Raw genomic sequence first — 52,625 nt, forward strand, 5'->3', positions numbered from 1 at the left:
GTAGAGGTACACTTTTTCGACTTTTGCATCGGGTCGCATCATGAGGTGCTGGCTCCAGAAAGAGTTGGGGAGCACAGCTTCGAGCATCAGATTTCGACTTGGAATGTGGGCTTCATGGAGCGCTTACACTTTTTCGACTTTTGCATCGGGTCGCATCATGAGGTGCTGGCTCCAGAAAGAGTTGGGGAGCACAGCTTCGAGCATCAGATTTCGACTTGGAATGTGGGCTTCATGGAGCGCTTACCCGATTCCCATCAGGAGATCACACCTATGATGCGTCCCGACGCCAAAGTCGAAAAAGTCGTATCCGATCCACGAAGTACACCTATCACCAGGTGCGCTTCCCGTTTACCGTGGCATTTCCGGTGAGCAGTTCCACGGCAACAACGCTTCGTAGTCGGCCACCGACTTTGCATGTGGCAGGCGCTCTAGTACGTGGCGCAGCCATGTATAGGGCTCTTGGCCGTTGATCTTGGCGGTCTCGACCAAACTGTAGATCTGGGCACTGGCCGTTGCACGTTACAAGCTTATTGGTCGGATCGTAATCGCACTCAAAATGAATTTTCTTGAATGTGCCTTGCCCATGTTGAAAGTCGACTCGGCCACTCGCATCAACAAATTTACCGATATCCATCAGAGTTTAAAATTATCACCTTTAATGGTGATAGTTGAATCATTGTAGTTGAGCCATTCAGTGATAGGTTCTGATTGTTCGCTATCCCATATATATGCATGTTCTGCCATGCCTTGAACAGATAGCTTGCACGATTTTATGTATTTGGACTTATTTAAATTTAGCAAAATCGTGAACTTCATACCTGTTCCGTGAATATTGGTGTTATCTAAATGTTTCTGGCAATTTCGCTTGGTTGTTCGTCGCTGACTTCAATTTACTACCTGATGAGTGGGTGAGCTAATCAGAACCACTTTTTCTCGACCATTAAGATTGAAATAACTTAGTATCTTGATTCTGATAAAGTCGCTGAGGCGAACCTCTAAATACTTGTGCGAAAGCGCTGCGAAAAAGATAGAAAAGCAGATTACAACCAAGGAAAAGCTTGGGTCCCGAATCTGAGCTCTAAAACTAGTCTCCCAAAGAACATCAAAAACAGGTTTTACAAAAAATGGATGGATCAAATATAAGGAGTAAGAGATGTTGCCAAGCCATATCAGCCACTCTGGAATCTTGAAGGAAACAGTTTTGCTTGAAATGGTGAACGCAAAAAACATCAGGATCAATGACCATCCCCATCCATTAATACCCATTCCCCAAGAAATCTTAGAAAGATTGACCCAAATAGCAAGGGAAACGCTCGCGGCGCAGAGGAATAGGGCGAAAGATTTGCTGTTGATTTTCAATGGTGAGAAATATATCAACCCAATTATGACGCCGGCTGCGAACTCCCAGATCAGCGGGGAGGTGACAAGCGCAAGGTATGATCTCCAGCCGTAATTAACATAGGCGTCCAGAGTAGGGGTAGCGCCGTTCAATAGTGGTAGCCCGATAAGCGTCAAGGTAATAAAGGAAAAGAAGACAGGCCACCGTAGTTTTCCGAAGATCATGCAGACAGCAAACAATGTGTAAAAGTATAGTTCGTAGTTCAATGACCAGCCCGGAAATAGAACACTTCCGCCAAGTAATGGGGCTAGCGATGAATCATTTTTTAATGGTATGAATAAAACTGATTTAAAAATGTCTGAGACGGAGTATGGAAAATGCGCCCCGAGAAAATTGTCAATGACCGTTACAGTGATCCAGAAGATAATAGTCAAGATCGCATAGGTGGGCCAGACTCTTGAAAGTCGTTTTATGAGAAAGGTAAGTGAATTGCGAAATGAAGGCTCTATTCCTTTTGTTGAGTAGGCCATGATGAATCCGCTGATGACGAAAAATAGAGGTACGCCAGCACCACCGCCAGAAAATAACCAATAATAAAAACTAGAATCGATTGGTATGTTTTGTTGTTGTAAAATATGCAGCATCACAACCATTAGAGCAGCTATGCCACGCATGGCTTGGATGAATTCCAGCTTGCCATCGTGATGTTTTTTGTTGTGATTAGAATTGACAGCAGTCATAACGAGTCGTCCGAGAAACGTTGATTTTAGTTAAGTTGTAGGCCTAAGACTCGAGTGTATCTGGCCAAAAGCCGCTATATTCGTTCTTTTTTTTAAAAATTGATAGAGTCAAAGGAGATTCGCCATTCCTGTGCTCCCGATTCCCATCAGGAATCACACCCAGATGCGTCCCGACGCCAAAGTCGAAAAAGTCTATCTCTACCCCAAGCCTGTCGACTTCCGAAAATCCATCTACGGCCTCGCTGCTTTGGTCGAGTTGGATATCAAAGTGACGGTGTTCGACCCTGTGCTTTTTGTTTTTCTGAATCGCCCCCGTAATCGGGTGAAAATCCTTTATTGGGAGCGCAACAGCGCAACGGCTTCTGCCTTTGGCTCAAGCGCCTCGAATCCGAACGATTCAAAGCGTCCCCTGACGAGACAGATGAAGCTATTGTCCTGACGGTTCAGGAACTGAACTAGTTACTCGACGGTTTTGATCTGTGGCGCAACCGTCCGCATCAGGTTTTGACGCTGCGATGTCGCTTGATTGGGTATAACCCGGGCCATGATTTCCGTGCCCGACAACCTCCCTGATGAGCCGGTTTTGCTCAAGTAAATGCTTGTGCAGATGTTCAATGAGCGTCAGGTGGACAAAGACCAGATTGTTGACCTGAAAGAACAGATCAAGCTATGGCGTCAACGTTTTTTCGGGCGCAAATCAGAACAAACCGTCGATCTGGAGACGCCGCAGCTCCCGCTCTTTAATGAACCCGAAAGCCTCGCGGTTCCGGTCTCCGATGAGTCTGACTGACGAAGAAGTCGTTGCCCCCACTCAACGCCGAGGCAAACGCAAACCACTGTCAGCCGATCTACCGCGTATTGAAGTCATCCATGAACTGCCCGAACATGAACTGACCTGCGCTTGCGGCTGTCGCAAACACACCATCGGTGAAGAGACCAGCGAACAGCTGGAAATTGTGCCGATGCAGATCGGTGTGATTAAAGTATGCGATCCATGAACCCCACCTACCACAAAGTGAGGCCTTGGTTTACCGTGGCGTTTCCGGTGAGCAGTTCCACGGCAACAACGCTTCGTAGTCTTCTAGCAATGAGGCATCTGGCAACCGCTCCAGTACGTGGCGCAGCCACGTATAGGGCTCTTGACCGTTGACCTTGGCGGTCTCGACCAAACTATAGATTTGCGCACTGGCAGTGGCCCCTTTGGGCGTATCGCTGAACAGCCAGGCTTTTCGTCCGATTACGAACGGCTTTATCGCGCGCTCCGCCGGATTGTTGTCGATCGGTAAAAAACCAGCTTCTACATAGCGCTCCAGCCGGCTCCAGTTGCTGGCCAGATAATTAACGGCCTTGCCCAGCACACTTTGCGGCGTGACCTGCGACTGGGTTTTATCCAGCCAGCTTTTCAACTGCCCCAGGATCGGCAGGCTCTTTTCCTGACGACCGATAAATCGCTGCTCGTCACTGACATCCTTGAGCTCACGCTCGATGCCATACAGCTTGTTAATCATCGCCAGCGCGATATCGGCTCGTCCGGTCTTGCCTTTGGGCTGCACCTTTTGTGCTTCCACGAACGTTCCACGCCCGGTTGCAACGCCAACGCGTTGTACCCGGCGTAATCGTCGGTCATGACATAACCACGGTAACTTTCCAGCAAGCGCAAAGGTACGTCCTGCGCACGGCTGGAGGTGTAATCGAACAGCACGACTTTTCGCTCTGGCGGGCCGCTGGCTTGCACCCACATCCAGGATTGGCTGGTCGGGTCTCGATCCGGTTCCTTGAGTACCTGGACGCGAGTTTCATCGCAGTGGATGACAGGGCTTTCCAGCAACCGGTCGCGCATCAGATTCAACAGCGGTTGCAGATGCTCGCCGCACTGGATGATCCAGCGGGCAAGCGTCTGACGAGGGATTTCTATGCCATGTCGACTCAGCACCGTTTCAAAACGATGCAGCGGCAAGCCATCGACATACTTGGTGGTCAGCAGCATCGCCAGGACGCTCGGACTGGCCATGCTCTTTTCGATCAGTTGCGCTGGTTTGTCAGCGGTGACCGGGGCTGTTTCACAACCGCGGCAACCGTAGACTTTTCGGATGTGTTTGATGACCCGGATTTGCATCGGCACGATGTCCAGCTGCTCGCTGGTTTCTTCACTGATCACATGCTTGCGGCAGCCGCAGGCACAGGTCAGTTCGTGTTCAGGCAGTTCGTGGATGACTTCGATGCGCGGCAGATCGGCCGACAGTGGCTTGCGCTTGCCACGACGTGGCGCTGGAGCAACAACTTCTTCGTCAGCGTCGCCGATTGAAGGCATCGGCTCGCTTTCCGGCTCATTGAACAGGGCCAGTTGCGGCGTGTTGGGCTCAACGGTCTGTTCTGATTTGCGGCCGAAGATACGGTCACGCAACAGCTTGATCTGTTCTTTCAGATCAACGATGTGGGTGGCGTAAGCTTCTTTGACTTCCTGCTCGCGCGAGCGTGCTTCGTAGGCCTCAAGCAGCATCTGTTTGAGAAGTACGGGGTCGTCTGGAAGGTTGTCGGGCAATGATCGCATGCCCTGGATTATACCGTCAGGCCACAAACCTTGGAGTCAAAACCTTGTGCGGGCGGTTGCGCCAGAGGTCAAAGCCATCCAGCAGCCAGTTCAGCTCCTGCACGGTCAGCACGATGACCTCGTCCAGCTCATCGGGTGAAGTTTTGAAACGCTCGGACTCCAGGCGCTTGAGCCAAAGGCAGAAGCCATTGCGCTCCCAGTACAACACTTTGACCCGGTTGCGGTGACGATTCAGAAAAACGAAGAGTACGGGGTCGAACACCGCAACTTTGATATCCAGTTAGACCAGGGCAGCCAAGCCGTCGATGGACTTTCGAAAGTCCACCGGTTTCGGGTAGAGGTACACTTTTTCAACGCTGGCGTTGGGACGCATCATGGTGATGGGCTCCTGAGGGAAATCGGGAGCACAGCGTCAGCTGTCAGCTATCGGCTTGGAATGTGGGGTTCGTGGAGCGGATACTGATTAAACACATCCGCAAGGTCTACGGCTGCCGCGGATGTGAAGCTGCGCAAATCACCGCCGACAAACTGGCCCAATTGATCGAAAAAAGCATGGCCAGCCCCAGCGTCTTGGCGATGCTACTGACCACCAAATACGTCGACGGTCTGCCGCTGTATCGATTCGAAAAAGTCCTTGGCCGACACGGCGTCGACATCCCACGCCAAACCCTGGCGCGTTGGGTGATCCAGTGCTGCGAACACTTTCAGCCGCTGCTGAATCTGATGCGCGACCGTTTGCTGGAAAGTGCGGTGATCCACTGTGATGAAACGCGGGCACAAGTGCTCAAGGAACCGGATCGAGACCCGACCAGCCAATCCTGGATGTGGGTCCAAGCCAGCGGCACGCCTGAGCGGCCAATTATCCTTTTTGACTACACAGCCGAGCGCAGGAGGTGCCATTGCGTTTGCTCGCCGATTATCGCGGCTACCTGATGACCGACGATTACGCCGGCTATAACGCCCTCGGCGCGCAGCTGGGTGTCAAGTGCCTAGGTTGCTGGGCGCATGCCCGGCGTAAGTTCGTTGATGCGCAAAAAGTGCAGCCCAAAGGCAAGACGGGCCGTGCCGATATCGCGCTGACCATGATTAACAAGCTGTATGGCATCGAGCGTGAACTCAAAGAGGTCACGGATGATCAGCGTTTTGTCGGTCGCCAGGAAAAGAGCTTACCAGTGCTCGCCCAACTGAAAGCTGGCTGGAGAAAACTCATCCCCAGGTCACATCGCAAAGTGCCTTGGGCAAGGCCGTGGGTTATTTGGCCAGCAACTGGAGCCGGCTGTAGCGTTACATTGAGGCCGGCTTTTTACCGATCGACTACAATGCCGCCGAAAGAGCAATCAAGCCGTTTGTTATCGGTCGCAAGGCATGGTTATTCAGTGATACGCCCAAGGGCGCCACCGCCAGTGCGCAGATCTACAGTTTGGTCGAGACGGCCAAGGCAAACGGCCAGGAGCCCTATACGGTGCTGGAGCGATTACCGCAGGCTGTGTTGGTTGAAGACTTTGAGGCGCTACTACCCTGGAATTGGAGGGCATCCTGAGTATCAATATTGATTATCTGAGTGTCGATGAGTTAGTGACGTTGAATCATCACATTATCCAACGGCTGAAGAGGCTGGAGTCGTTGGAAGCTCATAAATCGGTGATGCAGTTCCATCCAGGAGCACGGGGAAGCTTCGACTCACCTAGTGGTGAGCGCCTGTCCGGTACCGTCATGAAGTTCAACCGCAAGACCGTCACTGTGGTAACCGACAACGGCCAGCGCTGGAATATTTCGCCGCACTTGGTTTCACCGATCAAAAACGTACAGGCGGGAATGGTGGTGGATATCAGGCCACAAAAAATGAAGTAACTGTGCCACGAACCGCCAGCATGATTTGATTTCACCCCCATCTCACGCGCCGTCTGCCTGGATTGGTGGGTATGGATCAGTTACGCGGTACACTTTTCAACTTTGGCATCAGGACGCATCATGGCCGCTGGCTTCTGAAAGAGTTCGGGAGCACAGTATCAGGCATCAAATCTCGGCTTTGAATATGGGGTTCGTGGAGCGGTTACGAAATATTAGCTTGTTGGATGAACTGCTCAGTATTGTATTGGCTGGTAAAAAATGCATGGTGTCGTTCGGGCAAAGAGGTTGGTCGAAAATTTAAATTTATTTAAAATTATTGCCATGCATTGGGAGGAGAAGAGCTCAGAAGCTGGAGGCCGTTATTTAAACTGCTATCATTGATGATTTGCCAGCAATTTTGCTAAGCCGATGTTCATTGGGGTCTGATAAAATTGGTACTGCTCGATCAGTCTTTGGTTGTTAGCCCGGGAGTGACGAATGTCTCCAAGGCGCGGCGGCGCATAAATAACAGTAGGAGTTATTCCTGTGACCTGTCTCAAGTTGTCGATCATTTGATTTAGAGTGATAGATTCATTAGTGCCAACATTGATAGCACCGACTTGGATGTGGGGTGCTTCTAACGCCTGAACTAATATATTCACAAGATCTTCGACATAAACAAAATCACGAGTTTGTTCACCATCACCGAAAATCGTTATTGGTAGATTTTTTTGCAGCCTCTCGCTGAAAATACTAATTACGCCAGAGTACGGCGATGCTGGGTCCTGACGTGGGCCAAAGATATTAAAAAAGCGAAAAATTACAGGCTCTAAAGCATGTTGACGCCGATAGAAATCAAAATAGTACTCGCTCGCTAGCTTGTCCGAAGCATACGGAGTTAACGGTGCTTTTGGCGTTTGTTCGCAGATAGCTTTACCCTCCCCATTACTGCCGTATACTGCGGCGCTCGATGCAAATACCACGCGTTTAATTTTGGCTTGGTACATTGCTTCGCAAATGTTCAAAGAGCCAATAAAGTTGCTTTGGTGCGTACGAACAGGATCTTCAACAGAGGCTTGAACTGAAGCTACTGCTGCTAAATGAGCAACCGCCTTACACCCGCGCATTGCTTGTGTTAATGCCGCAGAGTCGGCGACATCACCTTCGATCAGTTCGACATGAGGATTGTCCAGGGGGAGGTTAATGCGCTTTCCGGTGGACAAGTTGTCGAATACTCGTACGCTGTATCCTTTTGCGACCAATGCGTCTGTGAGATGCGAGCCAATAAATCCGGCGCCGCCAGTAATTAGAATAGGGTCGTTAGCCATTGCGAAAACCTACGAAGTGATATGGAGCGTCATGATTATATTTCCAAGTCCATTTGCTTGGGGGCTTGGAGTGTTCGCGGTGCAGAGCGTTATTGGTGTAATTCAATGGACGAATTGTCCCACATCATAGTGACCTAATCGAGTCAAAGCATCGAAAGAGACCTGATCTACGACGAACAATGGGAATTTGCAGAAAGGTATCATTCGAGACGATCAGTCACGGCTCTATTTCACGTCGATTATTTCACATTCTGCAACAAACGCCTTTTTGACAGTCTCCACCCATCGCCTACTTTTGGAAGGCAGCTTCGGAAAAGCTGCTTTCTCAATCGATGTCATGGAGCTTCATTTATGCGTACTGGCTATTTCTACTCTCTGGTTTTTGCCCTGCTCACCAGCGCCTCTATTGCCGCCATTGCTGCGCCGACGGTCAAGCCCGAGGCTGGCAATGCACCCTTGGTGCTGGAGGTATCTCCCAAGGCACAGTCCGGCAAGGTCGATCTGAATCAGGCCGATGCGCCAACCCTTCAGCGCGAGTTGTCTGGTGTGGGCGAGGCCAAGGCCAAGGCGATTGTTGCTTATCGTGAGAGTAATGGGCCGTTTGCGTCCGTGGACGAGTTGCTCGAAGTGAAGGGAATCGGTAAAGCGATTCTGGATAAGAATCGCGAGAAACTTGAGGTGAACTAAGCTTATACGTCAGCGCCAGGGGCCGGTCATTGACCGGCCTTTTTTTTCATTTCTGACGAGATGAATTCATCAGAAGATCAAAAGATCGCAGCCTTCGGCAGCTCCTACAAAGGCGGACCTTCCGTCGACGCGAGAAAAATTACGGCTATCATATACGGCTAAGATTATGCCTATAATAAATCAATCATTCGCCAAAGCGTTCTGAGCCTCAGGCGCTTGTCTTTCCCTTAGGCATCTCCCAGGAGCACAGTCATGAACGCTGTCCAGTCCCAAGGTACGGCCCTCGTCACCGGTGCTTCTTCCGGTATCGGTGCGATTTACGCCGACCGGTTGGCGGCGCGTGGTTTTGATTTGTTATTGGTCGCTCGTGATCAAGAGCGGCTGGAAGCAGCGGCGAGCAAGTTGCGCGCCGAGCATGGCGTTCAGGTTGAGGTGCTGAAGGCGGATCTGACGCAAAAGAATGATGTGCTGAAACTTGAACAGCGTCTTCGCAGCGATTCGAGTATCAGCCTGTTGCTGAATAATGCCGGTGTCGCGTCCGAGGGGTTGTTGGCTAACTCAGACATGGATCAGTTGGAACGATTGATTCAATTAAATGTTACGACGGTCACGCGGTTGGCCTCGGCAGCGGCCGCCAGTTTTGCCAAGGCAGGTCGGGGGACGATCATCAATATTGCGTCGGTGGTGGCGTTGTTTCCCGAGCGCTTCAACGCGACTTACAGCGCCAGCAAGGCTTATGTGTTAAGTCTGACTCAGTCGTTGAACGCCGAATTGGAAGGCACCGGGGTCAAGGTGCAGGCCGTGTTGCCAGGCGTAACACGTACCGAAATCTGGGAGCGCTCCGGTATCGACGCGACCCAGATTCCGGCGGATATGGTGATGGAGGCCGGGGAGATGGTTGATGCGGCGTTGTCGGGTCTGGACCAGGGTGAGTTGATCACCATTCCTTCGTTGCCGGATGCGGCCGACTGGGATGCCTTCGTTGCGGCGCGTCATGTACTGGCGCCGAATCTTTCCAAAAGTAAGGCCGCCGCGCGTTACACGTGAGGCGTCATGAATCGGCTTGAGGTATTTGCGGTATGAGTGATCGTCGAGTAGTTGTAACGGGCATGGGTTTGGTTTCGCCATTGGGTTCTGGCGTCGAAGCCGTCTGGTCGCGTCTGTTGGCCGGGCGTTCCGGGTTGCGCAATTTGCCGGATGAGGTAGTTGCCGATTTGCCGGCCAAGGTCGGGGGCGCAGTGCCGACGGTGGCTGACGATCCCGAGGCGGGTTTTGACCCGGATCGGGCGACGGCGCCCAAAGAGCAGAAGAAGATGGACCGCTTCATTATGTTTGCCATGGAAGCGGCGCGTCAGGCGCTGGAGCAGGCTGGTTGGCAAGCGGCGGACGCCAATGCCCAGGAGCGTACGGCAACCATTATCGGTTCCGGCGTGGGTGGTTTCGGTGCGATAGCGGATGCGGTGCGCACCACGGACAGCCGTGGGCCGCGACGCTTGTCGCCGTTCACCATTCCTTCATTCCTGGTCAACCTCGCAGCGGGTCATGTGTCGATCCAGCACGGTTTCAAGGGCCCATTGGGTGCGCCGGTGACAGCTTGCGCGGCCGGGGTCCAGGCGATTGGTGATGCGGCGCGGCTGATTCGTTGTGGCGAGGCAGACATCGCGGTATGTGGCGGCGCGGAAGCGGCGATCGATCGCGTCAGTCTCGCCGGGTTTGCTGCTGCTCGCGCGTTGTCCAGCGGTTACAACGACACCCCGGAACGTGCCTCGCGGCCGTTCGACAGTGACCGCGATGGCTTCGTCATGGGGGAGGGCGCTGGACTTCTGGTGATTGAGTCCCTGGAGCATGCCTTAGCCCGCGGTGCCCAACCGCTGGCGGAATTGGTCGGTTACGGCACCAGTGCCGATGCCTATCACCTGACGGCGGGTCCCGAGGATGGCAGCGGTGCACGACGGGCGATGTCGTTGGCGTTGGCCCAGGCAGGCATTTCGCCGGCGCAGGTGCAACATCTCAACGCTCACGCAACCTCGACCCCGGTCGGGGACTTGGGAGAGTTGGCGGCCATCAAGGCATTGTTCGGCACGGATAACAAAATCGCCGTGACATCGACCAAATCGGCCACCGGGCATTTGCTCGGCGCAGCGGGCGGCATCGAGGCGATCTTCACGCTGTTGGCGATTCGCGATCAGGTCGTGCCGGCCACCCTCAATTTCGATACCCCGGACCCCGCCGCCCAAGGCGTGGACATCGTCCACGGTCAGGCGCGGCCGATGGCAATCGAATACGCGCTGTCCAACGGCTTCGGGTTTGGTGGGGTGAATGCCAGCGTGCTGTTCAAGCGTTGGGAGGGTTAGTCCCGGGACTGTTTGAGATAGGCGCGAGTCACGTCGAGAATCCGCTGCGCCAGCTCGGGATTCTCGACACTCCGTGACAGCAGTAAAGCTCCGACCAGCGTCGACATGATGACGACGCTGTCGTCGGCAGCGTTGTCGCCTTCAAGGGTGCCTTGCACTTGTGCGAGCCGTGCGTTGAGCACCACGTCAGTGGTCGGGCTTTGCTGCCCGCGCAGGCCGAGTTCCGATGACATGGTCGGCAACGGGCAACCTTCATCGGGTGAGGTCTGGTGCCATTCGGATAAATAGGCGTCGATGAACGCTTCCAGCGGGCGATCCTGCGCGAAGAGCTCGGCGCAAATGACATCGACCTGCTCGCCTGCGGCTTGCAAAGCCTTTTCCACCAGTTCGTCTTTGGACTTGAAATGCGAGTAGAAACCACCGTGAGTCAGGCCGAGCGCTTTCATCAGCGGTTGCAGACCTGTCGCGCCAATGCCATCGCGGCGAAAGCGCGCTGACGCTTCCTTGATGATGCGTTGGTGGGTCTGGGCTTTATGGTCCTGCGAGTAACGCATCGGGTATCTCCGCAACAATGCGCCATCTTAACCAATGAAAATGGGATGGTGATTGTACTTCTACTTCTAAAAAGCATGCAGATGCGTCCAACTCCGTCCTGCTGATTAGAATGAACTGGCACGAATAGTGATTACTCATTAACTGACGATTGTTGAACAATCACGAGGCGATGAGTATGAACAGCGGACTGTCCCTGGCCGACCACATCACACTTGAGTTGCGCGCCGACATCATTGGCGGTCGTTTGCTGCCCGGCATGGCGTTGGTGGAAAACGATCTGGTGTCTGCCTACAACGCATCCCGCAATACCATCCGTGAAGCGTTGCATCGCCTGGGGCAGGAAGGTCTGACTCGTTATGTGCGCAATAAGGGCGTGATGGTGCGCAGGCTGGGCGTCGAGGACGTGCGGGATCTGTTCAAGGTCAGGCGCACCCTGGAGTTGCAGGCCATCAGCGGGAGTCAGCCGCTGCGCGACTATCAATCCGACCGGATGCTCGAAGCCCTGGAAGCCACCGAACTTGCCCGGGAGCGCGAAGACTGGCGCGCCGTCGGCACCCACAGCCTGGCCTTTCATCAACACATCGTCGGATTGCTGCGCAGTCCACTGTTCGATGAGTTCTTCACCAACGTCGTCGCGCAATTGCGCCTGGTGTTCTGCACCGCTCCCGATGAATCACGTTTTCAGGCGCCCTGGCTGGCGCGCGACCGGCAGATTCATGAGTTGTTGGCCGAGGGCGACAAACGCGCGGCCGAGGACGCCATGAGCCTGTATCTCGACGATTCTGAACACCTCTTGTTGCAGATGCTTACCCGTTCTTCCCATCACTGATCGAGGATTCGTGCCATGTACAAAGACTATCCGGCGGCCTATCAAGTCAGCAAAGGTTCGGCCTTGCAGGTGGACAAAGCCTTCTATGAACGGATCCGCGACAAGAAGGACGGGCGCACGCTGATCGAGGCATTCGAGGTGCCGATCCGCACCGGTCGCGCCTGGCACGTGCCGGCCGGGCATGTGTTCCGGGTGACCACGCCCGTCGGGCCGCAAGTCGGGGATTTCAATGTCTGGAATGCCAACGATCCACGGGAGCGTTTGTGGGCGGCACGGACCCGGCAGTTACAGGGCGCACACGTCAGCACCCATGACCGGCTCTGGTCGAATCTGCCTTTTTTACGTCCGCTGGTGACCATCACCGATGACAGCCTGGCCGGTTACGGCATCGATGAACATGGCGGTCGCTTGCACGATTTGCTCGGCACCCGCTGCGACCCTTATGTGAACAAAATGCTCACCGGCGAAGACTTCCATCATCACTGCCACTCGAACCTCACCCGTGCGGTGCTGCCTCATGGGCTGACCGAGTTCGACGTGCATGACGTGCTGAACATTTTCCAGTGCACGGGCCTGAACCACGACGACATGTACTTCATGAAGGCCTGTCCGGCACAGAAGGGTGATTACCTGGAGTTTTTTGCCGAAATCGATCTGCTGTGTGCGCTCTCGACCTGCCCGGGTGGTGACCTGTCGCTGGCCATGTGGGGGCCGGATGCACAGGACCCGCTAAGCGTATGTCGCCCGCTCGGGGTGGAGATTTATCGGTTGGAGGATTCGTTGCTTGTGGGCTGGAGCCAGCCGGAACGAGCGGCCTATAAAGGACTGCATGGCCTGCACATTGCCAAGGCCGATTGGGAGAAGTAAAACGAAAAACCCTGTCATTCAATGAGAATGACAGGGTTTTGTTTTAGCGGTCCTGCGCATCCTTGGCATCCGCTTCCGCGTTGCGTTCAGCGACGCGTTTGCGTTGCTCCTCGGTCAGTTCGACCTTGTTGGCGGTGTCACGCAACATCATCAAACCGCCAACGATCGAGCCGATTGCAACGATCAGAATCAACCAGGCATACCAGGGCATAGGGCTCTCCTTGAGGGCAGGCCGATTGGCGGGTTTTGCCAACCGATCGTGCATACCACTTTGAGCGATTAATTTTCGCAGTGGTTCCATTCTATGCTTGTTCTGACAGCCGCACTTCGCCTGTTTACAGCCCGGTCAGCATCGCGTCCGCCGGTGCATCGGCACGCAGTTGCGCCGTCAGCGTGAAGTACACGAACCCCACCGCCATAAAGCCCAGGAAGATCAACCCGATCAACGTGTTGAACCAGGCCATCGCCACCAGGCAGACCACCGCCAGCACCAGCGCAATGAACGGCACCAGCGGATAGCACGGCGCGCGAAAGGTGCGCTCCAGATTCGGTTCGGTTTTGCGCAGTTTGAACAGGCTGAGCATGCTCATGATGTACATCACGATTGCCCCGAAGACCGCCATCGTGATCATCGCCGCCGTCAGCGTCATGCCGCCCAGGTTGATCAAACCATCGCTATAAATCGCGGTAATGCCGATCACGCCACCGGCGATGATTGCCCGGTGCGGGGTCTGAAAACGCGACAACTTGGCCAGGGACGCCGGCAGGTAACCGGCCCGGGCAAGGGCGAAGAACTGCCGCGAGTAGCCGAGGATGATTCCGTGGAAACTCGCCACCAGGCCGAACAGGCCGATCCACACCAGCATGTGCAACCAGCCTGAACTTTCGCCAACCACGGTTTTCATCGCTTGCGGCAGCGGGTCGTTGATGTTCGACAGGGTGCGCCAGTCACCGACGCCACCGGCAAAGAACATCACGCCCATCGCCAGCAAAACCAACGTCAGAATGCCGCTGATGTAGGCCTTCGGAATGGTGCGTTTCGGATCCTTGGCTTCTTCGGCGGCCATGGCCGCGCCTTCGATGGCCAGGAAGAACCAGATGGCAAACGGAATCGCTGCGAACATCCCGGCAATCGCCGGCGCGCCGAACACATCGGAACCGGCCCAGCCATTCAGTGCGAAATTGCTGAAGCTGAACGCCGGGGCGACCACGCCCATGAACACCAGCAGTTCGGCCACTGCGAGTACGCAGACCACCAATTCGAAGGTCGCCGCCAGTTTCACCCCGAGGATGTTCAGGCCCATGAACACGATGTAGGCACCGACCGCTGCGTGTTTCGGGTCGAGTGCGGGGAATTGCACGTTGAGGTAGGCACCGATGGCCAAGGCAATGGCTGGCGGGGCGAAGACAAATTCAATCAGTGTCGCCAGCCCCGCGATCAATCCGCCTTTCTCGCCAAAGGCGCGGCGGCTGTAGGCAAAGGGACCACCGGCGTGAGGAATCGCGGTGGTCAGCTCGGTGAAACTGAAGATGAAGCAGGTGTACATCGTGGCGACCATAAAGGACGTCACCAGAAAACCGAGTGTGCCCGCCACACCCCAGCCGTAACTCCAGCCGAAGTATTCACCGGAAATCACCAGCCCGACCGCAATGCCCCACAGATGCAGCGTGCCCAGCGTGGGTTTGAGTTGTGTGTTCATGCGTTGCCCCCTGAACGGTTTGGAAAGCTCGGGGGAGGGCGTTTGCAGCGGGCGTGCCAGTGTTGTGAAGGCGGTCGTAAAGCGTCAAAAGACGTCGTATCGAGGATGTTTGCACCTCGATGTGCGCAAATGGGTGCTCCAGTTGGAGGCGCTGGTAGCGGTTTTGCTGTCTTCGTGAGCAAGTCCTGTTTGTAGGTTTAACCTTGCTCGGCAAGACACTCGCGCAGCGCAATTTGCCAGTCAGGTTGACTGACGCTCCATTCACGTTGCAGGAGACTGCAATCAAGACATGAGTTGAGCGGTCGGGCCGCCGGTGTCGGGTAGTCGCTGGAGGGAATCGGCAGCAGGTTTGCGCAGGGCTTTCCTTGTTGCCGTAACGCTTCGCCAATGGCCTGGGCGAAACCGAACCAGGAGGTTTTCCCCTGTGCGGTCAGATGATATGTCCCCCAGGTAACGGCCTCACCTGCCTGCCAGCGTTCGATCAGGGCAAGGGTGCTATTGGCAATACTGCCTGCCCAGGTAGGTGCGCCGATCTGATCGGCGACAATGCGTACTTCCGGTCGCTCTTGCAGCAGGCGTTGCATCGTCAGCAGGAAATTGCGGCCATGGGCCGAATAGACCCAGCTGGTACGCAGGATAAGATGTTTGCCTTGCACATCAGTGATCGCCCGTTCACCGGCCAGTTTGCTCCTGCCGTAAACCCCGAGCGGGTTTGGCGTGTCGTCTTCGGTGTAAGGCCCGACCTTCATGCCGTCGAATACATAATCGGTGGAGTAGTGAATCAGCGGGATGCCAAGCTTCAGTGCTTCTTCGGCAAAGATGCCAGGGGCCACGGCGTTGATGGCAAAGGCTGTTTCCGGCTCGCTTTCCGCCAGATCGACCGCTGTGTGGGCCGCCGCGTTGATGATCAGATCCGGACGAACCTTTTGTACCTGTTGGCGAATCTGCTCGGGTTGTGCCAGATCGAGTTGATCGCGACCCAGCACGATCAACTCGCCGACATCCCCCAGACGACCCTGCAGTTCGCGTGAGACCTGACCATTCTGGCCGCTGATGAGAATTCTCATGGGAGCAGATCAGCCTCTTGCAGGCTTTTACCGATGATCACTACTCCGCACAGATCGGTTTCATTCACATCCATTGTTCATCCCCGGCGAGCTTGGCCAGGTACTGGCCATACCCGGTCTTGCCGAAGTAGCGGGCACGCTCCAGCAGCTGTTCGCGGTTGATCCAGTTCTTTTCGTAAGCGATCTCTTCGAGGCAGGCGACTTTCAAGCCTTGTCGATGTTCGATGGTCTGCACGTACTGAGAGGCATCGAGCAAGCTGTCGTGAGTGCCGGTGTCGAGCCAGGCGAAACCACGGCCGAAGCGCTCGACCTGCAGGTCTCCCCGTTTGAGATACGCATTGTTGACGTCGGTGATTTCCAGCTCGCCGCGAGGCGAAGGCTTTACCGCTTTGGCGATCCTGATTACATCGTTGTCGTAGAAATACAGGCCGGTGACGGCATAGCTGGATTTCGGTATTTTCGGCTTTTCTTCGATCGACAGGGCACGGCCCTGGCTGTCGAAATCAATCACACCGAAGCGCTCCGGGTCTTTGACCCAATAGCCGAACACGGTAGCGCCAGAAGTGCGTTTTGCAGCGTTCTGCAACTGCTCGCCAAAGTGTTGACCATGAAAAATGTTGTCGCCGAGGATCAGGCACACAGGATCATTGCCAATGAAGCTTTCGCCAATCAGAAAAGCCTGGGCCAGACCATCCGGTGACGGCTGCTCGGCATAGCTGAAATTCACCCCGAATTGACTGCCATCACCCAGGAGATTGCGGTACTGGGGCAGATCCTGGGGAGTAGAGATCACTAAAATGTCTTTGATGCCGGCCAGCATCAGGACCGAAATCGGGTAATAGATCATCGGTTTGTCGTAGACCGGCAACAGCTGTTTGGACACGCCGAGCGTGATCGGATGCAGGCGTGTGCCCGAGCCGCCTGCCAAAACGATACCTTTCATCATGAATGAAGCTCCTGGGGATTGATGGCACCAAGGCGTTCACCCTGGTAGCTGCCATCTTGAACACGACGGCACCACTCAAGGTTGTTCAAGTACCACTGAACGGTTTTGCGAAGGCCGGTTTCGAAGGTCTCTTCGGGTACCCAGCCCAGTTCGTGTTCGATCTTGCTGGCATCGATCGCGTAGCGCAGGTCATGGCCAGGACGATCCTGGACGAACGTGATCAGGTCGGCGTAGTGCGCGACACCCTCGGGCTTGCGCGGTGCCAGTTCTTCAAGCAGGGCGCAGAGGCCACGCACCACGTCGATATTTTTTTTTTCGTTGTGCCCGCCGATGTTGTAGGTCTCGCCGACGATACCGGTGGTCACCACTGTGAGCAGGGCCCGGGCGTGATCTTCGACGAATAGCCAGTCGCGGATTTGCAGACCATCGCCGTACACCGGCAGCGGCTTGCCGGCCAAGGCATTGAGAATGACCAGCGGAATCAATTTTTCGGGGAAGTGGAACGGCCCGTAATTGTTCGAGCAGTTGGTCAACAGCACTGGCAGGCCATAGGTGCGCTGCCACGCACGGACCAGGTGGTCGGACGCCGCTTTGCTGGCGGAGTACGGCGAACTCGGGGCGTAGGGCGTCGTTTCGGTAAACAGATCATCAGCGCCATGCAGGTCGCCATAGACCTCGTCAGTGGAGATGTGATGGAAGCGGAAGGCGCTTTTTTCCGGCTCGGCGAGGGTTTGCCAATAGGCGCGGGTGGCCTCCAGCAAACTGTAGGTGCCGACGATGTTGGTCTGGATGAAATCCGAAGGTCCGTCGATGGAACGGTCGACGTGGGATTCCGCTGCCAGGTGCATGATCGCCTGCGGCTGGAAACGTGTCAGCACCGCGCGGACGGTCGCCTGATCAACGACATCGGCTTGAACGAACTCGTAGCGAGTGTCGTTGGCAATGCCGGTCAGCGATTCGAGATTGCCGGCGTAGGTCAGCTTGTCCAGGTTGAGCACTTCATGCTCGGTATGCCGGATCAGCTCGCGAATCAAGGCAGAGCCGATGAAACCGGCTCCGCCGGTAATGAGGATACGCATGTTGGCCAGCCTTTTTCAGTAGTCGAAAACGCAAACGGTCATATCTTGTCGGCAGGGCCGGGGTGGTGCAATAGGTTGTTCATCCCACTTTTGTTTTGTGGAGTCTTGGACACCACCGTAACCCTAGCGTAAACCCACTCTTTACGCTTTCTTTATGCCCCGCCACACCCCTCGATCTCGCTCCTTTACAGCCTCCCTCCCGACAATGACCCCACACGCGGCAATACGCCGTAACACGGAGAACTTCCATGAGCGTTCTGGACGGGGTGTCACTGCTACTGGCAGTGGGGCTGTTCATTTATCTGTTGGTTGCGCTGTTGCGCGCGGACCGGAACTAGGAGCGGCTATGCACAGTTATGACTATTGGCTGATCCTCGCCTTCTTCGCCCTGGTGCTGATTCCGGCACCGTTTCTGGGGCGCTTCTACTACAAGGTGATGGAAGGTCAGCGCACCTGGCTTTCGCCGATTCTGGGGCCGGTGGAGCGCGGGTGTTATCGGGTGGCCGGCGTCGATCCGCAGGCCGAACAGAGCTGGCAGAAATACACCCTGGCCTTGCTCGCCTTCAACCTCGCTGGCTTTTTGCTGTTGTTCGCGATCCTGCTGTTTCAGGATTACTTGCCGCTGAACCCGCAAAACCTGCCGGGTCAGGAGTGGACGCAAGCGTTCAATACTGCCGTCAGCTTCATGACCAATACCAACTGGCAGTCCTACAGCGGCGAAGCGACCCTGAGCTACCTGAGTCAGATGGTCGGCCTCACCGTGCAGAACTTCGTCAGCGCCGCCACTGGTCTCGCCGTGTTGGTTGCCCTGTGTCGCGGTATTGGTCGCAAGTCGAGCAAAACCCTCGGCAACTTCTGGGTCGACATGACCCGCGCCACCCTCTATGGCTTGCTGCCGCTGTGCTTGCTGTTGGCGCTGTATCTGGTCTGGCAGGGCGTGCCGCAAACCTTCGCGCACTACGTAAATGCGGTGACGATGCAAGGCATCGATCAGGTGATCCCGCTGGGCCCGGCCGCCAGCCAGATTGCGATCAAGCAACTGGGCACCAACGGCGGCGGCTTCTTCGGCGTCAACTCGGCGCACCCGTTCGAGAACCCGACGGCGTGGAGCAACCTGTTCGAAGTCGGCTCGATTATTCTGATCCCGGTGGCGTTGGTGTTCACCTTCGGCCACTACGTGAAAGACCTGCGTCAGAGCCGCGCGATCATTGCCTGCATGCTGGCGCTGTTCCTGATCGGCGGCGCGACGTCGCTGTGGGCTGAATACCAGCCGAACCCGACCCTGAACAATGTCGCCGTCGAACAGACCGCGCCGCTGGAAGGCAAGGAAGCACGCTTCGGCACGACCGCCACGGTGCTGTGGTCGGTGACCACCACCGCGGCATCCAACGGTTCGGTCAACGGCATGCACGACAGCCTCAACCCGCTGAGCGGCATGGTTGCGCTGGTCAACATGATGGTCGGCGAAGTGATCTTCGGCGGCGTCGGTGCCGGGCTCTACGGCATGTTGCTGAACGTGTTGATCGCGGTGTTCCTCGCCGGCCTGATGATCGGCCGCACCCCGGAATACCTTGGTAAGAAACTGCAAGCGAAGGAAGTCCAATTGCTGGTGGTGACCTTGCTGGTGATGCCGGTCGGTGTGCTGGTGCTCGGCGCGATTGCCGCCAGCCTGCCAGGCCCGGTCGCGGCGGTGAGCAACCCCGGTCCTCACGGTTTCAGTCAGTTGCTTTATGCCTACACCTCGGCCAGTGCGAACAACGGTTCGGCGTTTGCTGGATTTGGGGCGAACACAGCGTTCCACAACCTGATGCTGGGCCTTGGCATGTTGATCGGTCGCTTCGGTTACATCCTTCCGGTACTGGCTCTGGCCGGCAGCCTGGCGATGAAGAAAACCGCACCGATCGGCCAGAACAGCTTCCCGACCCATGGCCCGCTGTTCGTGACCTTGCTGACCGTGACCATTTTGCTGGTGGGTGGTTTGACCTTCCTGCCGACATTGGCGCTGGGTCCTATTGCTGAACATTTGAGCCTGGGCTTCTAAGGAGTCAATGATGAATATGCCCGCAACTAAAGCCGCTGCCGTCAAGGTGCCGGAACAACCGAAAACCGCGATCTCGGCCCTCTGGCGCCCGGCGCTGGTGCAAGCCTTCGTCAAACTCGACCCACGACAATTGCAGCGTGCGCCGGTGATGCTGGTGGTCGAACTGACCGCGATCCTGACCACCGTGTTGTGCTTCATTCCCGACAGCAGCGTGCCGACTTTTGTCGCCGCGCAAATCGCCTTGTGGTTGTGGTTCACCGTGCTGTTCGCCAACTTCGCCGAAGCACTGGCCGAAGGTCGCGGCAAGGCTCGCGCCGACAGTCTCAAGGCCGGTAGCGAAGGTTTGAGTGCTCGGCGCAAAACCAGCACTGGCGCCTTTCAAGTGGTGCCGGCCACCAGCCTGCGCAAGGGCGATGTAGTCCGCGTTGAAGCGGGGGAAATGATCCCCGGTGACGGCGAGGTGATTGAAGGTATCGCGGCGGTTAACGAAGCGGCGATTACCGGTGAATCCGCGCCGGTGATTCGCGAATCCGGCGGCGACCGTTCGGCCGTCACCGGCAACACCCGACTGGTGTCCGACTGGCTGCTGGTGCGCATCACCGCCAACCCGGGCGAGTCGACACTCGATCGCATGATCGCTTTGGTCGAAGGCGCCAAACGCCAGAAAACCCCGAACGAAGTGGCGCTCGACATCCTGCTGATCGGCCTGACCCTGATCTTCCTGTTGGTGGTCGTCACCCTGCAACCGTTCGCCCACTTCGCCAACGGCAGCCTGCCGCTGGTGTTTCTGGTGGCGTTATTGGTCACGCTGATTCCGACCACCATTGGCGGTCTGTTATCGGCCATCGGTATCGCCGGGATGGACCGTCTGGTGCGCCTGAATGTGATCGCCAAATCCGGCCGTGCCGTGGAAGCAGCGGGGGACGTACACGTCCTGCTGCTGGACAAGACCGGCACCATCACTTTCGGTAATCGTCGCTGCACCGCGGTTTACGCAGCACCTGGCGTCACTGCCAAGGAGCTCGCCGAGGGTGCATTGTTCGCCTCGCTGGCCGATGACACGGCTGAAGGTAAATCCATCGTCGAGTACCTGCGCGGCACTCAGCCACAACCTGAGCCTGCCACCGAGTTGCTCACCGCCGTACCGTTCAGCGCCGAGACGCGTCTATCTGGTGTCGACTATCAGGGCCGTGTTTATCGCAAAGGCGCGGTGGATTCGTTATTGGCCTTCGTTGACCTGAAACGCGCTGACCTGGCCGCGCCGCTGTCCCGGGAAATCGACAAGATTGCCCAGAGCGGCGGCACCCCGTTGCTGGTCTGCGCCGACGGTAAATTACTCGGCGCGATCCACCTCAAAGACGTGGTCAAACCCGGCATCCGCGAGCGATTTGCCGAGCTGCGCAAACTGGGGATTCGCACCGTCATGGTGACCGGCGACAACCCGCTGACCGCCGCGGCGATTGCGGCCGAAGCGGGCGTCGATGATGTGCTGGCCGAAGCCACACCAGAGAAGAAATTGGCGCGCATTCGTCACGAGCAGAACGACGGTCGCCTGGTCGCCATGTGTGGCGACGGCGCCAACGACGCCCCGGCCCTGGCCCAGGCGGACGTAGGGATGGCGATGAACGACGGCACGCAAGCAGCGCGCGAGGCGGCGAACATGGTCGACCTCGACAGCGATCCGACCAAGCTGCTGGACGTGGTGCAGATCGGCAAGGAATTGCTGGTGACCCGTGGTGCGTTGACGACGTTTTCCATCGCCAACGACGTGGCCAAATACTTCGCGATTCTGCCGGCGCTGTTCGCCTCGATCTACCCGCAATTGGGCGTGCTGAACGTCATGCACCTGAGCAGTCCGCAGAGCGCGATTCTGTCGGCGATTGTGTTCAACGCCTTGATTATTGTGGTGCTGATTCCATTGGCATTGCGCGGCGTGCGGGTGCAGGCAGCGAGTGCGGCGGCGTTGCTGCGACGCAATCTGTTGATCTATGGATTGGGCGGGATTGTGGTGCCGTTTGTGGGGATCAAGGCAATTGACATGCTGTTGACGGCGTTGCATCTGGTTTGACCCTGGGGCGGTGTGCCAGGCACACCGCCTTCGCGAGCAAGCCCGCTCCCACAGGGGAATGCGTTTCAAATGTGGGAGCGGGCTTGCTCGCGAAGAGGACGACACGGTCCACCTGTTTGAACGCTGTATTTGTTTACTGAATTCGAGGATTCTGAAATGTCCACAATGATACGTCCGGCCCTGAGCCTGCTCGTCCTGATGACCCTGATCACCGGCGTCGCCTATCCACTGGTGGTCACCGGTGTCGCCCAGGTCGCATTCCCGGACCAGGCCAACGGCAGCCTCGTACACGACGCCGATGGCAAGGTCCGCGGTTCCTCACTGATCGCGCAGGATTTCGTCGGTGACGCCTGGTTCCATCCTCGGCCATCGGCCGGTGCATTTGCTACCGTGTCGAGCAGTGCCAGCAACCTTTCGCCGAGCAACCCGGCCCTGGCCACTCGGGTGATCGACGATGCCGACAAGCTGCTGGTGCCGGGCCAGGGTCCGGTGCCATTGGCAATGGTCACCACCTCCGGCAGCGGCCTCGATCCACACTTGCCACCGGCCGCGATTGCCTATCAACTGGCGCGTGTTGCGGCAGCGCGCAATTTGCCGGTGTCTACGCTTCAGCAGTTGATGGATGCGCATATCGAGCAGCCATTGGTGGGGCCGCCGGTGGTGAACGTGTTGGCGCTGAACATGGCGCTGGAAAGCCTGTAGAACGGTGGTGGCGCCATTCGCGAGCAAGCCCGCTCCCACACTGGATCTGCGTAACACTGAAGATCAAATGTGGAAGCGGGCTTGCTCGCGAAGGCGGCTGAACAATCACTACATCAACATCTGAAAAAAGAGAGCTTCAAGCATGAGTGACTCCGGCCGCGCCGACGCGCTGTTAGCAGACCTGCCCCGGGATGGCCGTGGCCGGCTCAAGGTTTTTCTCGGCGCCGCGCCTGGTGTCGGCAAAACCTACGCCATGCTCCAGGCCGCCCACACCCAACTGCGCCAGGGCGTGAAAGTGATTGCCGGCGTGGTCGAAACCCACGGTCGCGCCGAGACCGAAGCGCTGCTCGGCGGCTTGCCGCAGCAGCCGTTGGTGCGCTCGGAATACCGCGGTGTGATGCTCGAAGAAATGGACCTCGACGGTTTGCTCGCAGCCAAACCGAAACTGGTGCTGGTGGACGAACTGGCTCACAGCAACGCCCCCGGCAGTCGCCACACCAAACGTTGGCAAGACATTCAGGAACTGCTCGCCGCAGGCATTGACGTGTTCACCACAGTCAACGTCCAGCACCTGGAAAGTCTTAACGACAAAGTGCGTGGCATCACCGGCGTGCAGGTTCGCGAAACCCTGCCGGACTGGGTGCTGCAAGAAGCCTACGAACTGCTGCTGATCGACCTGCCGCCGCGCGAGCTGCTCGAGCGTTTACGCGATGGCAAGGTCTATGTGCCGGAGCAGGCGAGGGCGGCCATCGACGCTTTCTTCACCCAGACCAACCTCACGGCCCTGCGGGAACTGGCGATGCAAACCGCCGCCGCTCAGGTCGATGATGATTTGGCCCAGGGCTATCGCCAGCTCGGCCAAGCGGCGCCGGCGGTCCGCGGTCGCCTGTTGGTCGGCGTCGATGGCGATGCACAGGCCGAGCGTCTGGTGCGTCACGCCAGTCGTGTCGCTCAGCGTCGGCATTTGCCGTGGAGCCTGGTGCATGTGGACAACGGCAGTGTGCGTGACGAGCAGTCGCGGCTGCGTCTGCAAAGTGCCCAGCAACTGGCCGAACGCCTCGGCGGCGAAGTGGTGCTGCTGCGCGCCGGTGAGGTGGCGAAAACCCTGATCCAGCACGCCGCCGAACGCCGCGCGAGTCTGGTGTTGGTCGGTCAGTCCCGGCAGCGTTTGCGTCGACGGTTGTTCGGCGGCGGACTGGCGTCGCGTTTGCTGCGCGATGCGCGCGGGCTGGAAATCAACGTCCTCGACAGCGATCACGAACAGCATCAGCCGCGTCAGCGTTCGGCGCAGGCACTGGTGTGGTTCGACTACGCGCTGGCGCTGGTGGCGACGGTGCTCGCCAGTGCCTTGGCCTGGGCGGTGGCGAGTGTCTTGCCGCTACCGAATATTTCGCTGGTGTTCCTCGCCGCGGTGTTGCTGGTGGCGGTGCGCAGCAGCCTTGGCCCGGCGCTGGCCTGTGCGGCGCTGTCGTTTCTGACCTATGACTTTCTGTTCATTCCGCCGAATTTTTCCTTCCGCATCCAGCGCGAAGAAGACGTGCTGACCTTGCTGTTTTTCCTGCTGATGGCAGCGCTGACCGGTAACCTCGCGGCTCGGCAACGGCGGCAATTGCAGGCGCTGCGCGACACTCAGGAAGAGACCACCGAATTGCTCGACCTGTCACGCAAACTCACCGCTGCCACCGACCGCCAGGCGGTGGTCAGCGCAGCGGCCCAGCACCTCGATGGCTGGAGTGATCTGCAACTCTGCCTGCTCAATCGCGACGGCCAGGGCGGATGGAAAGTCGAAACCGGTGGCCCGCTGGAGTTTTCCGAGGCCGAGCGCGCTGCCGCCGATTGGGCCTGGCAACACGATCAACCGGCCGGCGCGGGCACCGGCACGCTGCCGTTCGGGCGTTGGTGGTGGTGGCCGTTGTCGGTGGAAGACGGGCCGCTGGCGCTGCTCGGCGTGTGTGCCAAAGAGGGCCAGACCTTGAGCGGTCAGCGTCGGCGTTTGTTGACCGCGCTGAGCCAGCCGCTGGCCCAGGCGCTGGCGCGTGCGCAATTGGCCGAAGACCTGGAAGCCGCCCGGTTGCACGGCGAAACCGAGCAACTGCGCAGTGCCTTGCTGGCCTCGGTGTCCCATGATTTGCGCACGCCGCTGACCTCCATGCGCGGCAGCATCGACAGCCTGTTGGCCCTCGGTGAGGCCATCCCGCTGGAGGATCGCCGCGAACTGCTTGAAGGCACGCGCGATGAAGCCGAGCGCCTCGATCGCTACATTCAGAACCTGCTGGACATGACCCGTCTCGGACACGGCGCGCTGAAGCTGGCGCGGGACTGGGTGTCGCCGGCCGACATCGTCGGCAGTTCGCTCAATCGTCTGCGCGCCGTGCTGGCGCCGTTGCAGGTGACCACCGAAGTGCCGCCGCAGTTGCCGCTGCTTTACGTCCACGCGGCGCTGATCGAACAGGCGCTGGTCAACGTGCTGGAAAACGCCGCGCGGTTTTCACCGGCTCATGGCCGCCTGCAACTGCGCGCCGGGGCCGATGACAGCGAGCTGTTCTTTTCGGTGAGCGATGAAGGGCCGGGGATTCCGCAGGAAGAGCGGGCAAAGATTTTCGACATGTTCTACACCGCCGCGCGCGGTGATCGTGGCGGGCAGGGGACCGGTCTGGGGCTGGCGATCTGTCAGGGCATGGTCGGTGCCCATGGCGGGCGAATCAGCGTTGCCGATGGCATCGAGGGGCGCGGCACCTGCATCACCTTGCACCTGCCGTTACAGGCCCAGCCGGCCTTTGAAAATTAAGAGCCGAAAGTGAAGCCTGATCGCGCTTGCGCTACTCTATTGCCACTTCTTTGTGTTGATGTGAATTCATGAGCCAGACCGCGACCATTTTGGTCATCGACGACGAACCACAGATCCGTAAATTCCTGCGCATCAGCCTGGTTTCCCAGGGCTACAAAGTGCTGGAGGCCGGCACTGGCACCGAAGGCCTGGCCCAGGCTGCACTGAATAAACCGGACCTGCTGGTACTCGACCTCGGCCTGCCGGACATGGACGGCCAGCAAGTGCTGCGCGAGTTTCGCGAGTGGTCGATAGTGCCGGTGCTGGTGCTCTCGGTGCGCGCCAGTGAAGGGCAGAAAGTCGAGGCGCTCGATGGCGGCGCCAACGACTACGTGACCAAACCGTTTGGTATTCAGGAATTTCTGGCCCGGGTTCGTGCGTTGTTGCGTCAGGCGCCGGCGGGAGAAGCTCAACCCGCGGCGTTGACGTTCGGCCCGTTGACCGTCGACCTGGCTTATCGCCGGGTATTACTCGACGGCACCGAAGTCGCGCTGACCCGCAAGGAATACGCGGTACTGGCGCAACTGGCGCGTCATCCGGGGCGGGTCATCACCCAGCAGCAACTGCTCAAGGACATCTGGGGACCGACCCATACCGAGGACACTCATTATTTGCGGATTGTGGTCGGGCACCTGCGCCAGAAACTGGCGGATGATCCGACTCAGCCGCGGTTTATCGTCACCGAGGCGGGGGTCGGGTATCGGTTGTTGAGTGAGGGCAGCCTTTAGTTCTGAGTTGTCTGATCTGGCGTCTTCGCGAGCAAGCCCGCTCCCACATTGGAATGGGATCAAATGTGGGAGCGGGCTTGCTCGCGAAGGGGCCTTATCATTCACTCGAGAAGTTCAGGAATCCCGCTCATTCTCATACCGATCCAGCGTATCCCGCGCAATCTCCCGCCCTAGCGCGATCAGTTCCGGCGCTTTGTAAAACTCGAAAAACCGGCACACCCGCTTTGGCACATTGATCAAAATATCCGGCGGATAACCGGCGATCTTGTACTGCGCCAATGAAGTTTGCATCACCTCGAAACTCTGGTTGATCAGGTCCAGCAAAGACGCCGGCCCGACGTTGTCGATGATGAACGAGCCGGTGGCGGACTTCGGCGCGCCTTCGCGTTCAGGGGCGGCGGCCGGTTGCTGGGCTTCGGGTGCGGCGGATTCGATCCACGGGTTGATCTCGGCCGCTTCTGCCATCAACGCTTCCTTTTCCAGCAGCAGCAATTGTTCCGCCTGTTTGCGGCGGAAGGGCAATTTTGAACCGAGCGAGTTGATCAGGCTGTCGAAACGCGTCTTGAACGCCGCCGGGCGCTGGATCACCGGCAGTTGATAGTGGCGCTGGTTGGTGGAGTTGAGGTTGACCGCGATGATCAGGTCGCAATGACTCGACACCACCGGCACGATCGGTAAAGGGTTGAGGATGCCGCCGTCCACCAGCATGCGGTTGCCCTGCATCACCGGGGTGAACAGGCTGGGAATCGCCGCCGAGGCGCGCATGGCCTGGTGCAGGCAGCCTTCCTGAAACCAGATTTCCTGCTGATTGGTCAGGTCGGTGGCTACCGCCGTGTAAGGGATGCGCAAGTCTTCAATATTGATCTCGCCGACGATCTTGCGGATCTGCCCGAAAACCTTTTCCCCGCGAATCGCGCCCAGACGAAAACTGACATCCACCAGCCGCAGGACGTCGAGGTAATCCAGGCTTTCGATCCAGTTGCGATATTCGTCGAGTTTGCCGGCGGCATAGATCCCGCCGACCACTGCCCCCATGGAACATCCGGCGATGCAGGCGATGTCGTAGCCACGCCGTTCGATCTCTTCAATGACCCCGATATGGGCGTAGCCCCGGGCCCCACCTGAGCCCAGCACCAGCGCGACACGCTTTTTCATGAATCGCCCTCGTCTGACAAGGTTCAACAATGCACCCATCGAGGGGCGCGCTTCAATCGCTAAGGTCGTTCAGCGAGGCGAGGGCGTCGTTTTTTCGACACTCTTTGGCGGCAGATGGGTATTCTCGCGAGCGCTAGAGTTTCCGCGGCGGGACCAAGGCACTTTTCACGCGCCAGACCGTCTTAACTGCACGACTGTTTACCTATCTTTGAGGTGTGAATAATGAAAGCCTGGATCTGTGTGCCCTTGATTGCCCTTGCACTCGCCGGTTGCGCCGGCAAAACCGCTTACCGTGACAGCTGCGGTAGCGGGATCGATGCCGCGTGGCGTGAACTGGATTTGGCCAAGGCTGAAGGTTTTGCCGGAACCGTCAGCTACTCCAAAGCCCTGTCGCTGCTGACCGGCGCCAAGACCCAGCAGCAATTCGAAGCGTTCGAAGGTTGCGCCAATAAGGCCGAGAAGGCGCGTTTCTATATTCGTGAGTCGCGCGCCGGCCGTTGAGGCATGATGTAGGCATTTGGGGCAATTCGACTCAGGGAGCAAGCGATGTCTGCCTTGGTTGATCGGTTGGTGGCTCATGTCCTGGGCCTGGAAGTCCGTTTGCTGGCCTGTCAGGCACGCTTGAGTGCGCGCACCGACCCTGAAGCGCTGCACGATCTGCGTACCACGGTTCGCCGGTTACGCAGTCTGCTGCGGCCATTGCGCGGCTTGCCCGGGGTCGAACAGCTGGAAGCGGCGGCGTCCCGGGTTGGCGACCTGACCACGCCGTTGCGCGATCGCGAGGTGCTGGCGGCGTACCTGCTCGAGCATGATCAACCCGAGGCTGCCCATCGGCGCATGGCGCAAATGGCCGAGGCTTACCCGGCGGTCGCGACGAGTCCTGAAGTGGCGCAGTTGCTGATGATCCTCGACGCCTTCCCGCGTTTTCTGCGGGCCTCCCAACGTCAGGGATTGCTCAAGGGCTTGCGTCAACGCATCGAAAAACGTTTGGCCAAACAATGGAAAAAACTCGATCAGGCCCTGCACGATCCGGCGCACGATCGCCACCGTTTGCGCCTGCTGATCAAGCGCGTGCGCTATGGCATCGAAGCCTATCCCGAACTGGATCGACTGCCGAAAGCGGCGATGCCGCGCTTGAAGTCCGCGCAAGGTGCCTTGGGCGATTGGCACGATTGCTTGCAATGGCTGGCCATAGCTGAGCAGGAAACCGATTTGCAGCCCTGCGTCGCGGCCTGGAAAACTGCCATGGCCAAGGCCGAAGGCCGCGCCGACCGCGTCCTCGACAAACTCAGCGCCGCCTGTTTCAAATCCTGAAACCACCACAAATCGGGCCTGATCACCTTAGGGGGGCCACACTGAGCCAATGTGGGAGCGGGCTTGCTCGCGAAAGCGGTCTGTCAGTCACATCTGTTTTGGATGTGCCGCCGTCTTCGCGAGCAAGCCCGCTCCCACATTTGATCACTGTTGAATTTTGAATCGATGTCCGGCACACGGCCTATCTGTCAGCTTCTTTGGCCGGAATAAGCGCTGTGCCATCCTCGCGGGCTGGTTAAGATCCCTTCATCCTTTTCCCGCTCTGAGGTTTCCATGCGCTTTTCCGATCTGCTCGACGCTGTCCGCAGCCAGCCGCTGGAGCTGTCTATTCCGGCCGAATGGGCTCAGGGGCGTGCCAGTTTCGGTGGCCTGGTGGCCGCCTTGCAGTACGAAGCCATGCGCGCAAAAGTCCCGGAGGATCGTCCGGTGCGCTCGCTGGCGATCACCTTTGTCGGCCCGGTCGAGCCTGAAGTGCCGGTCAGTTTTGAAGTCGATGTGTTACGCGAAGGCAAAGCGGTCAGCCAGGTGCTGGGTCGGGCGATGCAGAAGGGCCAGGTGGTGACGTTGGTCCAAGGCAGCTTCGGCGCCTCGCGACCGTCGGAAGTGGCGGTGATCGCCGAACCGGCGCCCGAGATGAAGCACTGGGACGACTGCCAGGAATTGCCTTACATCAAAGGCGTGACTCCGGAATTCATGCGCCATCTGGCGATGCGCTGGAGCGTCGGCGGTCTGCCGTTCACCGGCAACACATCCCGCGAGATGGGCGGCTGGGTGCGCTTGCGCGGGGACGTGAAGGAAGAGGCGGTCAGCGAGGCGCATATCCTGGCGCTGGTCGATGCTTGGCCACCGGCGCTGTTGCCTCACCTGAAAAAACCGGCGATGGGCAGCACGCTGACCTGGACCATCGAGTTCGTCCAGCCGTTGCTTGAACTGAGCACGCTGGACTGGTGCAAATACCTCGTCGAGATCGAGCATGCCGCTGACGGCTACGGTCATGCGGCCGCGAAATTGTGGAGCGCAGACGGTCAGTTGATTGCCATGAGCCGGCAGACGGTGACGATTTTCGCCTGATCAGTGACGACGGTGGCGCTCACGCCAGGCGCGCCACCAGCCGCCGCTCAGGAAGAACCGTGGGAAGGTCAGAAACTGCTCGACCAGCAAGCGTGACACGGCATCTTTGCGATCGCTGAACGGCTCGGAGGCTTGCGCCTCCAGGCGGTGACCGTGGCGTTGCAGGCCGAGGGCGGCGAACAGGCCGATGACGCCAATCGCGACATTCGCGAAACTCAGACTGAACACTCCCGAAACAATCAGCAGAAACGCCACGATGAACAGCGGCACGGCAATCAGGTGCAGCACCAGGTTGGTCGGGTGCTGGTGATTGTTCGGGTACGCTCGCCATTGCCAGGCGGGGAGGTTGGGGTGACGTTTGCCCATGATGGTAATCCTTGGTTCGTTGAGGCTCTTGAACAAAGAATAGGTCGGGCTAAACCAGTCGGCGAATCAAGGCTGGCTATCGGAGTGATAGGTATCATGTTCGGAATTGATGTTAATTGAGCTGACGCCTTCGCGAGCAAGCCCGCTCCCACAGGTAATGCGCAAATATTGAAATGGCGCTAACCCTGTGGGAGCGGGCTTGCTCGCGAAGGGGTCCTTACAGCTTCAGCTGCCCTATAGCCTTGCTCAATTCCCCGGCCAACGCCGCCAGATCATTGCTGGTAGTCGCCGAATCCACGGTCTGCTGCACGGTGTTCTCGGTCACATCCCGAATGCTCACCACCGCCCGATTCATCTCTTCGGCGACGTGGCTCTGCTGCTCGGCCGCCACCGCGATCTGCGTATTGCTTTCGCGCATCTGCGCCACGGCGCTGGTGATTTCTGCCAACGCTGCGCCGGCCTCCTGAGCCTGCTGCACGCAATCGTCGGCCTTGAACGAGCTTTCCTGCATGAAGTCCACCGCGTCCCGAGTCCCGGCCTGCAACGCGGAAACCATGATCGTGATCTCGTCAGTGGAGGTCTGGACACGTTTGGCCAGGTTACGCACTTCATCGGCGACCACCGCAAAACCGCGACCCATTTCACCGGCACGGGCCGCTTCAATCGCTGCGTTCAGCGCCAGCAGATTGGTCTGCTCGGCGATGCTGTGAATCACACTGACCACGCCATTGATCTTCTGACTGTCCTCGGCCAGACGCTGAATCATCTCGGCAGTCTGTTGCACCCCGCTGGACAAGCCGGCAATCGAATTCTGCACCCGACTGACCACTTCCTGCCCGCTGCCGGCCAGGGTGTCGGCGGTTTGCGAGAGGTCGCGGGTGGCGCCGGCGTGCTGGGCAATGTGATAGACCGTGGCGGTCATTTCGTTGATCGCCGTGGCGGCCTGATCGGTTTCGCTTTGCTGGCCGAGCATGCCGTGACGTACCTCGTTCATGCTCGACGCCAGCCGCGCCGCGCCGACATCCAGTTGCCGTGCGGTGCTGGCGACGGTGTTGACCACCCGCTGGTAACCGGCCTGCATGGCGTTGAAGGCATTGGCCATCTGCCCGACTTCGTCAGTGCAGGCCAGCGGCACACGGGCCGACAGGTCACCGGTTTTCTCGACGTGGAGCATCACGTCCTTCAGAGTATTGAGCTGGCTGAGCAGGAAGCGGATCAACAATTGCGAAGCGCCGAGCATCGCCAGCATCAGGATTGCCACCGCCACGGCATAGTTGGGAAAACGCTCACCAAATACCTGGGTCAGGCTCGGACCATGGGCAATCACCGCGACCTGGTTGCCATCGGTGCGCGTAAACACTTCAGCGCCCATCAACGGGTTGTTGCCGAACAGCGGCATGGCATTGATTCCGACCCAGCCGTTGGTATCGGCCAGTCCCGGTACCGGCTGCCCGTTCAGCAGCGGTGCCTGCCCGCGACTGAAAGTCAGCACGTTATCGGCTTTGGGGAGCGGTTGACCGGCAGGCCAGGCGTTGAGCAGTCGCGCCTGGGCTTGTGCCGATGCCTGATAGGCATGGCTGCGGGCCTGTTGTTCGAGCTGTACGGCGTACAACACCAGCAGCAAGGTCGTGATGAAGGCGACGGCGTTGACCGCCCAGAATTTGTATTTCAGCGAGATATTGCTAAGCCAGGCACCCATGGAGGTCTTCTCTGATAGCGGAAACAGTTTTGGCAAGGTGCCAGTATTATGCCGCTACTCAGGAGGCTGGATTTTGATGTGGGTCAACAATCCCGGCCATGCTCGCGCACAGGAATTGCGGGGCGTAATGCGCTATTCTTCGCGCCTTCAAAATTCCCTCGCTACAGGATTCCGCCCCATGAAAGCCGCACTCGTCGAACTCATCAGCAAAATCAGCTCCGGGTGCATGAGCGATGACGAAATCCAGAAAGTCGCTGACGAAGCCGCCCAGGCCTACGCCGATCCCGAGGCTTTTCTGACGGCCAATCCGGATATCAACTACGACGACACGTTCCCGATTCCGCTGGGCGAGTGGGTCGTCGTCGGCAGTCTTCCGGAGACCGTGCTGTTCCAGGCCGACACCTACATGGACCTGTTCGCCCAGATCGTTTCCTCGTTCGGCCCCGGCGTTGATTTCAATATTAAACCCAAGCAACTGGCCAAGACTGAAGCCCTGACCGCGCTCAATCGCATTCAGGTGCAAATGAGCAGCATGAACAAGGAAAACGGCGGTTACACGCTGATGAACTTCAGTCAGTTGCTCGATGACGAACTGCAAGTGGTGCTGGTCTACGGCAACGACGTGCCGCGGGTGCTCGAGTTGTGCGCCAAAGTCGGCATCACTGCCGCACCCTCGCTGGAAGCCCTCAAGATTGCCGTCCACGTTTAAAAAACGGAACCCTCGCAAGGCCCGGCTATCCTAAGAGTGCAAACAACTCTTAGGGAGCGACACCATGGGTTCCACGTTCAACGGTCTGATTGGCCTGATTATTCTTGCCCTGGACATCTGGGCAATCATCAACGTGCTGAAAAGTGGCGCCGATACCGGGATGAAAATCTTCTGGGTGCTGTTGATCCTCCTGTTGCCAGTGCTGGGCCTGATCATCTGGGCCATTGCCGGGCCACGGGGCAATGTAAGGATCTGACAGACCGCTGGACGGTTCGATCTGTCATGTTCCGCAACGTAGAATGCGCGCCTTTCCCGGGGCAATCGAGCTGATCGATTGGCCATCATGGGCGGGTAACCGTCCGTTGCCACCCGCATTCATCGGAGCACTTCCCATGAGCAACACCCCAACCAGCGAGTACCTGGAAACCCTCTACGAAGGCTACGGCCAGCGTTTTCGCATGGAAAAACTGCTGCACGAAGTGCGCACCGAACACCAGCACCTGGTGATTTTCGAAAACCCGCGCATGGGCCGCGTCATGGCGCTGGACGGCGTGATCCAGACCACCGAAGCCGACGAATTCATCTACCACGAGATGTTGACCCACGTGCCGATCCTGGCGCATGGCACCGCCAAACGCGTGCTGATCATCGGTGGCGGCGACGGCGGCATGCTGCGGGAAGTGGCCAAGCACCGCAGCATCGAGCACATCACCATGGTCGAGATCGACGGCACCGTGGTCGACATGTGCAAGGAATTCCTGCCGAACCACTCCAAGGGGGCGTTCGCTGATCCACGCCTGAACCTGGTGATCGACGACGGCATGCGTTTCGTCGCCACCACCACCGAAAAATTCGACGTGATCATTTCCGACTCCACCGACCCGATCGGTCCGGGTGAAGTATTGTTCTCGGAAAACTTCTACCAGGCCTGCCGTCGCTGCCTGAACGAAGGCGGCATTCTGGTGACCCAGAACGGCACGCCGTTCATGCAAATCGAAGAAGTCAAAACCACCGCCGGACGCCTGCGCAGCCTGTTCCCGGACTGGCATTTCTATCAGGCGGCCGTGCCGACCTACATCGGCGGCGCCATGACCTTCGCCTGGGGCGCGACCAATACCGCGTATCGCAAGTTGTCCCGGGAAACCCTGCAGCAGCGCTTCGCCGGCAGCGGCATCATCACCCGCTACTACAACCCGGAAATCCACATCGGGGCCTTTGCTTTACCGCAATACGTCCTGCAGGCTGTGAACAAGCCTAGCAACGACTGATATCGAGCAAGCCAGAAAGGGCTCTCTCAGGTTGTGTGAAAACACACCGCAGACGGCCCTTTTTTCATGCTTCACTTATAGAAGGTCCGGTTGAACGATTGGCCGGGGAAGAATGTCGAGATACATGTAAGCCCATCCATGGGTTTTATCGAGGAGGCACCAGATGCAAAAGTGGAAAGTCACTTTCGTTGATGATCACGGTGAACAAGTTGACGAGGTGTTCGAGAGCGATGAATGCCCGAACAACGAACAAGCCGCGAAGCTCATTCGCGCCCGGTGTCTGCCTGTGGCTGCCGAACTGGACCTCAACGATCTGGAAGGGCGCACCGATGATCCGACTGTCAAAAGTCTGAAGACCCAGTACAGCATTGAAATCCTCAGCATCACGCCAATCTGAACATCTCCTGTCACATTCCTAACCAGGCCTTGGCAGCGGCTCTATCTTGAGGCTACTCTGCAATCGAGATCAGCGAACGGATCGCTAAGGTCTGGTCTTGTCAGCTACATGCTTGCTTCCCACCGGCAACGTTGTTGCCGCATCGCTCGCCCCATTCGGTTGCGAGTGCCGGGAATACGGAAAGTCTATCCATCAGTCTGAGGGGGACGTTTCATGAGCACAGCCTATCAAGAAGACATCAGCACCAGCGTCTTGCGCCGCATGAAAGAAGGCGGCTTCGACTTTTCACGATTCCATCCCATCGAGTTCTACGCCATTTTTCCGGACGAGGAGCGGGCGCGCAGGGCGGCAGGGCATTACTGTGGTGAATCCTTGAATGCACAAATCAGCGTGCGCGACGACGGCGCGTGGTACCTGGAACTGAGCAAAGTGATGTACGCCACCTATGACGGCATCGGCGACTTTGAGCAGGATTTCGAGGCGGTGGTCGAGCCTTTGGGCGGCATCATCGAAGGATGGGGCGTCAAGCAGGAGGTACGAGGGCGACTCGCATAACTTATGAACAGTGACAATACTCAGCAACGGCTGACCTCAGGGTTGGCCGTTTTCGTTTTCGTGGGGCAGAAAATGCACTTGGCAAAACCCTGAAACAAGAATCCGGCGCAAAAAAAACCGCCTGAGCAGGCGGCTAAAGGGAAGTTCGTCAAGATTTTCAGCGAATGCGCGGATTATCCGCATCGCCCCCCGGGCAGTGAAATCAACTCTGACTATGCTGGTGATAGGCGACAACATTGCGTCGCAATGAAGCGGGGGCGATCAGGTGGGGGCATTTACCGCACAGGATTGGTGCGGTGCGTGCGGTGCGATTATCCAACTGATTGATATCAAAGCGTTTATGCCGATGGCACGGGCTTTGCGAAGCCCAGATGTCCGGGTGACAAGGAGTACGGCATGATCCGCACCTATTTTGATGAGATGTACGATGCCGGCGGCCAGGTCCGCCCGCATTATCGGGAGTTTGCCCGTTGGCTGGCCGAAACGCCTGACGAGCTTTTGGCACAACGGCGACGCGAGGCCGATCTGTTATTTCATCGCGCCGGGATTACATTCACGCTCTATGGTGATGAGCAAGGGACAGAGCGCCTGATTCCCTTCGACACCATCCCCCGCAGCATCCCCGCCAGTGAATGGCGAGTCGTCGAGCGCGGCTGCATTCAGCGGGTCAAGGCGTTGAACATGTTCCTCGCCGACCTCTATCACGAGCAGCGCATTATCAAGGCCGGCATCATCCCGGCCGAGCAGGTGCTGGCCAACGAGCAATACCAGTTGGCGATGCAAGGGCTGGATTTGCACCGCGATATCTATTCCCACATCTCCGGTGTCGATCTTGTGCGCGATGGCGACGGCACGTACTACGTGCTCGAAGATAACCTTCGTACACCGAGCGGCGTCAGCTACATGCTGGAAGACCGCAAGATGATGATGCGGTTGTTCCCCGAGTTGTTCGCGGCCCAGCGCATTGCCCCTATCGACCACTATCCGAACCTGTTGCTCGACACCCTGAAAAGCTCCAGCCCGATTGATAACCCGAGCGTGGTGGTACTGACGCCGGGCCGTTTCAACAGCGCGTTCTTTGAACATGCGTTTCTGGCGCGGGAAATGGGCGTTGAGCTGGTGGAAGGCGCGGACCTGTTCGTGCGGGATGACAAGGTGTTCATGCGCACCACGGACGGGCCGAAAGCCGTCGACGTGATCTACCGTCGCCTCGACGATGCGTTTCTCGATCCGCTGGCGTTCAACCCGGACTCGATGCTTGGCGTTCCAGGACTGCTGTCGTCCTATCGTTCCGGCAACGTCGTGTTGGCGAATGCCATCGGCACCGGGGTCGCGGACGACAAGTCGGTGTATCCATTCGTCACGGACATGATCCGTTTCTACCTGGATGAAGAGCCGATCCTGAAGAATGTGCCGACGTGGCAGTGTCGTAATCCCTCCGAATTGTCCCACGTACTGGCCAATCTTCCGGAACTGGTGGTCAAGGAAACCCAGGGCTCCGGCGGTTACGGAATGCTGGTCGGGCCGGCGGCGACGGCGGCGGAAATCGAGTCTTTCCGCGCGCGGATCAAAGCCAAGCCCCATGCGTACATCGCGCAACCGACGTTGTCCCTGTCGACCTGTCCGACCTTTGTCGAAAACGGCATCGCTCCACGCCACATCGACCTGCGTCCGTTTGTATTGTCTGGCCGCGAAACCCGGGTTGTGCCCGGCGGTTTGACCCGTGTTGCCCTGCGCGAAGGCTCCCTGGTGGTGAATTCATCCCAGGGCGGTGGAACCAAGGACACCTGGGTGGTCGAGGATTGAAGGAAGCCTGCCATGTTAAGTAGAACTGCCTCGGATTTGTATTGGATGTCGCGTTACCTGGAGCGGGCGGAAAACCTCGCACGGATGCTCGACATCAGTTATTCGCTGTCGCTGATGCCGCAGGATGGCCGAGGTGACGGCCTGCATGAACTCGCCATGCCGTTGCTGATCACCGGCACCCTGGACGATTACCTGGAACGCCACGGCGAATTGCACGCTGAACGGCTGCTGCATTTCTTCGCCCTGGACGCGGCCAACCCGGCGAGCATCTACAGCTGCCTCGGCGCCGCGCGGGCCAGTGCCCATGCGGTGCGTGGGCGAATCACCGCCGACATGTGGGAAAACATCAATGCCACCTGGCTGGAAATTCGCGGGATAGCTGATCAAGGCTTGAGTCGCTACGGCATGAGCCGATTCTGCGAGTGGATCAAGGAACGTTCCCACCTGTTCCGCGGCGCATCCTATGGCACGATCATGCGCAACGATGCATTTCGCTTCATTCGTCTGGGCACGTTTATCGAAAGGGCCGACAACACGTTGCGCCTGCTCGACGCCCGCTACGAAATGGCTGGCGATCAGGCAGAGGCGGTCAGCGATGGCACCGCTCACGCGTATTACCAGTGGAGTGCTTTGCTGCGGGCGTTGTCCTCGTTCGAGGCCTACACCGAGATCTACCGCGATGCGCCCGGCGCCCGGCATGTGGCTGAGTTGCTTCTACTGCGTGCTGACGTGCCACGCTCATTGCGAGCCTGCACTGAAGAAATCGACCAGATCCTTGCCCAGCTGCCGGGAGCCAACGGCCGTCCTGCGCAACGCCTGGCAGCGGAAATGGACGCACGCCTGCGCTACACCGGCATCACCGAAATTCTCGACGAAGGCCTGCACGCCTGGCTGACCGAGTTCATCCCGCTGGTGCGCCAGTTGGGTAACGCCATACACAGTTCCTACCTGGAGGCTGCATGAGACTTTCCATTAGCCACGAGACCACCTATCACTACGAAGATCAGGTGCGGGCGAGCATCCAGTACCTGCGACTGACACCCCACGACAGCGAGCGCCAGCACGTGCTCAGCTGGCAGCTCGACTTGCCGCGCCCGGTGCGCGCGCAACTCGATCCGTTCGGCAACATCCTGCACGTGCTGACCCTGGACGAGCCTCACGAGGCGATCATCATCGGCGCCCGGGGCCAGGTGGACATCGACGAATTGCGTGAGGCGGAGCATGAAAGCCAGTCGGCGCTGCCGTTCTTGCGCTTCACGCGCCTGACCGAAGCCGACGAAGCCCTGCGGGCGTTCGCCGAGAAGGAGTGCAAGCAACGCCGGGATCGCACGGCGCTGATCGACTTAATGCATGGCCTGAACCAGCACATGACCTACACGCCGGGCTCCACCGAAGTGGACACCAGCGCCGCCCAGGCCTTCGCCGGGCGTTCGGGCGTCTGTCAGGACCACACCCATGCGTTTCTCGCCTGCGTTCGCAGCCTGGGCATTCCGTCTCGTTATGTGTCGGGCTATTTGTACAGCGAGAACAGCGAACACCTGGCCAGTCACGCCTGGGCGGAAGCCTGGCTCGATGACGCCTGGTACAGCTTCGACGTGACCAATGAATTGGCGCGGCCTGAGCGTCATCTGAAACTGGCGGTGGGCCTGGATTACCTGGATGCCTGCCCGGTGCGTGGCATGCGGCGTGGCGGTGGGTGCGAGCAGATGCATGCGAAAGTGTTTGTTTCGCCAACACCATTACCGGTTATTTCTGTGCAACAGCAATAATCGGGGATACCGCTTCGCGAGCAAGCCCGCTCCCACATTGGATCTTTATTGATCACAGAATTTGCGTTTGGCGCAGATCAAATGTGGGAGCGGGCTTGCTCGCGAAGAGGCCAGTCCAGGCAACAAAAGGCTAGGGTTTAACTTTTCGCCCAGCCATGTGCTTCAAATACCCCACCAACCTCTCCAGATCCCCGTCCGGCAACACCGTCGCTGAGAACCCGGGCATCTTCGCCTGTGGCCACTGGCGCAAGCTCTGCGGATCACGAATGTAGCGCTTGAGGAAATCCGCGCCGAAGTACTCGGTCGGGTTAAACGGAATATTCAGGTCTGGCCCAAACTGCGCATCCCCGGCGCCGTTCAATCGATGACACGCCAGGCAATTCTTCTGAAACAGCGAAAAACCCTTGTTCACCGGATCGTCAGCCTTCAACGCCGGATCGGGCAGCAGGGCAGGGAAGCGCTCGGCCACCGGTGCCAAGCGCTTGATGCTCGCCACTTGAAAGGGCCATTGCTCGGGGCTGATATCGCTCGCCTGAGGATCGGTCCAGACCAGATAGAACGGCCCGGCGCCGGGTTTGCCTTCCGACAGCGCTGGCCACGGCTTGGCGGGTTCTTCAATCGCCAACCATGCGCGCGCACCCTGGGTATTGAGCAACGGGGCGGCTGACAGTTCTGCGGCAAAACCATCCAGGGCTACCGCCTGTAAATGGTCTTCAGGTTTGATGCCCGTCAACAACGCAGCCAACGGAACAGCGCGATAGCTCATGTCCCGTTTGTAGGAAACGTCATTGCTAATGGTGAGGGTCTGAACCTGAGGATGCTTCAGCAATTCCTCGGTTTGCCAGGTGCGACTGCTCGCGCCGAGCTCAAGGTTCAGCTGTGCGGCAGACAGAGGCGTGCTGAGGAGCAGGGCCCCGAACAAAATGAGCGTTTTCAAGTGATCGCCGTCCATGTCGTGGAAGTGCCGCAAAGGTTGGCACACCCACGCTGGCCCGGGTAGCGAGCCAGTCACATTTTTAGAGGGCGATATAAAACCTGGCGCCGTATTTTTTATTGACCGACTAGCCGATCACCTTGGTCAGGTTCGGCAAAATCAACAACAGCGTAGTGGCGAAAAGAATGAGCCCGGCTTGACGTACTTTCGATTGTTTGAACATGGCTTGACCGCCTTTATTGTTATTTCCTGATGCCTGCCTGCATTTCTCCATGACGGCAGAGCGTTGCACTTCCTGTTTGACGAGCGCCTCGGCAAAACCCGACGACAACTTCGTACAAGTTCACCTTAGAGCCCGCGTCACGCTTGGTTTAGATCCATTTCGTATGGACTTCATATAAATTGCTTTTAAAAAGACATGAGGCCTATTGCCAGCTTCATGGGCGCCCGTTTGCTAGACAGCTTGGTGTCCTGAATCGGTTAATCCGGTGTCTGCCTACCGTCCGTCTGAGCGTGACCGTCAACGTCTGTGAGCACTGCGGTCATTGAATCCAGGGCTGCTCGGCCTAAGGTGGGAACTCTGAATTTACTCCCCTGCCCAGGTTCGAGAACGTCATGACCCAAGCTTTTATTTTCGACGCGTTACGCACGCCCCGCGGCAAAGGCAAGGCCAATGGCGCCTTGCACAGCGTCAAACCGGTGAACCTGGTAGCCGGGCTGCTCACGGCGCTGCAACAGCGCACATCCCTCGATACCAGTCAGGTTGACGATGTGGTACTTGGCTGCGTGACGCCCATCGGCGACCAGGGTTCCGACATCGCCAAAACCGCGACCCAGGTGGCGGATTGGGACGTCAGCGTGGCGGGTTTGCAGATCAACCGCTTCTGCGCCTCGGGGTTGGAGGCGGTGAACCTCGGCGCGATGAAAGTGCGTTCCGGCTTCGAAGACCTGGTGGTGGTCGGCGGCGTCGAGTCCATGTCCCGCGTGCCGATGGGCAGCGATGGCGGTGCCTGGGCGCAGGACCCGGAAACCAGTTTTCACAGCCATTTCGCCCCTCAAGGCGTGGGCGCTGACCTGATCGCCACGTTGGAAGGCTTCAGCCGTCAAGACGTCGATGCCTATGCGCTGCACTCCCAGCAAAAGGCTGCGCGGGCAAGGGTCGACGGTTCGTTCAACAAATCGCTGGTGCCGGTGCAGGACCAGAACGGCATCATCTTGCTCGATCACGATGAATTCATCCGCGCCGGATCGACCATGGAAGGCTTGGGCCAGCTCAAGCCGAGCTTCGAGATGATCGGGCAAATGGGCTTCGATGCCACCGCGCTTCGGGTCTACAGCCATGTTGAGCGGATCAACCACGTGCACACGGCGGGTAACAGTTCCGGGATCGTCGATGGCGCGGCGCTGATGCTGATCGGCTCCGAGGCCAAGGGCCGGGCGCTGGGTTTGCAACCGCGGGCGCGGATCGTCGCCACGGCGGTCACCAGTACCGACCCGACCATCATGCTCACCGGCCCCGCACCGGCCACCCGCAAGGCTCTGGCCAAGGCCGGGCTGCGGGTTGAAGACATCGACTTGTTCGAGGTCAACGAAGCTTTCGCCTCGGTGGTGCTGAAATTCATCAAGGACATGGCGATCGACCCGGACAAGGTCAACGTTAACGGCGGCTCCATCGCCATGGGTCACCCGCTGGGTGCCACTGGCTGCGCGATCCTCGGCACGTTGCTTGATGAACTGGAAACCCGGCGCCTGCGCTATGGCCTCGCGACGCTGTGTGTCGGCGGCGGCATGGGCATTGCCACCATCATCGAACGCCTCTGAGCCCCGACCGACTTCAAGGGAAGCACTTTCATCATGACTGACGCCATTCGTTACGAAAAAGGTCAGGACCAGATCGTCGTCCTGACCATCGACATGCCGGGCCAGAGCGCCAACACCATGAACGCGGACTACCGCGAAGCCATGGCCGCGTGTGTCTCCAGACTCGTTGCCGACAAAGAAACCATCGCCGGCGTGATCATCACCTCGGCCAAGAAAACCTTTTTCGCCGGCGGCGACCTCAATGAACTGATCAAGGTCGGCAAGCCTGAAGCCAAAGTCTTCTATGACAGGGTGCTGACGCTCAAAGGGCAGCTGCGAACCCTGGAAACCCTTGGCAAACCGGTGGTCGCCGCGATCAACGGCGCCGCGTTGGGCGGCGGTTGGGAAATCTGCCTGGCGTGCCATCACCGGGTTGCGCTGGACGATTCTTCGGTGCAACTCGGCTTGCCGGAAGTGACCCTCGGTCTGCTGCCGGGCGGCGGCGGGGTGGTGCGCATGGTGCGGATGCTCGGTATTGAAAAAGCCTTGCCGTACCTGCTCGAGGGCAAGAAAGTCCGGCCGCAGCAGGCGTTGCGGGCAGGTTTGATTGATGAGTTGGCGGCGGATCGTGATGAACTGCTGGCCAAGGCTCGCGCCTGGATTATTGCCAATCCTTCGTTTGTGCAGCGCTGGGACGTGAAGGGTTACCAGATTCCGGGGGGCACGCCGTCGAACCCGAACGTCGCGCAGATGCTGGCCATCGCGCCGTCGATCCTGCGCAGCAAAACCCAGGGCTGCCTGCCCGCGCCAGAGAAAATCCTCTGCGCCGCGGTGGAAGGTGCTCAGGTGGATTTTGACACCGCGCACTTGATCGAAACCCGCTACTTCACCGAATTGACCACCGGCCAGGTGTCGAAAAACCTGATTGGCACGTTCTGGTTCCAACTCAACGAAATCAATGCCGGCAGCTCGCGGCCCCAGAGCTTTTCGCCCTACGTGACGCGTCGCGTGGGCGTGCTGGGCGCAGGCATGATGGGCGCCGGAATCGCCTTTGTCAGCGCGTCAGCCGGCATCGACGTGGTGCTCAAGGACATCAATCTTGCGGCCGCACAGAAGGGCAAGGCTCATTCGGCGGCGCTGCTGGACAAGAAGGTTGCTCGTGGCCAATTGAATGCCGATCAGCGCGACGCAACGCTGGCGCGCATTCACCCCACTGAAAGCGATGCCGATCTGGCCGGTTGTGACCTGATCATTGAAGCGGTGTTTGAAGATCGCGATCTGAAAGCCAACGTCTCTTCGGCGGCGCAAAAAGTCGTTGGCCCGGATGCGTTGATTGCTTCCAACACGTCGACCTTGCCAATCAGCAGCCTCGCCACCGCCGTGCCGGATCAGACGAAGTTCATCGGTCTGCATTTCTTCAGCCCCGTGGAGAAAATGCCCTTGGTGGAAATCATCAAAGGCGCCCACACCAGCAACGAAACCCTGGCTCGCGGGTTCGATTTCGTCCTGCAAATCAAGAAAACCCCAATTGTGGTCAATGACAGCCGTGGCTTCTTCACCTCGCGGGTGTTCGGCACGTTCACCAACGAAGGCATCGCCATGCTGGGCGAAGGCGTGAGCGCACCGATGATCGAGACCGAAGCGCGCAAGGCCGGGATGCCGGTCGGACCTTTGGCGATCTCCGACGAAGTTTCCCTCAGCCTGATGAGCCATATCCGCCAGCAGACCGCCAAAGACCTGCAAGCAGAAGGGAAACCGCTGATTGAGCACCCGGCGTTCGCCGTGATTGACTTGCTGCTCAACGAATACAAGCGTCCGGGCAAGGCTGCGGGTGGTGGTTTCTACGATTATCCGGCCCGTGGGCAAAAGCATCTGTGGCCAGAGCTGAAAAGCCGTTTCGAGAAGGCTGATGGGCAAATTTCGCCGAAGGATGTGCGTGATCGGCTGCTGTTCGTGCAAGCCATCGAAACCGTGCGCTGTATGGAGGAGGGGGTGTTGACCTCGACAGCGGACGCCAACGTCGGCTCGATCTTCGGGATCGGTTTCGCCGCCTGGACCGGCGGCGCGCTGCAGTTCATCAACCAGTACGGCGTGAAATATTTCGTCGCCCGCGCCAAGTACCTGGCGGGGCAGTATGGCGAGCGATTCGCACCCCCTGCGCTATTGCTGGAGAAAGCGGCTAAAGGGGAGGCGTTCTAGGGGACGGATGACGCATTCCGGGGCTTGCCTTGCCACTGTGTTTCAAGGCAGGCTCAGGGGTGTGCATTATTCCCATCAAGTGTCAGGTATTTTTTATGTCGTTACGCATCTGCATTCTGGAAACCGACATCCTGCGTCCGGAACTGGTCGATCAATATCAGGGGTATGGGCAGATGTTCCAGCGTCTGTTTTCGCAGCAACCCATCGCTGCCGAGTTCACCGTGTACAACGTGATGCAGGGCGAATATCCCGGCGATGAGCTGACCTTCGACGCCTATCTGGTCACTGGCAGCAAGGCCGATTCATTCGGCACCGACCCGTGGATTGAAACCCTCAGGGCTTACCTGCTGACCCGCTACGAGCGCGGCGACAAACTGCTGGGCGTGTGCTTCGGCCATCAGCTGTTAGCGCTGCTGCTGGGTGGCAAGAGTGAACGCGCGACCCAAGGCTGGGGCGTCGGCACCCACAATTACAAACTCGCCGCCAAGGCGCCGTGGATGAGCCCGGTGAGGGAAGAACTGACCTTGTTGATCAGCCACCAGGATCAGGTCACCGCGCTCCCGGAAAACGCTACGGTCATCGCTTCCAGCGATTTCTGCCCGTTTGCCGCGTACCACATCAACGATCAGGTGCTGTGCTTCCAGGGGCATCCGGAGTTCATTCACGATTACTCACGCGCGTTGTTGGATATTCGTCAGGAAGCGCTGGGCGAGCAGATTTATTCGAAAGGTATGGCGAGCCTTGAGCACGACCATCACGGCACTACCGTTGCGGAGTGGATGATGCGGTTTGTGGCGCACAAGCCAGAATCTGGGGCGGTTTAAAAGATAAAAGCTTCGCGAGCAAGCCCGCTCCCACAGTGGATCTCCGGTGTTGCAGAGATCATTGTGGGAGCGGGCTTGCTCGCGAATCTCACAGACACCGCGGTAATGGCTACAACCACCCAGACTTCTTGAAACTCGCCCACAAACCGACGCAACCAACCGCAATAAACCCCAACACCCCGAAATACCCGTAATGCCACGACAACTCCGGCATGTTCTGGAAGTTCATCCCGTAAATCCCCGCCACCGCCGTCGGGAACGCCAGAATCGCCGCCCACGCCGCAAACTTGCGCTGCACCACGCTTTGGCGTGACGCCTCCAGCAACACCCCAACTTCAATGGTTTGGCTGGCAATGTCCGCCAGGGTCGTCAGGTCTTCCATCTGCCGCGTGACGTGGATCTGCACATCGCGGAAGTACGGGCGCATGTTCTTGTCGATGAACGGAAAGCTCAGCTTCTGCAATTCCTCACCGATCTCCACCATCGGCGCAGCAAACCGGCGCAAGCGCAGTACATCGCGGCGCAGGCTGTGGAGTTTTTGAATGTCGCGCTCGTTCAGGGAGCTACACATGACGTTGCGTTCCAGCTCATCGATCTCGGCATGGATCGCTTCGCCCATGGGCTGGTAGTTTTCAATTACGAAATCGAGGATGGCATAGAGTACGAAATCTTCCCCGTGCTCCAGCAACAGCGGACGCGCCTCACAGCGCTGTCGGACATGGGCGTAGGACGCTGAATGACCATTGCGTGCGGTAATGATGTAGCCGTTGCCGGCAAAGATATGAGTCTCGATGAACTGCAGTTTGCCTTCATTCCGGATTGGCGAATACGTGACGATGAACAGCGCGTCGCCGAAGGTTTCCAGTTTCGGCCGACTGTGTTTTTCCAGGGCGTCTTCGATGGCCAGTTCGTGCAGGTTGAACTGGCGTTGCAAATTGAACAGCTCCTGGGCGTTCGGCTCTTCGAGGCCGATCCAGACAAAGTGGTCAGGCTTTGCAGCCCAGGCGGCGCCTTCGTCGAGGGTGATATTGGTGACTTTCTTACCAGCGCTGTAAACCGCAGCAGCAACAACTCTACCCATGATAGTGATTCACTTCTTATTGGCAGCTTTCAATTAGCAAAGATGGCAGTGGCAGGCAGTGTCCAGCTTAGCCCTGTCTGCTGCTTGAGAGTCAGTGAAATCTGTTGAGTTCGTAGGCAAAAGCTCGCAGGCAAAAGAAAACCCGCACGAGGCGGGTTTCTTTTACGCAGATTGCAGTTGCCGATCCAGCGACGCGATGCACTCGCGCATCTGCTCGCGGCATTGGGCAATCAGCAGCGGCATGTCATCCAGGCTCAATCCAGCCGTAGGAATCGCCGGTAGCGAGCGGATCAGAATCTTCCCACTGCGCCAACGGTTCAATCGCATGTGTTTAACGTAACTGCTGACACACACCGGAACAATCGGCACCCCGGCGGCAATGGCCATTTGAAAGGCGCCTTTCTTGAACGGCAGCAACTCTTCACCCAGGTTGCGCGTGCCTTCCGGGAAGACCCAGATCGAAGTGTCTTCATTCTGTAGCGTGTGGGTAGTGGTCAGCATCGACTGGCGCGCTTTTTGCGCATTGCTGCGATCGATCAGCACATTACCCGCCAACCAGAACAACTGACCAAACAGCGGCACCCACTTCAGACTCTTCTTGCCGATACACACGGTGCGGCGGGGCACCACGTTGCCGAACACAAACAGATCATAGTTGGACTGGTGGTTGGCGATGATCACGCAGCTGTCGGGTTTATCCATCAGCGGTCCGACGTCGGCCTTCACCCGCAGACGCAAAATGCACATCGCCGGCCATGCATAAAGACGCGCACAGAATCGGCTGTTGTCCGGATTGAACGGTCGGCACAGGCCGAGCATCACTCCAAGTACACCGGCCAGGATAAAGTGCAGGCCCATCAATAACATACGAAACACAAACAGCATTTACAGGCCCCACCGGGATAAAAGGTGGCGCAGTGTACGGATGTGCACTGTTTTCGGCAATTACCACTATAGAGGTGGGAGATGGACGATGTTTGAGCGCATGTTTCCGACTTATGGGTCAGATGCGATCTAGAGCGGTTGTAGGCTTTTCAACGGAGCGCATAATAAAAAGCCCGACACGACGGTCGGGCTTTTCGGTGCTCCACGTTTGGGTTTAAACCAAAAAATCCTGATCCTGGATGATCGCGTTGTCCAGCCTCTCCAGCAGCGCCTTGCGCACTTTGAGCTTGGTGTTCTTGTGAGCGGTCATGTTGATCTTCTTCAACTGACGAGCCGCCGCCAGCGCCGCGCCTTGCAGCTCTTCGGCCGACACCACCATGTCGAGGAAACCGGCATCTACGGCACTTTGCGGATTAAACATCTCAGCGTTGATCACAGAGCGGTGGAACGCCGACTTGCGCAGACGATCACGGGCCAGTTCGATACCGGCGTGGTGCATGGTCATGCCGATCTGCACCTCGTTCAAACCAATGCTGAACGGGCCGTCGACACCAATTCGGTAATCCACCGACAACAGCAGGAACGCGCCCTTGGCCACCGCATGCCCAGGGCATGCCACGATCACCGGGAACGGGTGCGCCAACAGACGACGAGCCAGGGTCGAACCGGCAGTCACCAGCGCCACGGCTTCTTTAGGACTGGAGGTCATCACCTTCAAGTCATAACCGCCCGACAAAATCCCGGGTGTACCGGTAATGATCACCACCGCACGATCAGTCACCGCCTGATCCAGCGCGGCGTTAAACGCAGCAATCACGTCCGGAGAGATGGCATTGACCTTGCCATTGCTCAAGGTCAGGGTCGCGATACCGTCTTCGAGATGGTAGGAAATCAACTCACTCATGACGCTATTCCTTTCAATAAAGTAGGGCAGACGTTACCCACCGTCGTAGGCCAGGTAAAGCGCCGTGACTGACCGCCCAGTCACCCTTTCCCGCCCGGCAAGCGTCGCCCGCCACGCCAGCCGCACATTCCCCTCTATATAGAAGCGGGCGCGAAGCCGGAGATTGGCGGGTTTGCCATGGCCCGGAAACCGCCAGAGCGACTAAATCGCTAACCGCATGAAAATTCTGCAAAAAAAGTTTGCCATCAGAAAAGCTTTCGACTACATTAGCGCGCCTCGACAGACAGAACATGTTTGACGAGATACGGTGAAGTGTCCGAGTGGCTTAAGGAGCACGCCTGGAAAGTGTGTATACAAGAAATTGTATCGAGAGTTCGAATCTCTCCTTCACCGCCAAATTCGATGTAACCAAAACCCCTGATTTCGAGAGAAGTCAGGGGTTTTGTGGTTTCTGGCGTCTGGATTTTGTGGATGGCAACGTTATTGACCCAAGCCCATCGGCGAAGACGCTTCCGAAATTCATGTAGGACGGCTGATAGGCATGTGGGAAGTAATGCTGGGAAGCCAGGTAGTTGGGTGCTTTCATAGGTTTCAGCACCTGACACGAGCCGTTTCGTGAGGGGTATTCGCTTTGCGCCTTTAGGGGGCAAAATGAATCAACGGGCAAGGCACATGACGCGGCCCATTATCTGGACGCACGCACGTTATGCAGGAACTGGAAAAGGTCCACGTGGAGATCGTCAAGCTGATGGCTGAGCAGCGCAAGCTGAACGCCGAGGCCGGAAAGATGACCCGTGAAACTTTTTGGTATCCGGTGGCTGTAGCGACAGGGTTGATTGGCACGGTGGCCACTGTCACAACTGTGTTGGTCAAGCTGCTCTAACCTGTTGGACAGCCCTAAGCCCCTCGAATGGAATCGACACTATGTCTCACCCTCGCGCCGCTTCCCGCCGCATAGCTATTTCCCTCTCCGCCGTGTTGATGAGTACCGCCTCCTTATTCGCCACCGCATCTACGACTAAGACTTTCCCCGATGCCATAGCCAGCGACCCCGCAAAACTAGGCTGGATGGTCGGCTCACCACCACCTGCAGATCGCACCGTGCGCTTCGAAGACGGCAGCTATTTCCAGTTCCCGGCGATGCGCTGGAGTGTTTCGAACTTCCGTCAACTGATGCCAACGATCAACGTTTCGCGGGGGCTCGGGGCGCCGGTTCCATTGGTATCTGCGCTGCGCAAAGACATCGATGCGATCAGCTTCGTCCCGCTGGGCGCGAAGGCTCCGAGACCTGGGAGCAATCCCTCGCGGCCACCTACACCGACGGGATTGTGGTGATGCATCGCGGGAAAGTTGTCTACGAGCGTTACTTTGGCGTGCTGAAGCCTGAAGGCCAGCACGCGGCAATGTCGGTGACCAAGTCTGTGGTCGGCACATTAGGGGCGATGTTGGTGGCAGAAGGGCGAATCGATGCGAACAAGCACGTCGCCGAATACGTCCCCGAACTGGCGGCTTCGGCGTTTGGCGGCGCTACGGTGCGTCAGGTCCTCGATATGACGACCGGCCTCAAATACAGCGAGGACTACACCGACCCGAACGCCGAGGTCTGGGCTCATGCAAAAGCTGGCAGCCCTCTGCCCAAGCCAAGGGACTACAGCGGTCCGCGAAGTTACTACGAGTTTTTGCAGACGGTTCAACCGCAAGGCGAACACGGTAGCGCGTTCGGCTACAAGACCGTCAATACCGATGTACTGGGTTGGATCATCGCTCGAGCGACCGGTCGCAACGTCGCACAGTTGTTGTCGGAGCGGATCTGGAGCCGTTTGGGGGCTGAGCAGGACGCCTATTTCACGGTGGACTCCATTGGCACCCCGTTTGCTGGCGGCGGCTTGAACACCGGTTTGCGTGACCTGGCACGATTTGGCGAGATGTTGCGTAATGACGGTCAGTTCAACGGTCAGCAAATCGTGCCCAAAGCGGTGGTTGACGACCTCCGTCGCGGCGGCGACAAGCAGGCATTCGCCCAGGCGGGTTACGATTTGTTGAAGGGTTGGAGCTACCGTTCAATGTGGTGGGTGACCAACAAAGAGGGCGGAGACTTCATGGCGCGCGGGGTCCATGGGCAACGCATCTATGTCGACCCGAAAGCCGAGATGGTGATTGTTCGCTACGCCTCCCATCCGGTCGCCAGTAACTCGGCTAATGATCCGGTCACCTTGCCGGCGTTTGATGCGTTGGCTCAACACCTGTCCAGGTTGCCTTGAGTAATTACCCCGGGCCATGAAGAAGGAAATTTAATGATCACCACCACAACCCACACCATCGAAGGCCGACAAATCACCGCCTATCTGGACATCGTCAGTGCCGAGTCGGTGCAGGGTGTCAACGTTATCCGAGATATGTTCGCCGGAATGCGGGATTTTTTCGGTGGGCGCTCTCAGACATTGGAGCGGGCGTTGAAGGAAGCACGGATTCAGGCAACCGACGAGTTGAAGGAGCGGGCGCGGGCACTTCAGGCTGATGCGGTGGTGGGGCTTGATTATGAGATCAGCATGCCGGCCGGGAAGGGCGGGATGGTGGTGGTGTTCGTGACCGGGACGGCGGTCAAGTTGAGGTGAGTGAGTCACGAGGCCGTTCGTCGGGGACGCAATAATCCGAACTACAAGTCCAGTAATGACTGACTAGTCTCAAAAGCGTTGAAGGTCGATATTTTTCAGGCAAATAGGGCTTGCCGGTGTCGACCCTTTTTTGAGAGGGGAAAGGTATGGCTGATTCGTATATCGAAGACGACGGATCTGAGTTTTCGATCAACAATTGCGTGCAGTGTGGTCAAGCGGAGTATATGCCGGGCTTTGGTGAAAACCGGGTCCAGGTCGCCAAATTGAAATCCAAGTTGCCCCGGACCGAAAAGGCGAATTTCTTGCCCAAGAGGATGCCGCCTTCCAGGAAGTAACCGTCAACCGGACAGCCCCCGCCATTGAGCGGGGTTTTCATTTTCACAAGGTCGGCTGTAGGGATTTGGACTACAGATACACGGCCCGCGGTTAGCGATTTCTTTCACAAACTTTTCACACCCACCTACGTAGGCTCAACTCATCCGTTAGAAAGCAGTATCTGGCCCGTTCCCCAGCGGGCTTTTTTTTGCCTGTCATAAAACCTTTTCTAAAAACGCTGTCCAACCGTCGCCTATTGCGAGGTTGTACCCGTGCGTGTCTGGACTTTGTCTCCTCAAAAGCATTCAATCTCGCCCCTTTCGTTACCCCTTTTTTTGAGGTTCTTGTCATGCGTTTAACACTGCCTGCTTTGGTTCTGGGGCTTTTGGTTGCTCAAGGTGCGATGGCTGCGGGTGATGGCACTGCCGCCATCGGTGGTGGTTTGGGTGGCGCGCTGGGTAATGTGGTCGGCCAGAGCATGGGTGGCAGCACCGGTGCAGCGATTGGTGCGGGTGTAGCGGGCGCGGCCGGCAGTGCTGTTGCCGCACGCAAAGGCAGCCGCACTAAAGCCGCCATTGGTGGTGGTATCGGCGCGGCCGGCGGTTCGGTGATCGGCAACAGCCTGGGCGGCAGGACCGGTTCCACCATCGGTGCAGGCTTGGGCGGCGCATTGGGCGGCGGCGTGGGCAGCAATCTGGCCAAAGGTCACAAGCGTCACTGATCCTGATTGATCAGCTCAAAAAGCCCGGCTTGATGCCGGGCTTTTTGTATCTGGATATTTCTTCTTCACGCTCTTCGAATTTACAGTTGTCCAACGATCAGCGCTGGCGTGATGAAAAAGCTAGACTCACGCCATCCGTAACGCGTTCTCTTACCCCCGATACGGAATTTAGAGGTTCATATCATGCGTTTGACATTGTCCACGTTGGTTCTGGGACTTTTGGTCGCTCAAGGTGCAATGGCAGCCGGTGACGGCACCGCTGCAGTTGGCGGTGGTATTGGCGGTGCGCTAGGTAACGTGGTCGGCCGGCAAATGGGCGGCAGCACGGGTGCCGCGATTGGCGCCGGTGTAGGCGGCGCGGCAGGTAGCGCGGTCGGCGCGAACAAAGGCAGTCGCACAGAAGCGGCTATTGGTGGTGGTCTGGGGTCGGCCGGTGGCTCGGTGATCGGCAATAGTCTCGGCGGTTCTACCGGTTCGACCATTGGCGCAGGCCTGGGCGGCGCGGCAGGTGGGGCGGTAGGCAACAACCTGGGCAGCGACAGCGGCAGTTCGCACTCCGGTGGCGGCCACAATCAAAAGCATAAAAACAAGCACAGGAACAAACATCACTGATTCGTCATTGAGTCACAGCAAAAACCCGGCCCAACGCCGGGTTTTTCGTTTCTGGTAGTAGGATTCCGGAACGTTTGGTCGTCCGCCGCCTCGAACTTCATAGATCCCCGAATGTGATGAGGCATGCCATGACTCCTGAAACCGAAGGCAAGGAAGAAAAAGGCCCGAGCGGGCTTCCGTTCATTAACGATCCAGGAAACGAAGACCCTGGCTCGTTGATGGATGACGCAACGGTGCCGCTCAATGATTCCGATGATGCGGGCGACGTCGGAAATATCGAGTTCGAAGACGAGGAAGAGGACGAAGACGAAGATTGACCCTGCTGTGCGACGGACTCGACCGATCGTCTCTCTGATCGAACGCAATTCAGGGCGCAATCCTCGAAATGTCAGGGCCTGCTTTTCAGGCCCATCGAGAGGTGCTTTATGAACGCTGATCCGAAAGACGCCGACATCGACGATACCCCTGAATATCCATTGCCTTCACCGACCGATTCCCTGAGTCGTGATCAACGTCCGCCTGATGATGCTGGTGTGGAGCAAGTGCCGAGCGACGATGTGAAGCGCTCTGATGTGGAAGCAGACCTGGAGGATCCTGACAATGCCGGGGATGGTAGTTCGGGGGGCCGAGCTTAGGTAGATGTATATGAGTCGATGCGTAGTCGTTAATGCGATACCCATGCCCAGCTAATTGCTGGGCTTTTGGAGAGCGTTAATTTTTACGTGCCTGGCACCCCATGCTAGTACGCTAGCCGACCAAATTAAGGGGGCGGGGAATAAACCAATTTATTCTGCCAACGAGGTGATCCAGTGATTGTAAAAATCCCTTTGTTGTTGAATATCATGTGTGATGTCGTTTTCTTCGAAGTCAAAAATGTTGACCACATCTTCATTTTCAGCCGGTTTCCCCATCTGAAGTTCATACGCCACTACGCCGCCAGACATTTGGGATGACATACGTGAAGGATAAACATTGAGTTTGGCGCCTTTGCATAGAAACTTTACTTCTGGAAAATCTGCTCGCAACAGTCCAAGACATGCGTAAAGATCATGGCCTGTGTATGTTCTTCTTAAGCCGTTTTCCATTATGAAAGTTAAGGTTCGCTTTTGCCGGTCGCATTCGATAGTGGCTTTTTTAGTGACTCCGTGGGTGTTGATAGATATTTCTATTATTTTCATGATTACTTCCTGCGCGGGTTAGGGGTTGAGTAGCCCTTATAGCTACCATCGGCGTTGACGGGGGTAACGCCGAGGATGTCGTGGTGTAGTGGTCAACTAATTCCGGACACCTCGATAGGTGATTTTGACGCCATCGCCCGTTCGTAAACGGTCGGTGGCAGATATCCCAGTTTCGAGTGCAGCCGTTCGTTGTTGTAAAACCCAACGATG

General features: G+C 57.8%; 51 protein-coding genes, 1 tRNA gene and 6 pseudogenes. 39 read left to right on the forward strand and 19 right to left on the reverse strand.

The features are described from left to right. A partial coding sequence (locus FQ187_RS30150; RefSeq protein ID WP_218580712.1) for a hypothetical protein occupies positions 1 to 369 on the forward strand: 369 nt, incomplete at its 5' end. Here the strand turns inward: FQ187_RS30150 and FQ187_RS25250 are convergent. Further along, positions 349 to 516 (reverse strand): annotated as a pseudogene (locus FQ187_RS25250) (transposase domain-containing protein); the annotation flags it as partial. The gene FQ187_RS30150 and the pseudogene FQ187_RS25250 sit on opposite strands and share 21 nt — an antisense overlap. Before the next feature lie 369 nt (positions 517 to 885). Further along, positions 886 to 2,079, reverse strand: a complete 1,194-nt coding sequence (locus FQ187_RS25255) for an acyltransferase (protein ID WP_134421839.1) — start codon at positions 2,077 to 2,079, stop codon at positions 886 to 888. 163 nt (positions 2,080 to 2,242) lie between these two features. Between FQ187_RS25255 and FQ187_RS30990 the strand changes: the two are divergent. From FQ187_RS30990 to FQ187_RS25270, 3 genes and pseudogenes are all read left to right on the forward strand, one after another. Then, a pseudogene (locus FQ187_RS30990) lies at positions 2,243 to 2,368 on the forward strand (IS66 family insertion sequence element accessory protein TnpB); the annotation flags it as partial. Positions 2,369 to 2,415: 47 nt separating this feature from the next. Then, entirely contained in the window at positions 2,416 to 2,538 is a 123-nt protein-coding gene (gene tnpB / locus FQ187_RS30995; protein WP_149631558.1) for an IS66 family insertion sequence element accessory protein TnpB, read from the forward strand. A 136-nt stretch (positions 2,539 to 2,674) separates the two neighbouring features. Continuing rightward, positions 2,675 to 3,062: pseudogene (locus FQ187_RS25270) on the forward strand (IS66 family transposase zinc-finger binding domain-containing protein); the annotation flags it as partial. A gap of 45 nt (positions 3,063 to 3,107) precedes the next feature. Here the strand turns inward: FQ187_RS25270 and FQ187_RS25275 are convergent. Both FQ187_RS25275 and tnpB (FQ187_RS25280) read right to left on the reverse strand, forming a co-directional pair. Then, positions 3,108 to 4,630: pseudogene (locus tag FQ187_RS25275) on the reverse strand (IS66 family transposase). Positions 4,631 to 4,646: 16 nt separating this feature from the next. Beyond that, positions 4,647 to 4,892, reverse strand: coding sequence for an IS66 family insertion sequence element accessory protein TnpB (gene tnpB, locus FQ187_RS25280; protein ID WP_256667433.1), 246 nt, complete (start codon positions 4,890 to 4,892; stop codon positions 4,647 to 4,649). Positions 4,893 to 5,089: 197 nt separating this feature from the next. Here tnpB (FQ187_RS25280) and FQ187_RS25285 point away from each other — a divergent pair. Both FQ187_RS25285 and FQ187_RS25290 read left to right on the forward strand, forming a co-directional pair. After that, positions 5,090 to 6,170 (forward strand): annotated as a pseudogene (locus FQ187_RS25285) (IS66 family transposase); the annotation flags it as partial. Further along, complete coding sequence (locus tag FQ187_RS25290; RefSeq protein ID WP_256667434.1) at positions 6,155 to 6,481, forward strand: hypothetical protein; 327 nt, start codon at positions 6,155 to 6,157, stop codon at positions 6,479 to 6,481. The pseudogene FQ187_RS25285 and the gene FQ187_RS25290, both read left to right, overlap by 16 nt. A gap of 374 nt (positions 6,482 to 6,855) precedes the next feature. Here FQ187_RS25290 and FQ187_RS25295 read toward each other — a convergent pair whose 3' ends face one another. Further along, on the reverse strand, positions 6,856 to 7,788 hold the full coding sequence (locus tag FQ187_RS25295; RefSeq protein WP_149631559.1) for an NAD-dependent epimerase/dehydratase family protein: 933 nt from the start codon (positions 7,786 to 7,788) through the stop codon (positions 6,856 to 6,858). A gap of 351 nt (positions 7,789 to 8,139) precedes the next feature. Between FQ187_RS25295 and FQ187_RS25300 the strand changes: the two genes are divergently transcribed. The 3 genes from FQ187_RS25300 to fabF all read left to right on the forward strand — a co-directional run bounded on the left by FQ187_RS25300 (position 8,140) and on the right by fabF (position 10,829). After that, on the forward strand, positions 8,140 to 8,475 hold the full coding sequence (locus FQ187_RS25300) for a helix-hairpin-helix domain-containing protein (protein ID WP_123364664.1): 336 nt from the start codon (positions 8,140 to 8,142) through the stop codon (positions 8,473 to 8,475). Positions 8,476 to 8,727: 252 nt separating this feature from the next. Beyond that, a complete protein-coding gene (locus FQ187_RS25305) occupies positions 8,728 to 9,522 on the forward strand; it encodes an SDR family oxidoreductase (protein WP_149631560.1) in 795 nt (264 codons plus the stop codon). 32 nt (positions 9,523 to 9,554) lie between these two features. Beyond that, positions 9,555 to 10,829, forward strand: coding sequence for a beta-ketoacyl-ACP synthase II (gene fabF / locus FQ187_RS25310; protein ID WP_149631561.1), 1,275 nt, complete (start codon positions 9,555 to 9,557; stop codon positions 10,827 to 10,829). Here fabF and FQ187_RS25315 read toward each other — a convergent pair. Continuing rightward, positions 10,826 to 11,383: a TetR/AcrR family transcriptional regulator gene (locus FQ187_RS25315; RefSeq protein ID WP_149631562.1), complete on the reverse strand. Its 558-nt coding sequence runs from the start codon at positions 11,381 to 11,383 to the stop codon at positions 10,826 to 10,828. The genes fabF and FQ187_RS25315 overlap by 4 nt on opposite strands. A 176-nt stretch (positions 11,384 to 11,559) precedes the next feature. Between FQ187_RS25315 and FQ187_RS25320 the strand changes: the two genes are divergently transcribed. Both FQ187_RS25320 and FQ187_RS25325 read left to right on the forward strand, forming a co-directional pair. Then, the gene (locus FQ187_RS25320; protein WP_149631563.1) at positions 11,560 to 12,213 is read left to right on the forward strand and encodes a GntR family transcriptional regulator; all 654 of its coding nucleotides are present in this window, start codon (positions 11,560 to 11,562) and stop codon (positions 12,211 to 12,213) included. Positions 12,214 to 12,228: 15 nt separating this feature from the next. Then, positions 12,229 to 13,080, forward strand: coding sequence for a DUF1989 domain-containing protein (locus tag FQ187_RS25325; RefSeq protein WP_149631564.1), 852 nt, complete (start codon positions 12,229 to 12,231; stop codon positions 13,078 to 13,080). 43 nt (positions 13,081 to 13,123) lie between these two features. Here the strand turns inward: FQ187_RS25325 and FQ187_RS25330 are convergent, their stop codons facing one another. The 5 genes from FQ187_RS25330 to rfbB form a co-directional block, all read right to left on the reverse strand. Continuing rightward, positions 13,124 to 13,291: a DUF2897 family protein gene (locus FQ187_RS25330; protein ID WP_008006000.1), complete on the reverse strand. Its 168-nt coding sequence runs from the start codon at positions 13,289 to 13,291 to the stop codon at positions 13,124 to 13,126. A 124-nt stretch (positions 13,292 to 13,415) separates the two neighbouring features. After that, positions 13,416 to 14,780 (reverse strand): ethanolamine permease, encoded by a 1,365-nt coding sequence (gene eat, locus FQ187_RS25335; RefSeq protein ID WP_149631565.1) that lies wholly within the window; start codon positions 14,778 to 14,780, stop codon positions 13,416 to 13,418. 197 nt (positions 14,781 to 14,977) lie between these two features. Beyond that, positions 14,978 to 15,847: a dTDP-4-dehydrorhamnose reductase gene (rfbD, locus tag FQ187_RS25340; protein WP_149631566.1), complete on the reverse strand. Its 870-nt coding sequence runs from the start codon at positions 15,845 to 15,847 to the stop codon at positions 14,978 to 14,980. Positions 15,848 to 15,911: 64 nt separating this feature from the next. Then, the gene (gene rfbA, locus FQ187_RS25345; protein WP_134421827.1) at positions 15,912 to 16,793 is read right to left on the reverse strand and encodes a glucose-1-phosphate thymidylyltransferase RfbA; all 882 of its coding nucleotides are present in this window, start codon (positions 16,791 to 16,793) and stop codon (positions 15,912 to 15,914) included. After that, on the reverse strand, positions 16,790 to 17,872 hold the full coding sequence (rfbB, locus tag FQ187_RS25350) for a dTDP-glucose 4,6-dehydratase (RefSeq protein WP_149631567.1): 1,083 nt from the start codon (positions 17,870 to 17,872) through the stop codon (positions 16,790 to 16,792). Before rfbB ends, rfbA begins: the two co-directional genes overlap by 4 nt. Positions 17,873 to 18,120: 248 nt before the next feature. On the opposite strand from rfbB, the gene kdpF reads away from it, so the two are divergent. From kdpF to FQ187_RS25380, 6 genes are all read left to right on the forward strand, one after another. Then, complete coding sequence (gene kdpF, locus FQ187_RS25355; protein ID WP_007899818.1) at positions 18,121 to 18,210, forward strand: K(+)-transporting ATPase subunit F; 90 nt, start codon at positions 18,121 to 18,123, stop codon at positions 18,208 to 18,210. 8 nt (positions 18,211 to 18,218) lie between these two features. Beyond that, the gene (gene kdpA, locus FQ187_RS25360) at positions 18,219 to 19,913 is read left to right on the forward strand and encodes a potassium-transporting ATPase subunit KdpA (protein WP_149631568.1); all 1,695 of its coding nucleotides are present in this window, start codon (positions 18,219 to 18,221) and stop codon (positions 19,911 to 19,913) included. Positions 19,914 to 19,923: 10 nt separating this feature from the next. Beyond that, positions 19,924 to 21,981: a potassium-transporting ATPase subunit KdpB gene (gene kdpB / locus FQ187_RS25365; protein ID WP_149631569.1), complete on the forward strand. Its 2,058-nt coding sequence runs from the start codon at positions 19,924 to 19,926 to the stop codon at positions 21,979 to 21,981. Between the two features lie 156 nt (positions 21,982 to 22,137). Then, positions 22,138 to 22,683, forward strand: coding sequence for a potassium-transporting ATPase subunit KdpC (gene kdpC / locus FQ187_RS25370; protein WP_149631570.1), 546 nt, complete (start codon positions 22,138 to 22,140; stop codon positions 22,681 to 22,683). Positions 22,684 to 22,825: 142 nt separating this feature from the next. Further along, a complete protein-coding gene (locus tag FQ187_RS25375; RefSeq protein WP_149631571.1) occupies positions 22,826 to 25,471 on the forward strand; it encodes a sensor histidine kinase KdpD in 2,646 nt (881 codons plus the stop codon). 68 nt (positions 25,472 to 25,539) lie between these two features. Continuing rightward, entirely contained in the window at positions 25,540 to 26,238 is a 699-nt protein-coding gene (locus FQ187_RS25380) for a response regulator (protein ID WP_149631572.1), read from the forward strand. Between the two features lie 114 nt (positions 26,239 to 26,352). Here the strand turns inward: FQ187_RS25380 and FQ187_RS25385 are convergent, their stop codons facing one another. Further along, entirely contained in the window at positions 26,353 to 27,393 is a 1,041-nt protein-coding gene (locus tag FQ187_RS25385) for a patatin-like phospholipase family protein (RefSeq protein ID WP_149631573.1), read from the reverse strand. A gap of 222 nt (positions 27,394 to 27,615) precedes the next feature. Between FQ187_RS25385 and FQ187_RS25390 the strand changes: the two genes are divergently transcribed. The 3 genes from FQ187_RS25390 (at position 27,616) to FQ187_RS25400 (ending at position 29,778) form a co-directional block, all read left to right on the forward strand. Further along, positions 27,616 to 27,894: a hypothetical protein gene (locus FQ187_RS25390; protein WP_149631574.1), complete on the forward strand. Its 279-nt coding sequence runs from the start codon at positions 27,616 to 27,618 to the stop codon at positions 27,892 to 27,894. A gap of 45 nt (positions 27,895 to 27,939) precedes the next feature. Next, positions 27,940 to 28,707, forward strand: a complete 768-nt coding sequence (locus FQ187_RS25395; protein WP_149631575.1) for a CHAD domain-containing protein — start codon at positions 27,940 to 27,942, stop codon at positions 28,705 to 28,707. A 273-nt stretch (positions 28,708 to 28,980) separates the two neighbouring features. Continuing rightward, positions 28,981 to 29,778: an acyl-CoA thioesterase II gene (locus tag FQ187_RS25400; protein WP_149631576.1), complete on the forward strand. Its 798-nt coding sequence runs from the start codon at positions 28,981 to 28,983 to the stop codon at positions 29,776 to 29,778. Here FQ187_RS25400 and FQ187_RS25405 read toward each other — a convergent pair whose 3' ends face one another. Both FQ187_RS25405 and FQ187_RS25410 read right to left on the reverse strand, forming a co-directional pair. Then, positions 29,779 to 30,144: an Mpo1-like protein gene (locus FQ187_RS25405; protein ID WP_149631577.1), complete on the reverse strand. Its 366-nt coding sequence runs from the start codon at positions 30,142 to 30,144 to the stop codon at positions 29,779 to 29,781. A 217-nt stretch (positions 30,145 to 30,361) separates the two neighbouring features. Next, positions 30,362 to 31,843 (reverse strand): methyl-accepting chemotaxis protein, encoded by a 1,482-nt coding sequence (locus FQ187_RS25410; RefSeq protein WP_149631578.1) that lies wholly within the window; start codon positions 31,841 to 31,843, stop codon positions 30,362 to 30,364. Between the two features lie 178 nt (positions 31,844 to 32,021). Between FQ187_RS25410 and FQ187_RS25415 the strand changes: the two genes are divergently transcribed. The 8 genes from FQ187_RS25415 to FQ187_RS25450 all read left to right on the forward strand — a co-directional run bounded on the left by FQ187_RS25415 (position 32,022) and on the right by FQ187_RS25450 (position 38,347). Next, positions 32,022 to 32,552: a hypothetical protein gene (locus FQ187_RS25415; protein WP_149631579.1), complete on the forward strand. Its 531-nt coding sequence runs from the start codon at positions 32,022 to 32,024 to the stop codon at positions 32,550 to 32,552. Positions 32,553 to 32,616: 64 nt separating this feature from the next. Beyond that, the gene (locus FQ187_RS25420) at positions 32,617 to 32,808 is read left to right on the forward strand and encodes a PLDc N-terminal domain-containing protein (protein WP_149631580.1); all 192 of its coding nucleotides are present in this window, start codon (positions 32,617 to 32,619) and stop codon (positions 32,806 to 32,808) included. Positions 32,809 to 32,944: 136 nt separating this feature from the next. Further along, on the forward strand, positions 32,945 to 33,820 hold the full coding sequence (speE, locus tag FQ187_RS25425; RefSeq protein WP_056744151.1) for a polyamine aminopropyltransferase: 876 nt from the start codon (positions 32,945 to 32,947) through the stop codon (positions 33,818 to 33,820). Between the two features lie 163 nt (positions 33,821 to 33,983). Next, on the forward strand, positions 33,984 to 34,217 hold the full coding sequence (locus tag FQ187_RS25430) for a hypothetical protein (protein WP_129442539.1): 234 nt from the start codon (positions 33,984 to 33,986) through the stop codon (positions 34,215 to 34,217). A gap of 213 nt (positions 34,218 to 34,430) precedes the next feature. Next, positions 34,431 to 34,772, forward strand: coding sequence for a ribonuclease E inhibitor RraB (locus FQ187_RS25435; protein ID WP_008148805.1), 342 nt, complete (start codon positions 34,431 to 34,433; stop codon positions 34,770 to 34,772). A gap of 396 nt (positions 34,773 to 35,168) precedes the next feature. After that, a complete protein-coding gene (locus FQ187_RS25440; RefSeq protein WP_074874854.1) occupies positions 35,169 to 36,578 on the forward strand; it encodes a circularly permuted type 2 ATP-grasp protein in 1,410 nt (469 codons plus the stop codon). A gap of 12 nt (positions 36,579 to 36,590) precedes the next feature. After that, positions 36,591 to 37,541, forward strand: coding sequence for an alpha-E domain-containing protein (locus FQ187_RS25445; RefSeq protein WP_008148807.1), 951 nt, complete (start codon positions 36,591 to 36,593; stop codon positions 37,539 to 37,541). After that, positions 37,538 to 38,347, forward strand: coding sequence for a transglutaminase family protein (locus FQ187_RS25450; protein WP_149631581.1), 810 nt, complete (start codon positions 37,538 to 37,540; stop codon positions 38,345 to 38,347). The genes FQ187_RS25445 and FQ187_RS25450 overlap by 4 nt, the downstream gene beginning before the upstream one ends. Positions 38,348 to 38,477: 130 nt before the next feature. Here FQ187_RS25450 and FQ187_RS25455 read toward each other — a convergent pair whose 3' ends face one another. Beyond that, complete coding sequence (locus FQ187_RS25455; protein ID WP_149631593.1) at positions 38,478 to 39,299, reverse strand: cytochrome c; 822 nt, start codon at positions 39,297 to 39,299, stop codon at positions 38,478 to 38,480. Between the two features lie 597 nt (positions 39,300 to 39,896). On the opposite strand from FQ187_RS25455, the gene FQ187_RS25460 reads away from it, so the two are divergent. From FQ187_RS25460 to FQ187_RS25470, 3 genes are all read left to right on the forward strand, one after another. After that, complete coding sequence (locus tag FQ187_RS25460) at positions 39,897 to 41,102, forward strand: acetyl-CoA C-acetyltransferase (protein WP_149631582.1); 1,206 nt, start codon at positions 39,897 to 39,899, stop codon at positions 41,100 to 41,102. 33 nt (positions 41,103 to 41,135) lie between these two features. After that, positions 41,136 to 43,280 (forward strand): 3-hydroxyacyl-CoA dehydrogenase NAD-binding domain-containing protein, encoded by a 2,145-nt coding sequence (locus FQ187_RS25465; protein ID WP_149631583.1) that lies wholly within the window; start codon positions 41,136 to 41,138, stop codon positions 43,278 to 43,280. Between the two features lie 95 nt (positions 43,281 to 43,375). Continuing rightward, entirely contained in the window at positions 43,376 to 44,104 is a 729-nt protein-coding gene (locus FQ187_RS25470) for an amidotransferase (RefSeq protein ID WP_149631584.1), read from the forward strand. Between the two features lie 109 nt (positions 44,105 to 44,213). Here the strand turns inward: FQ187_RS25470 and FQ187_RS25475 are convergent, their stop codons facing one another. The 3 genes from FQ187_RS25475 to FQ187_RS25485 form a co-directional block, all read right to left on the reverse strand. After that, on the reverse strand, positions 44,214 to 45,185 hold the full coding sequence (locus FQ187_RS25475; RefSeq protein ID WP_149631585.1) for a magnesium and cobalt transport protein CorA: 972 nt from the start codon (positions 45,183 to 45,185) through the stop codon (positions 44,214 to 44,216). 162 nt (positions 45,186 to 45,347) lie between these two features. Then, on the reverse strand, positions 45,348 to 46,070 hold the full coding sequence (locus tag FQ187_RS25480; protein WP_149631586.1) for a 1-acylglycerol-3-phosphate O-acyltransferase: 723 nt from the start codon (positions 46,068 to 46,070) through the stop codon (positions 45,348 to 45,350). A 214-nt stretch (positions 46,071 to 46,284) separates the two neighbouring features. After that, positions 46,285 to 46,974, reverse strand: a complete 690-nt coding sequence (locus FQ187_RS25485; protein WP_149631587.1) for a crotonase/enoyl-CoA hydratase family protein — start codon at positions 46,972 to 46,974, stop codon at positions 46,285 to 46,287. A 306-nt stretch (positions 46,975 to 47,280) separates the two neighbouring features. On the opposite strand from FQ187_RS25485, the gene FQ187_RS25490 reads away from it, so the two are divergent. The 8 genes and pseudogenes from FQ187_RS25490 (at position 47,281) to FQ187_RS25525 (ending at position 51,872) form a co-directional block, all read left to right on the forward strand. Beyond that, positions 47,281 to 47,370, forward strand: a tRNA-Ser gene (locus FQ187_RS25490). 310 nt (positions 47,371 to 47,680) lie between these two features. Next, on the forward strand, positions 47,681 to 47,857 hold the full coding sequence (locus tag FQ187_RS30045) for a hypothetical protein (protein ID WP_166793857.1): 177 nt from the start codon (positions 47,681 to 47,683) through the stop codon (positions 47,855 to 47,857). 98 nt (positions 47,858 to 47,955) lie between these two features. Beyond that, a pseudogene (locus FQ187_RS25495) lies at positions 47,956 to 49,235 on the forward strand (serine hydrolase domain-containing protein). Between the two features lie 33 nt (positions 49,236 to 49,268). Beyond that, positions 49,269 to 49,589 (forward strand): YbjQ family protein, encoded by a 321-nt coding sequence (locus FQ187_RS25500; RefSeq protein ID WP_095130296.1) that lies wholly within the window; start codon positions 49,269 to 49,271, stop codon positions 49,587 to 49,589. A gap of 664 nt (positions 49,590 to 50,253) precedes the next feature. Then, positions 50,254 to 50,625, forward strand: a complete 372-nt coding sequence (locus FQ187_RS25510; RefSeq protein ID WP_149631588.1) for a bacteriocin — start codon at positions 50,254 to 50,256, stop codon at positions 50,623 to 50,625. A 183-nt stretch (positions 50,626 to 50,808) separates the two neighbouring features. Beyond that, complete coding sequence (locus FQ187_RS25515; RefSeq protein WP_149631589.1) at positions 50,809 to 51,237, forward strand: glycine zipper domain-containing protein; 429 nt, start codon at positions 50,809 to 50,811, stop codon at positions 51,235 to 51,237. A 128-nt stretch (positions 51,238 to 51,365) separates the two neighbouring features. Further along, positions 51,366 to 51,554: a hypothetical protein gene (locus tag FQ187_RS25520; RefSeq protein WP_046047922.1), complete on the forward strand. Its 189-nt coding sequence runs from the start codon at positions 51,366 to 51,368 to the stop codon at positions 51,552 to 51,554. A gap of 108 nt (positions 51,555 to 51,662) precedes the next feature. Next, the gene (locus FQ187_RS25525; protein ID WP_149631590.1) at positions 51,663 to 51,872 is read left to right on the forward strand and encodes a hypothetical protein; all 210 of its coding nucleotides are present in this window, start codon (positions 51,663 to 51,665) and stop codon (positions 51,870 to 51,872) included. Positions 51,873 to 52,022: 150 nt separating this feature from the next. Here the strand turns inward: FQ187_RS25525 and FQ187_RS25530 are convergent, their stop codons facing one another. Continuing rightward, positions 52,023 to 52,415 carry a hypothetical protein gene (locus tag FQ187_RS25530; RefSeq protein ID WP_149631591.1) on the reverse strand — a complete coding sequence of 131 codons (393 nt, stop codon included), beginning with the start codon at positions 52,413 to 52,415 and terminating at the stop codon, positions 52,023 to 52,025. Positions 52,416 to 52,625: the final 210 nt, after the last annotated feature.

The organism is Pseudomonas sp. ANT_J28 (assembly GCF_008370005.1).
Classification (GTDB): domain Bacteria; phylum Pseudomonadota; class Gammaproteobacteria; order Pseudomonadales; family Pseudomonadaceae; genus Aquipseudomonas; species Aquipseudomonas frigoris.

Coding starts and splice junctions, on each gene's coding strand:
- FQ187_RS25255 (WP_134421839.1), bottom strand. CDS start 2,079: ATGACTGCTGTCAATTCTAATCACAACAAAAAACATCACGATGGCAAG.
- FQ187_RS25295 (WP_149631559.1), bottom strand. CDS start 7,788: ATGGCTAACGACCCTATTCTAATTACTGGCGGCGCCGGATTTATTGGC.
- FQ187_RS25300 (WP_123364664.1), top strand. CDS start 8,140: ATGCGTACTGGCTATTTCTACTCTCTGGTTTTTGCCCTGCTCACCAGC.
- FQ187_RS25305 (WP_149631560.1), top strand. CDS start 8,728: ATGAACGCTGTCCAGTCCCAAGGTACGGCCCTCGTCACCGGTGCTTCT.
- fabF (WP_149631561.1), top strand. CDS start 9,555: ATGAGTGATCGTCGAGTAGTTGTAACGGGCATGGGTTTGGTTTCGCCA.
- FQ187_RS25315 (WP_149631562.1), bottom strand. CDS start 11,383: ATGCGTTACTCGCAGGACCATAAAGCCCAGACCCACCAACGCATCATC.
- FQ187_RS25320 (WP_149631563.1), top strand. CDS start 11,560: ATGAACAGCGGACTGTCCCTGGCCGACCACATCACACTTGAGTTGCGC.
- FQ187_RS25325 (WP_149631564.1), top strand. CDS start 12,229: ATGTACAAAGACTATCCGGCGGCCTATCAAGTCAGCAAAGGTTCGGCC.
- FQ187_RS25330 (WP_008006000.1), bottom strand. CDS start 13,291: ATGCCCTGGTATGCCTGGTTGATTCTGATCGTTGCAATCGGCTCGATC.
- eat (WP_149631565.1), bottom strand. CDS start 14,780: ATGAACACACAACTCAAACCCACGCTGGGCACGCTGCATCTGTGGGGC.
- rfbD (WP_149631566.1), bottom strand. CDS start 15,847: ATGAGAATTCTCATCAGCGGCCAGAATGGTCAGGTCTCACGCGAACTG.
- rfbA (WP_134421827.1), bottom strand. CDS start 16,793: ATGATGAAAGGTATCGTTTTGGCAGGCGGCTCGGGCACACGCCTGCAT.
- rfbB (WP_149631567.1), bottom strand. CDS start 17,872: ATGCGTATCCTCATTACCGGCGGAGCCGGTTTCATCGGCTCTGCCTTG.
- kdpF (WP_007899818.1), top strand. CDS start 18,121: ATGAGCGTTCTGGACGGGGTGTCACTGCTACTGGCAGTGGGGCTGTTC.
- kdpA (WP_149631568.1), top strand. CDS start 18,219: ATGCACAGTTATGACTATTGGCTGATCCTCGCCTTCTTCGCCCTGGTG.
- kdpB (WP_149631569.1), top strand. CDS start 19,924: ATGAATATGCCCGCAACTAAAGCCGCTGCCGTCAAGGTGCCGGAACAA.
- kdpC (WP_149631570.1), top strand. CDS start 22,138: ATGTCCACAATGATACGTCCGGCCCTGAGCCTGCTCGTCCTGATGACC.
- FQ187_RS25375 (WP_149631571.1), top strand. CDS start 22,826: ATGAGTGACTCCGGCCGCGCCGACGCGCTGTTAGCAGACCTGCCCCGG.
- FQ187_RS25380 (WP_149631572.1), top strand. CDS start 25,540: ATGAGCCAGACCGCGACCATTTTGGTCATCGACGACGAACCACAGATC.
- FQ187_RS25385 (WP_149631573.1), bottom strand. CDS start 27,393: ATGAAAAAGCGTGTCGCGCTGGTGCTGGGCTCAGGTGGGGCCCGGGGC.
- FQ187_RS25390 (WP_149631574.1), top strand. CDS start 27,616: ATGAAAGCCTGGATCTGTGTGCCCTTGATTGCCCTTGCACTCGCCGGT.
- FQ187_RS25395 (WP_149631575.1), top strand. CDS start 27,940: ATGTCTGCCTTGGTTGATCGGTTGGTGGCTCATGTCCTGGGCCTGGAA.
- FQ187_RS25400 (WP_149631576.1), top strand. CDS start 28,981: ATGCGCTTTTCCGATCTGCTCGACGCTGTCCGCAGCCAGCCGCTGGAG.
- FQ187_RS25405 (WP_149631577.1), bottom strand. CDS start 30,144: ATGGGCAAACGTCACCCCAACCTCCCCGCCTGGCAATGGCGAGCGTAC.
- FQ187_RS25410 (WP_149631578.1), bottom strand. CDS start 31,843: ATGGGTGCCTGGCTTAGCAATATCTCGCTGAAATACAAATTCTGGGCG.
- FQ187_RS25415 (WP_149631579.1), top strand. CDS start 32,022: ATGAAAGCCGCACTCGTCGAACTCATCAGCAAAATCAGCTCCGGGTGC.
- FQ187_RS25420 (WP_149631580.1), top strand. CDS start 32,617: ATGGGTTCCACGTTCAACGGTCTGATTGGCCTGATTATTCTTGCCCTG.
- speE (WP_056744151.1), top strand. CDS start 32,945: ATGAGCAACACCCCAACCAGCGAGTACCTGGAAACCCTCTACGAAGGC.
- FQ187_RS25430 (WP_129442539.1), top strand. CDS start 33,984: ATGCAAAAGTGGAAAGTCACTTTCGTTGATGATCACGGTGAACAAGTT.
- FQ187_RS25435 (WP_008148805.1), top strand. CDS start 34,431: ATGAGCACAGCCTATCAAGAAGACATCAGCACCAGCGTCTTGCGCCGC.
- FQ187_RS25440 (WP_074874854.1), top strand. CDS start 35,169: ATGATCCGCACCTATTTTGATGAGATGTACGATGCCGGCGGCCAGGTC.
- FQ187_RS25445 (WP_008148807.1), top strand. CDS start 36,591: ATGTTAAGTAGAACTGCCTCGGATTTGTATTGGATGTCGCGTTACCTG.
- FQ187_RS25450 (WP_149631581.1), top strand. CDS start 37,538: ATGAGACTTTCCATTAGCCACGAGACCACCTATCACTACGAAGATCAG.
- FQ187_RS25455 (WP_149631593.1), bottom strand. CDS start 39,299: ATGGACGGCGATCACTTGAAAACGCTCATTTTGTTCGGGGCCCTGCTC.
- FQ187_RS25460 (WP_149631582.1), top strand. CDS start 39,897: ATGACCCAAGCTTTTATTTTCGACGCGTTACGCACGCCCCGCGGCAAA.
- FQ187_RS25465 (WP_149631583.1), top strand. CDS start 41,136: ATGACTGACGCCATTCGTTACGAAAAAGGTCAGGACCAGATCGTCGTC.
- FQ187_RS25470 (WP_149631584.1), top strand. CDS start 43,376: ATGTCGTTACGCATCTGCATTCTGGAAACCGACATCCTGCGTCCGGAA.
- FQ187_RS25475 (WP_149631585.1), bottom strand. CDS start 45,185: ATGGGTAGAGTTGTTGCTGCTGCGGTTTACAGCGCTGGTAAGAAAGTC.
- FQ187_RS25480 (WP_149631586.1), bottom strand. CDS start 46,070: ATGCTGTTTGTGTTTCGTATGTTATTGATGGGCCTGCACTTTATCCTG.
- FQ187_RS25485 (WP_149631587.1), bottom strand. CDS start 46,974: ATGAGTGAGTTGATTTCCTACCATCTCGAAGACGGTATCGCGACCCTG.
- FQ187_RS30045 (WP_166793857.1), top strand. CDS start 47,681: ATGCAGGAACTGGAAAAGGTCCACGTGGAGATCGTCAAGCTGATGGCT.
- FQ187_RS25500 (WP_095130296.1), top strand. CDS start 49,269: ATGATCACCACCACAACCCACACCATCGAAGGCCGACAAATCACCGCC.
- FQ187_RS25510 (WP_149631588.1), top strand. CDS start 50,254: ATGCGTTTAACACTGCCTGCTTTGGTTCTGGGGCTTTTGGTTGCTCAA.
- FQ187_RS25515 (WP_149631589.1), top strand. CDS start 50,809: ATGCGTTTGACATTGTCCACGTTGGTTCTGGGACTTTTGGTCGCTCAA.
- FQ187_RS25520 (WP_046047922.1), top strand. CDS start 51,366: ATGACTCCTGAAACCGAAGGCAAGGAAGAAAAAGGCCCGAGCGGGCTT.
- FQ187_RS25525 (WP_149631590.1), top strand. CDS start 51,663: ATGAACGCTGATCCGAAAGACGCCGACATCGACGATACCCCTGAATAT.
- FQ187_RS25530 (WP_149631591.1), bottom strand. CDS start 52,415: ATGAAAATAATAGAAATATCTATCAACACCCACGGAGTCACTAAAAAA.